This is a genomic window from Dactylosporangium salmoneum, from assembly GCF_039532525.1.
Classification (GTDB): domain Bacteria; phylum Actinomycetota; class Actinomycetes; order Mycobacteriales; family Micromonosporaceae; genus Dactylosporangium; species Dactylosporangium salmoneum.
The window spans coordinates 1-56,977 of the sequence record NZ_BAAARV010000046.1; the positions used below are offsets into that span (position 1 = coordinate 1).

56 protein-coding genes and 1 pseudogene (1 of these 57 cut by a window edge) are annotated in these 56,977 nt (G+C 71.9%); 22 read left to right on the forward strand and 35 right to left on the reverse strand.

The window, feature by feature from the left end:
- The 7 genes from ABD352_RS26065 to ABD352_RS26095 all read left to right on the forward strand — a co-directional run.
- Window positions 1-227: hypothetical protein (locus ABD352_RS26065; RefSeq protein WP_344615109.1), on the forward strand; the 227-nt coding region annotated here is incomplete at its 5' end.
- 30 nt (window positions 228-257) lie between these two features.
- Complete coding sequence (locus ABD352_RS26070; RefSeq protein ID WP_344615110.1) at window positions 258-1,397, forward strand: FAD-dependent monooxygenase; 1,140 nt, start codon at window positions 258-260, stop codon at window positions 1,395-1,397.
- 71 nt (window positions 1,398-1,468) lie between these two features.
- Entirely contained in the window at window positions 1,469-1,639 is a 171-nt protein-coding gene (locus ABD352_RS26075) for a hypothetical protein (protein ID WP_344615111.1), read from the forward strand.
- A 174-nt stretch (window positions 1,640-1,813) separates the two neighbouring features.
- Entirely contained in the window at window positions 1,814-2,281 is a 468-nt protein-coding gene (locus tag ABD352_RS26080) for a pyridoxamine 5'-phosphate oxidase family protein (protein WP_344615112.1), read from the forward strand.
- A 149-nt stretch (window positions 2,282-2,430) separates the two neighbouring features.
- Complete coding sequence (locus ABD352_RS26085) at window positions 2,431-3,195, forward strand: enoyl-CoA hydratase/isomerase family protein (RefSeq protein ID WP_344615113.1); 765 nt, start codon at window positions 2,431-2,433, stop codon at window positions 3,193-3,195.
- 15 nt (window positions 3,196-3,210) lie between these two features.
- The gene (locus ABD352_RS26090) at window positions 3,211-4,422 is read left to right on the forward strand and encodes an MFS transporter (RefSeq protein ID WP_344615114.1); all 1,212 of its coding nucleotides are present in this window, start codon (window positions 3,211-3,213) and stop codon (window positions 4,420-4,422) included.
- A gap of 126 nt (window positions 4,423-4,548) precedes the next feature.
- On the forward strand, window positions 4,549-5,127 hold the full coding sequence (locus ABD352_RS26095) for a TetR/AcrR family transcriptional regulator (protein ID WP_344615115.1): 579 nt from the start codon (window positions 4,549-4,551) through the stop codon (window positions 5,125-5,127).
- A gap of 45 nt (window positions 5,128-5,172) precedes the next feature.
- Here ABD352_RS26095 and ABD352_RS26100 read toward each other — a convergent pair whose 3' ends face one another.
- The 21 genes from ABD352_RS26100 to ABD352_RS26200 form a co-directional block, all read right to left on the reverse strand.
- Complete coding sequence (locus ABD352_RS26100; protein WP_344615116.1) at window positions 5,173-6,783, reverse strand: FadD3 family acyl-CoA ligase; 1,611 nt, start codon at window positions 6,781-6,783, stop codon at window positions 5,173-5,175.
- An 83-nt stretch (window positions 6,784-6,866) separates the two neighbouring features.
- Window positions 6,867-8,048, reverse strand: coding sequence for a lipid-transfer protein (locus ABD352_RS26105; protein WP_344615117.1), 1,182 nt, complete (start codon window positions 8,046-8,048; stop codon window positions 6,867-6,869).
- Window positions 8,045-8,476, reverse strand: coding sequence for a hotdog family protein (locus ABD352_RS26110; protein WP_344615118.1), 432 nt, complete (start codon window positions 8,474-8,476; stop codon window positions 8,045-8,047). The genes ABD352_RS26105 and ABD352_RS26110 overlap by 4 nt, the downstream gene beginning before the upstream one ends.
- Window positions 8,473-9,597 carry an acyl-CoA dehydrogenase family protein gene (locus tag ABD352_RS26115; RefSeq protein ID WP_344615119.1) on the reverse strand — a complete coding sequence of 375 codons (1,125 nt, stop codon included), beginning with the start codon at window positions 9,595-9,597 and terminating at the stop codon, window positions 8,473-8,475. Before ABD352_RS26115 ends, ABD352_RS26110 begins: the two co-directional genes overlap by 4 nt.
- Window positions 9,597-10,604: a bifunctional MaoC family dehydratase N-terminal/OB-fold nucleic acid binding domain-containing protein gene (locus ABD352_RS26120; RefSeq protein ID WP_344615120.1), complete on the reverse strand. Its 1,008-nt coding sequence runs from the start codon at window positions 10,602-10,604 to the stop codon at window positions 9,597-9,599. Before ABD352_RS26120 ends, ABD352_RS26115 begins: the two co-directional genes overlap by 1 nt.
- A 5-nt stretch (window positions 10,605-10,609) precedes the next feature.
- Window positions 10,610-11,782: an acyl-CoA dehydrogenase family protein gene (locus ABD352_RS26125; protein ID WP_344615121.1), complete on the reverse strand. Its 1,173-nt coding sequence runs from the start codon at window positions 11,780-11,782 to the stop codon at window positions 10,610-10,612.
- Window positions 11,783-11,785: 3 nt separating this feature from the next.
- A complete protein-coding gene (locus tag ABD352_RS26130; RefSeq protein ID WP_344615122.1) occupies window positions 11,786-13,459 on the reverse strand; it encodes an AMP-binding protein in 1,674 nt (557 codons plus the stop codon).
- Between the two features lie 97 nt (window positions 13,460-13,556).
- A complete protein-coding gene (locus tag ABD352_RS26135) occupies window positions 13,557-14,042 on the reverse strand; it encodes a nuclear transport factor 2 family protein (protein WP_344615123.1) in 486 nt (161 codons plus the stop codon).
- A complete protein-coding gene (locus tag ABD352_RS26140) occupies window positions 14,039-14,926 on the reverse strand; it encodes an LLM class F420-dependent oxidoreductase (protein WP_344615124.1) in 888 nt (295 codons plus the stop codon). Before ABD352_RS26140 ends, ABD352_RS26135 begins: the two co-directional genes overlap by 4 nt.
- Window positions 14,923-15,471, reverse strand: a complete 549-nt coding sequence (locus ABD352_RS26145; protein ID WP_344615125.1) for a nuclear transport factor 2 family protein — start codon at window positions 15,469-15,471, stop codon at window positions 14,923-14,925. The genes ABD352_RS26140 and ABD352_RS26145 overlap by 4 nt, the downstream gene beginning before the upstream one ends.
- Before the next feature lies 1 nt (window position 15,472).
- A complete protein-coding gene (locus ABD352_RS26150; protein WP_344615126.1) occupies window positions 15,473-16,462 on the reverse strand; it encodes an ABC transporter ATP-binding protein in 990 nt (329 codons plus the stop codon).
- Between the two features lie 8 nt (window positions 16,463-16,470).
- Window positions 16,471-17,499 (reverse strand): ABC transporter ATP-binding protein, encoded by a 1,029-nt coding sequence (locus ABD352_RS26155; RefSeq protein ID WP_344615127.1) that lies wholly within the window; start codon window positions 17,497-17,499, stop codon window positions 16,471-16,473.
- Window positions 17,496-18,377 carry an ABC transporter permease gene (locus ABD352_RS26160; protein ID WP_344615128.1) on the reverse strand — a complete coding sequence of 294 codons (882 nt, stop codon included), beginning with the start codon at window positions 18,375-18,377 and terminating at the stop codon, window positions 17,496-17,498. The genes ABD352_RS26155 and ABD352_RS26160 overlap by 4 nt, the downstream gene beginning before the upstream one ends.
- Window positions 18,368-19,318, reverse strand: a complete 951-nt coding sequence (locus tag ABD352_RS26165; protein ID WP_344615129.1) for an ABC transporter permease — start codon at window positions 19,316-19,318, stop codon at window positions 18,368-18,370. Before ABD352_RS26165 ends, ABD352_RS26160 begins: the two co-directional genes overlap by 10 nt.
- 29 nt (window positions 19,319-19,347) lie before the next feature.
- On the reverse strand, window positions 19,348-21,282 hold the full coding sequence (locus tag ABD352_RS26170) for an FAD-dependent oxidoreductase (protein ID WP_344615130.1): 1,935 nt from the start codon (window positions 21,280-21,282) through the stop codon (window positions 19,348-19,350).
- The gene (locus tag ABD352_RS26175) at window positions 21,279-21,818 is read right to left on the reverse strand and encodes a nitroreductase/quinone reductase family protein (RefSeq protein ID WP_344615131.1); all 540 of its coding nucleotides are present in this window, start codon (window positions 21,816-21,818) and stop codon (window positions 21,279-21,281) included. Before ABD352_RS26175 ends, ABD352_RS26170 begins: the two co-directional genes overlap by 4 nt.
- On the reverse strand, window positions 21,815-23,275 hold the full coding sequence (locus ABD352_RS26180; protein WP_344615132.1) for an MmgE/PrpD family protein: 1,461 nt from the start codon (window positions 23,273-23,275) through the stop codon (window positions 21,815-21,817). Before ABD352_RS26180 ends, ABD352_RS26175 begins: the two co-directional genes overlap by 4 nt.
- A 26-nt stretch (window positions 23,276-23,301) precedes the next feature.
- Window positions 23,302-24,150 (reverse strand): SDR family NAD(P)-dependent oxidoreductase, encoded by an 849-nt coding sequence (locus ABD352_RS26185; protein ID WP_344615133.1) that lies wholly within the window; start codon window positions 24,148-24,150, stop codon window positions 23,302-23,304.
- A gap of 73 nt (window positions 24,151-24,223) precedes the next feature.
- The gene (locus ABD352_RS26190) at window positions 24,224-25,759 is read right to left on the reverse strand and encodes an ABC transporter substrate-binding protein (RefSeq protein ID WP_344615134.1); all 1,536 of its coding nucleotides are present in this window, start codon (window positions 25,757-25,759) and stop codon (window positions 24,224-24,226) included.
- A gap of 293 nt (window positions 25,760-26,052) precedes the next feature.
- Window positions 26,053-27,213, reverse strand: coding sequence for a CaiB/BaiF CoA transferase family protein (locus tag ABD352_RS26195; protein ID WP_344615135.1), 1,161 nt, complete (start codon window positions 27,211-27,213; stop codon window positions 26,053-26,055).
- Window positions 27,210-28,835, reverse strand: coding sequence for an AMP-binding protein (locus tag ABD352_RS26200; protein ID WP_344615136.1), 1,626 nt, complete (start codon window positions 28,833-28,835; stop codon window positions 27,210-27,212). The genes ABD352_RS26195 and ABD352_RS26200 overlap by 4 nt, the downstream gene beginning before the upstream one ends.
- Window positions 28,836-29,033: 198 nt before the next feature.
- Between ABD352_RS26200 and ABD352_RS26205 the strand changes: the two genes are divergently transcribed.
- Both ABD352_RS26205 and ABD352_RS26210 read left to right on the forward strand, forming a co-directional pair.
- Window positions 29,034-30,299: an FAS1-like dehydratase domain-containing protein gene (locus ABD352_RS26205; RefSeq protein WP_344615137.1), complete on the forward strand. Its 1,266-nt coding sequence runs from the start codon at window positions 29,034-29,036 to the stop codon at window positions 30,297-30,299.
- Window positions 30,296-31,288, forward strand: coding sequence for a quinone oxidoreductase family protein (locus ABD352_RS26210; RefSeq protein ID WP_344615138.1), 993 nt, complete (start codon window positions 30,296-30,298; stop codon window positions 31,286-31,288). Before ABD352_RS26205 ends, ABD352_RS26210 begins: the two co-directional genes overlap by 4 nt.
- Here the strand turns inward: ABD352_RS26210 and ABD352_RS26215 are convergent.
- A complete protein-coding gene (locus ABD352_RS26215) occupies window positions 31,257-31,892 on the reverse strand; it encodes a PaaI family thioesterase (RefSeq protein WP_344615139.1) in 636 nt (211 codons plus the stop codon). The two genes, ABD352_RS26210 and ABD352_RS26215, sit on opposite strands and share 32 nt — an antisense overlap.
- Before the next feature lie 413 nt (window positions 31,893-32,305).
- On the opposite strand from ABD352_RS26215, the gene ABD352_RS26220 reads away from it, so the two are divergent.
- Window positions 32,306-34,441, forward strand: a complete 2,136-nt coding sequence (locus ABD352_RS26220) for a ThuA domain-containing protein (protein WP_344615140.1) — start codon at window positions 32,306-32,308, stop codon at window positions 34,439-34,441.
- A gap of 82 nt (window positions 34,442-34,523) precedes the next feature.
- On the opposite strand, the gene ABD352_RS26225 is transcribed toward ABD352_RS26220, so the two are convergent.
- Complete coding sequence (locus ABD352_RS26225) at window positions 34,524-36,431, reverse strand: sensor histidine kinase (RefSeq protein WP_344615141.1); 1,908 nt, start codon at window positions 36,429-36,431, stop codon at window positions 34,524-34,526.
- A gap of 476 nt (window positions 36,432-36,907) precedes the next feature.
- Between ABD352_RS26225 and gdhA the strand changes: the two genes are divergently transcribed.
- Window positions 36,908-38,254, forward strand: a complete 1,347-nt coding sequence (gene gdhA / locus ABD352_RS26230) for an NADP-specific glutamate dehydrogenase (RefSeq protein ID WP_344615142.1) — start codon at window positions 36,908-36,910, stop codon at window positions 38,252-38,254.
- A 13-nt stretch (window positions 38,255-38,267) separates the two neighbouring features.
- Here gdhA and ABD352_RS26235 read toward each other — a convergent pair whose 3' ends face one another.
- On the reverse strand, window positions 38,268-39,509 hold the full coding sequence (locus tag ABD352_RS26235) for a PucR family transcriptional regulator (RefSeq protein WP_344615143.1): 1,242 nt from the start codon (window positions 39,507-39,509) through the stop codon (window positions 38,268-38,270).
- A gap of 248 nt (window positions 39,510-39,757) precedes the next feature.
- Here ABD352_RS26235 and ABD352_RS26240 point away from each other — a divergent pair, with 248 nt between their 5' ends.
- Window positions 39,758-40,024, forward strand: coding sequence for a cation:proton antiporter regulatory subunit (locus ABD352_RS26240; RefSeq protein ID WP_344615144.1), 267 nt, complete (start codon window positions 39,758-39,760; stop codon window positions 40,022-40,024).
- Between the two features lie 77 nt (window positions 40,025-40,101).
- Here the strand turns inward: ABD352_RS26240 and ABD352_RS26245 are convergent, their stop codons facing one another.
- The 4 genes from ABD352_RS26245 to ABD352_RS26260 form a co-directional block, all read right to left on the reverse strand.
- On the reverse strand, window positions 40,102-40,431 hold the full coding sequence (locus ABD352_RS26245) for a TraR/DksA family transcriptional regulator (RefSeq protein WP_344615145.1): 330 nt from the start codon (window positions 40,429-40,431) through the stop codon (window positions 40,102-40,104).
- Window positions 40,432-40,519: 88 nt separating this feature from the next.
- A complete protein-coding gene (locus ABD352_RS26250; RefSeq protein ID WP_344615146.1) occupies window positions 40,520-40,861 on the reverse strand; it encodes a hypothetical protein in 342 nt (113 codons plus the stop codon).
- Window positions 40,862-40,922: 61 nt separating this feature from the next.
- The gene (locus ABD352_RS26255; protein ID WP_344615147.1) at window positions 40,923-41,273 is read right to left on the reverse strand and encodes a TraR/DksA family transcriptional regulator; all 351 of its coding nucleotides are present in this window, start codon (window positions 41,271-41,273) and stop codon (window positions 40,923-40,925) included.
- 45 nt (window positions 41,274-41,318) lie between these two features.
- The gene (locus ABD352_RS26260; protein WP_344615148.1) at window positions 41,319-42,101 is read right to left on the reverse strand and encodes a rod shape-determining protein; all 783 of its coding nucleotides are present in this window, start codon (window positions 42,099-42,101) and stop codon (window positions 41,319-41,321) included.
- 613 nt (window positions 42,102-42,714) lie between these two features.
- Between ABD352_RS26260 and ABD352_RS26265 the strand changes: the two genes are divergently transcribed.
- The 3 genes from ABD352_RS26265 (at window position 42,715) to ABD352_RS26275 (ending at window position 44,722) form a co-directional block, all read left to right on the forward strand.
- The gene (locus ABD352_RS26265; RefSeq protein WP_344615149.1) at window positions 42,715-43,674 is read left to right on the forward strand and encodes a hypothetical protein; all 960 of its coding nucleotides are present in this window, start codon (window positions 42,715-42,717) and stop codon (window positions 43,672-43,674) included.
- Between the two features lie 46 nt (window positions 43,675-43,720).
- The gene (locus tag ABD352_RS26270; protein WP_344615150.1) at window positions 43,721-44,143 is read left to right on the forward strand and encodes a MarR family winged helix-turn-helix transcriptional regulator; all 423 of its coding nucleotides are present in this window, start codon (window positions 43,721-43,723) and stop codon (window positions 44,141-44,143) included.
- Between the two features lie 114 nt (window positions 44,144-44,257).
- Entirely contained in the window at window positions 44,258-44,722 is a 465-nt protein-coding gene (locus ABD352_RS26275; protein ID WP_344615151.1) for an Rv0361 family membrane protein, read from the forward strand.
- 20 nt (window positions 44,723-44,742) lie between these two features.
- Here the strand turns inward: ABD352_RS26275 and ABD352_RS26280 are convergent, their stop codons facing one another.
- The 3 genes and pseudogenes from ABD352_RS26280 to ABD352_RS26290 form a co-directional block, all read right to left on the reverse strand.
- On the reverse strand, window positions 44,743-44,964 hold the full coding sequence (locus tag ABD352_RS26280; protein ID WP_344615426.1) for a hypothetical protein: 222 nt from the start codon (window positions 44,962-44,964) through the stop codon (window positions 44,743-44,745).
- Between the two features lie 423 nt (window positions 44,965-45,387).
- Window positions 45,388-45,708: pseudogene (locus tag ABD352_RS26285) on the reverse strand (thiolase family protein); the annotation flags it as partial.
- 157 nt (window positions 45,709-45,865) lie between these two features.
- Window positions 45,866-46,660: a DUF2249 domain-containing protein gene (locus tag ABD352_RS26290; RefSeq protein WP_344615152.1), complete on the reverse strand. Its 795-nt coding sequence runs from the start codon at window positions 46,658-46,660 to the stop codon at window positions 45,866-45,868.
- Between the two features lie 51 nt (window positions 46,661-46,711).
- Here ABD352_RS26290 and ABD352_RS26295 point away from each other — a divergent pair, with 51 nt between their 5' ends.
- The 5 genes from ABD352_RS26295 to ABD352_RS26315 are packed head-to-tail and all read left to right on the forward strand — an operon-like array spanning window position 46,712 to window position 52,715.
- A complete protein-coding gene (locus ABD352_RS26295; RefSeq protein ID WP_344615153.1) occupies window positions 46,712-47,434 on the forward strand; it encodes a helix-turn-helix transcriptional regulator in 723 nt (240 codons plus the stop codon).
- Entirely contained in the window at window positions 47,431-48,567 is a 1,137-nt protein-coding gene (locus tag ABD352_RS26300; protein ID WP_344615154.1) for a hypothetical protein, read from the forward strand. The genes ABD352_RS26295 and ABD352_RS26300 overlap by 4 nt, the downstream gene beginning before the upstream one ends.
- Complete coding sequence (locus ABD352_RS26305) at window positions 48,564-51,179, forward strand: multicopper oxidase domain-containing protein (protein ID WP_344615155.1); 2,616 nt, start codon at window positions 48,564-48,566, stop codon at window positions 51,177-51,179. The genes ABD352_RS26300 and ABD352_RS26305 overlap by 4 nt, the downstream gene beginning before the upstream one ends.
- On the forward strand, window positions 51,176-51,952 hold the full coding sequence (locus tag ABD352_RS26310; RefSeq protein ID WP_344615156.1) for a YwiC-like family protein: 777 nt from the start codon (window positions 51,176-51,178) through the stop codon (window positions 51,950-51,952). Before ABD352_RS26305 ends, ABD352_RS26310 begins: the two co-directional genes overlap by 4 nt.
- A gap of 55 nt (window positions 51,953-52,007) precedes the next feature.
- Window positions 52,008-52,715, forward strand: coding sequence for an MgtC/SapB family protein (locus ABD352_RS26315; protein ID WP_344615157.1), 708 nt, complete (start codon window positions 52,008-52,010; stop codon window positions 52,713-52,715).
- Between the two features lie 24 nt (window positions 52,716-52,739).
- Here the strand turns inward: ABD352_RS26315 and ABD352_RS26320 are convergent, their stop codons facing one another.
- The 3 genes from ABD352_RS26320 to ABD352_RS26330 all read right to left on the reverse strand — a co-directional run bounded on the left by ABD352_RS26320 (window position 52,740) and on the right by ABD352_RS26330 (window position 54,797).
- The gene (locus ABD352_RS26320) at window positions 52,740-53,186 is read right to left on the reverse strand and encodes an NUDIX domain-containing protein (protein ID WP_344615158.1); all 447 of its coding nucleotides are present in this window, start codon (window positions 53,184-53,186) and stop codon (window positions 52,740-52,742) included.
- 59 nt (window positions 53,187-53,245) lie between these two features.
- Entirely contained in the window at window positions 53,246-53,392 is a 147-nt protein-coding gene (locus ABD352_RS26325) for an HAD family acid phosphatase (protein WP_344615159.1), read from the reverse strand.
- 166 nt (window positions 53,393-53,558) lie between these two features.
- Entirely contained in the window at window positions 53,559-54,797 is a 1,239-nt protein-coding gene (locus ABD352_RS26330; RefSeq protein WP_344615160.1) for a hypothetical protein, read from the reverse strand.
- Window positions 54,798-54,953: 156 nt separating this feature from the next.
- Between ABD352_RS26330 and ABD352_RS26335 the strand changes: the two genes are divergently transcribed.
- Window positions 54,954-55,448 (forward strand): SigE family RNA polymerase sigma factor, encoded by a 495-nt coding sequence (locus tag ABD352_RS26335; protein WP_344615161.1) that lies wholly within the window; start codon window positions 54,954-54,956, stop codon window positions 55,446-55,448.
- On the forward strand, window positions 55,441-55,842 hold the full coding sequence (locus tag ABD352_RS26340) for a hypothetical protein (protein WP_344615162.1): 402 nt from the start codon (window positions 55,441-55,443) through the stop codon (window positions 55,840-55,842). The genes ABD352_RS26335 and ABD352_RS26340 overlap by 8 nt, the downstream gene beginning before the upstream one ends.
- Here ABD352_RS26340 and ABD352_RS26345 read toward each other — a convergent pair.
- Window positions 55,836-56,977 carry the 3' portion of a methyl-accepting chemotaxis protein gene (locus ABD352_RS26345; RefSeq protein WP_344615163.1) on the reverse strand. The gene runs 460 nt beyond the window's last position, so only the last 1,142 of its 1,602 coding nucleotides appear in the window; its start codon lies off the right edge, out of view — the gene reads right to left on this strand; the stop codon is at window positions 55,836-55,838. The two genes, ABD352_RS26340 and ABD352_RS26345, sit on opposite strands and share 7 nt — an antisense overlap.

A 56,977-nucleotide genomic window follows, 5' to 3' on the forward strand; every position in this document is an offset into this window, starting at 1 on the left:
GCCTCGCCGACGCCATCGAGGGGCGGGCCGGGACGGTCGCGCTCGGCGGCGACGGTGCGGAGGCCGCCCGCCTGCTCGGCGTCGCCGCCGGGCTTCGCGGGACCGCCGTGGCCGGGGACCCCGACGTCGCCCGGGCCGCCGCGGCCGCCCGCGAACTGGTGGGCCCGGACGCCTTCGCCGCCGCCTACTCGGCCGGACTGACAGGGCTGTCAGCCGATCGGTCGTGAACCGTCAGCGGTCCCCGCGACCGTATCGGCATGAAGAACACCACGGTCCTCATCTCCGGCGCGAGCATCGCCGGCCCCGCTCTCGCCCACTGGCTGGCCCGGTACGGCTGCACCGTCACCGTCGTCGAGCGCGCGCCCGGGCTGCGCACCGGCGGTCAGGCCGTCGACTTCAAGGGCGAGACCCACCGTACGGTGCTGACCCGCATGGGCATCCTCGACGACATCCGCGCGCTGCAGACCGGCGGGCAGGATCAGACCATCGTCGACGCGGCCGGGCGCCCGCTCGCCGTCATCCCCGGCGAGTTCACCGGCGGCGAGATCGAGATCCGGCGGGGCGAGCTGTCCCGGCTGCTGTACGAGCGGACCGCGGGCGACTGCGAGTACCTCTTCGGCGACACCGTCACGTCGCTGACCGACACTCCCGGCGGCGTGCACGTCACCTTCGCCGGCGCCGCCCCGCGCACCTACGACCTCGTCATCGGCGCCGACGGCATCCACTCCAACGTCCGGCGGCTCGCCTTCGGCCCGGAGCGCGACTTCGTGCGGCACCTCGGGCACTACTACGCCCTGGTCGAGCTCGGAGCCGACGGCGACCCGGTGATGTACAACGAGCCGGGCCGCATGGTCGCGCTCGGCGGTCCGAAGGCGCCCGCGTTCTTCGTCTTCGCGTCGCCGGAGCTGCAGTACGACCGCTACGACCCGCAGTCCCAGAAGGACGTGCTCCGCAAGGCGTACCGCGGGGCGAAGTGGCGCGTGCCGGAGCTGCTGGCCCGCCTGGACGACGCCACCGACGTGTACCTCGACTCGATCAGCCGCGCCGAGGTCCCCGCCTACGCCAAGGGCCGCGTCGCCCTCCTCGGCGACTCGGCATACGGCAACACCCTCGGCGGCTTCGGCACCGGCCTGGCGGTCGTCGGCGCGTACGTCCTCGCGGGCGAGCTGCACGCGGCGGGCGGCGACCACCGCACCGCGTTCGCCCGCTACGATTCGGTGTTCCGCGGCTACGCGAGCATCTCCCGCAAGGGCAAAGCGGGCCCATTCCTGGCCCCGGGCAACCGCGCGCGCATGGCGATGCGCAACTGGATGTTCCGCTCCCCATGGATGCTGCGCCAGCTGCTCAAGGCGACCGACAAGTTCGCCACGAGCATCGACCTGCCGCAGTACTCCTGACCGGCGTCGGCGGCGAAACGCATGAACTCCATGAGCGCTTTTGTGTCGCAATACGGCCGAAATAATTCCTTGTGGCGTTTCCCGCAGCCGCCTGCTACGACGCCGCGAACAAGATCATCGGCGGCGGCTCGGAGTATCCCGACCTCGTGCCGCCGTCCGGGAAGATCGCGGTGGAGGGGCACATCCTCACCTCCGGCAAGCCTGCCGCGTGCAAGGTCTTCCCGGGGTCTCCGATTGTGTAGGTGACCGGCTTTCACGCGGGCTGATCGGCCACGCCGCTCAGCCCGCGGCCGCGCTCACGCGCGCCAGGTGAGCAGGGGCGAAATCCGCGAAAGACCCGGCGCGCCCGCGACCCGGTCGGCCGAGTGGGTAGCGCGGTGCGAACACGCAGGCGCGGCACGAAGGGCTGGGGAGCGATGGGCATCATCACGGCGGACATGCGGAGGATCATCGACAGCGCGAGGCTCGCGTTCGTGGCGACGGTCTGCGAGGACGGCTTCCCGAACCTCTCCCCGAAAGGTTCCCTGCGCGTCCACGACGACGACCATCTGGTGTTCATGAACATGGCCTCGCCCACGACGGTGGCGAACCTGCGCCGCGATCCCCGGCTCGAGGTGAACGTGGTCGACTTCCTGCTCAGGCGTGGCTATCGCTTCCGGGGACACGCCGAGCTGCGCGGCGAGGGCGACCCCGTGTACGCATCGTCCCGCCAGTGGGTCCTGGACACCCACGGCCCAGGCTATCCGTGTCACGAGGCGGTGCTGATCCGGGTCGAACGGGCGCTGCCGGTGGACTCCCCCGCCTACACGTTCGGGCACTGGAGTGAGGAGGACCTGAAACGGGCGTGGGCCGACAAATACGGCCTGACACACGCGCAAGCGTGACGCTGCCGACAAGCAGGGTCGCCGCCACGGGGTTGAGGAGCAAGCAAGCGCTTGGTAGATTGATGCATGCGATTCGGCATCCTCTATCCCGCCGTCTTCTTCGCGCAGGCGGAGCGGTCGGTCACCCTTGAACCGGCCGGTGCCGCCTGATGCCGGTACACCGGGAACACCGCGGCCGGGTCATGCTGCTCACCATCGACCGGCCCGAGCGGCGCAACAGTCTCGACCACGCCACCCTCAACGCCTTGAGCAGCGGCCTGCGCGACGCCGCCGCCGACCGGGAGGTGCGCGCCGTCGTGCTGACCGCGACGGGCGAGCGGGCGTTCAGTGCCGGGCTGGACCTGAAGGCGGTGGCGGAGGCCGGGATGCCGGACCCCGCCGCGAGTCCGCTCCACCTCCTGCGCGACGGGTACCCGCTCCCGGTGCTCGCGGCGATCAACGGGCCGGCGCTCGGCGGCGGGTTCGAGCTGGCGTTGGCCTGCGACCTGCGGGTGGCCGCCGAGCACGCGTACTTCGCACTGCCCGAGGTCAGCCTGGGCATCGCCGCCACCGAGGGCGGGACCGACCTGCCGCAGCGGCTCCCCTTGGCGGTGGCGCTGGAGGTCGGGCTGACCGGCGACAGGCTCACCGCTTCCCGGGCGTACGAGCTGGGCCTGGTCAACCGGGTGGTGCCGGGGCCGGAGGTCCTGACGACGACGGTGGCGCTCGCCGAGCGGATCGCCGAGCACTCACCGGCGGCCGTGCGCACCACCAAGGATCTGATGTACCGGTCGATCGAGACCGACCGGGCCACGCTGCGGGCCCGGGCCCGGGAGGCGACGGACCGCCTGCTCGCCGGGCCGGACGTCGTCGAGGGCATGGCGGCCTTCGCCGGGAAGCGGGCACCGCGCTGGGCCGCGCCCGCCGCGTCCTGACGGGCCGGCCGAGCGATGTTCCGGGCGCTGCGACACCCGCCATTTCGCAAACTGTGGGCACTGGTCATCCTCGGCCAGCTCGGGTACTGGTTCTCGACGATCGCGTTCCAGTGGGAGGTCGCCCATCGCACCAGCAACGACCCCCTCGCCCTGGGCCTGCTCTACTTCTGCAGCCTCGCGCCGTTCCTGCTGTTCTCCCTGCCGGCCGGAATGTTCGCCGACAGCCGGGACAGGCGCAGACTGATCATCCTCGTCCAGGTCGCCGCGACGGCCCTGGCCGTCACGGCCACCCTGCTGGCCGCGCTGGCGGCCACATCCCTGCCGGCGTTGATGGGCCTGAGCTTCCTGGCCGGATGCGTCGCCACCGTCCTGTCCCCCACCAGCTATGCCCTCATCGCCAACGTCGTGCCGATGGAGGACATGGCCAGCGCGGTGCCGCTGCAGTCCGCGGGCGTCAACCTCGCCCGTATCACCGGCCCGGCACTGGTCGGCCCGGTGCTCATCGTCGGTGGGTCGGTCAGCGCCTTCGGTGCCTACGCGGCCCTGTCCGTCGCCGCCGTGACCCTGGCCGCGCGGCTCGCCCCGTCCGTGCGCCCTGCGGTGCCGGCGCCGGTCGAGTCGCTCTGGCAACGGGTCACGGCCGGTGTCAGCCACGCGCGGCAGCGGCGCCCGACGATGCCGGCACTCGCCGTCGTCGCGACGACGTCCCTGTTCGGCTCGTCCTACATGGCACAACTTCCGCTGATCGGGTCGCGGGTCTCCGACAACGGCGAGACCGCCTTCCTGACCCTGGTCACCCTGGGCGGCATCGGCTCGCTCGCCGGGGTGCTGTCCGTCGCCTGGCGTGGCCGGAGGCTCGGCGTGGCCTCGGCGGCGGCCCAGCTGGCGGCGCTCGGTGTCGTCGTGGGACTCATCGGCGTGACGCAATCGTTTCCGCTGCTCACCGTACTCATGATCCTCGGCGGCGGGCTCAGCTTCTCGATCATGACATCGGTCAACTCGATCGTGCAGCACGTCGTCGACGACGCTCAGCGCGGGCGGGTCATGAGCCTGTACTTCATCTGCTGGGGCGGCCTGCTCCCGCTCGGCGGCCTGGGCCTGGGCAGCCTGGTCCGCCTGGTCGACGTCGGCTGGGCCTTCGCCTGCAGCGGGTTCCTGGCCGTGCTTTCGGGGCTCGGCATCGCGCTGCGTGTCCGCCGATCCGCGAGCCACGAGGCCGAGGATTGACGAGCCCGGCGGGCCGGCGACGCGCGGACACGCTGATGTAACAAACGCTTGGTAGTGTTGCCGGACTTACCGTACCGTCGGTCCGCTCACGCCCATCGAACCGGGAGGAACACGTTGACGCGAGCGTTGAAAGACCGACGCGAGGCGATTCTCGACAGTGCCGCGGCGCTGTTCGCCAGCAAGGGCGTGGCGGCGACCACGGTACGCCAGATCGCCGACGAGGTCGGCATCCTCTCCGGCAGCCTGTACCACCACTTCGACTCGAAGGAGGCGATGGTCGACGAGATCGTCTCGTCCTACCTGACGAACCTCCAGGTCAGGTACGAGGCCGTGCTGGCCCGCGAGGCCGGTGCCCGCGAGCGGCTGCACGACCTGATCGTGGCGTCGCTCGAAGTGGTCGAGGAGCACCCGCACGCCACCGAGATCTACCAGAACGACCTCAACTACCTGCTGCAGTTCGCCCGGTTCGGCTACCTGAGGGAGTCCGGCCGCGCGGTCCAGGACGCGTGGCTGCGGGTGATCGAGGCGGGTATCGCCGAGGGCACGTTCCGCGACGACGTCAACCCGAAGATCCTCTACCGGTTCATGCGTGACTCCGTGTGGCTGACCGTGCGCTGGTTCAAGTCGAGCAAGGCACACTCGATCGCCGAACTGGCCGGGAACTGCACCTCGCTGTTCCTCGACGGCCTGACCGTTCGCGGCTGACCGCGGCGGGTGCCGCGCGCCGGTCACACCGGCGCGAGCATCGGGTCAGGTGGCGGGCACGAGCCGGAACTTCTGGATCTTCCCGCCCGGGGTCCGCGGGAACTCCTCGACGATCGACACCCGGCGCGGCACCTTGTAGTTGGCCATCGCCTCCCGGCAGAAGGCGATCAGCTCGTCCCCGGTGGCGTCGGCGCCGTGCCGGAGCAGCACGAACGCGTGCCCCACCTCACCCATCCGGGCATCCGGCGTACCGATGACGGCCACCTCCGCGACCGCCGGGTGCTCGGCGATGAGCCGTTCCACCTCGGCCGGGTAGACGTTGAAGCCGCCCACCACGAACATGTCCTTGATCCGGTCGGTCACCCACAGGTAGCCGTCCTCGTCGAGCCGGCCGACGTCACCGGTGTGCAGCCACCCGTCGGCGTCGACGGCCTTCGCGGTCGCCGCCGGGTCCTCGAAGTAGCCGGCCATCACGTTGTAGCCGCGCACCACGATCTCGCCGGACTCGCCGGGCGGCAGTAGCACGCCGAGCGGGTCCATGATGGCGACTTCGGTTCCCGGGATGGCCTTCCCGCAGCTCGTCGAGATCCGGTGCTCGTCGGCGTCCGGCGGGCAGACCGTCGCCGTGCCGCAGGTCTCGGTGAGCCCGTAGGCGGTGATGACCGACTCGAAGCCCAGCTCGCGCCGCATCCGTTCGAGCAGCGGCACCGGCACGATGGTCGACCCGGTCACGGCCAGCCGCACCGAGCTCAGGTCGAAGCGGCGAAACTGCGGCCGGTCGAGGATCGAGGTGTACACGGTCGGCGCGCCCGGAAAGACGGTGATCCGTTCCCGCTCGATGATCCGCATCGTGCGGTCGGCGTCGAACACCGCCATCGGGACCATCGTCGCCCGCCGGATCAGGCAGGCGAGCAGGCCGGCCCGGTAGCCGAAGCTGTGGAAGAACGGGTTGACGAGGAGGTACCGGTCCAACGGCCGCAGGCCCACGGCCTCGCTCCAGGCCAGGTTCACCCGCATGTTGGCCGCGTGGGTGACCGTCGCGCCCTTGGGATAGCCCGTGGTGCCCGAGGTGAACATGATGTCGGCGATGTCGTCGGGGCGCAGCCGCTCGATGCGCCGGTCGATCTCGTGCGCGGGTACCGCCTCGGCGCCGGCCAGGAACCGCTCGAACGGCAGGGCGAAAGGATCGTCGGTGGTATCGATCGTGACGACGGTCCGCACGTGCGGGAGCGCCGGGACCGGCATCCGGTCGGCCGGCGGCCGCGGGTCGCTGCCGCGCACCGCCGCGAGGTACCCGTTGTCGAGGAACCCGTCCTCGACGACCAGCAGACTCGCCCGGACCCGGCCGATCGCGTATCGGGCTTCCTCCCCCTTGAACCGGGTGTTGATCGGCGCGAGAACCCCACCGGCCGCCAGGATGCCGAGGGCGGCGATGATCCAGCGGCCGGAGTTGGGCGCCCACACGGCCGCCCGGTCACCCGGTCGCAGACCTCGCGCGACGGCCGCCCGTGCGAACGTGGTGACCTCGGCGTCGAGCTGCGCGAAGGTCAGCCTCAGGTCCCCGTCGACGACGGCCTCGACCGACGGGGAGTCGGCCGCCGCCATCCGTAGACACGCAGGGATCGTCGTCAGTTCGGCTTGTTCCACGTTCGCCACGCACGCCTCCGCATCGTCCCCACCCGGCTTGCACTTGCGATCACAACGGACCGATCAGGCGTACGTTCGGCACGCACCCATGGTCAGCGGTCCGCAGACAGGATCAATGCGCTGGTCGGCACGCCGACGCCAGCGGTCACCAGCACGTTGGCCACGTCTGCCGGCTGCGTGGTGGAGGTGCCGCGGATCAGCCGCACCCCCTCGGCGATGCCGTTGGTGCCGTGCAGGTACCCCTCGCCGATCTGCCCGCCGTGCGTGTTCGTCGGCAACGCCCCGTCGACCTCGAGGTTGCCGTCCGCGATGAAGTCCTTCGCCTCACCACGGCCGCAGAACCCGTACTCCTCCAACTGATGGAGCACGTACGGCGAGAAGTGGTCGTAGAGGATCGCGGCGTCGATGTCGCGCGGCCCGAGGTGCGACTGGGCCCACAACTGGCGGGCGCACAGCTCCACCTCCGGGATGCGGGTCAGGTCGTCGCGGTAGTAGCTCACCATCGGGTACTGATCGGGACCGATACCCTGGGCCGCCGCGGTCAGCACCGCCGGTGGATGCCGGAGGGTACGGGCACGCTCGGTGCTCACGATGACCATCGCCTGCCCGCCGTCGGTCTCCTGGCAGCAGTCGAGCAACCGCAGCGGTTCGGCGATCCACCGCGACGCCTGGTGGTCGGCGAGCGTGATCGGCTTGCCGTAGAACCACGCGCGCGGGTTGGCGGCGGCGTGCTTGCGCACGGTCACCGCGACCCGGCCGAAATCCTCGGTGGTGGCGCCGTAGGCGTGCATGTAGCGCCGGGCGAACATGGCGGTGTGCTGCGCCGGGGTGAGCAGTCCGTACGGATTGACCCAGGCACGGTACTCGTTCTCCGCCGTGGCCGCGGTCTTCCCCGGCGGCGGGCCCTGGCCGAACCGCACGCCGGAGCGTTCGTTGAAGGCCCGGTAGGCCACGACCACGTCGGCGATCCCGCTGGCCACCGCCATCGCCGCCTGCTGCACCGGCGCGCACGCCCCGCCGCCGCCGTGCGGGATCCGGCTGAAGAACTTGAGCTCGGGAATGCCGAGCGATCGGGCCACCATGGTCTCCGGGTTGGCGTCCATGGTGAAGGTGGTCATGCCGTCGACGTCCTGCGGGCTCAGGCCGGCGTCGTCGAGGGCGGCGAGCACCGCCTCGACGGCGAGCCGGAGCTCGCTGCGGCCGGAGTTCTTCGAGAACTCCGTCGCGCCGATGCCGGCGATCGCCGCCTTCCCGGACAGAAAGTCGGACGTCATGACATTCCCTCCTGCTGCTGCGGGAGCCGCACCGTCACCGTCGAGGTCGCGTGCGTGCCGGTCCCGGTCGTCCCCGCCACCGCGACGGTGACCAGGTCACCGTCGACCGCGGTGACCTCGCCGGTCAGGGTGAGCGTTCCACCGGGGAAGTTCGGCACGCCCAGCCGGGTGGACAGGGCGGTGAGCCGCGCCCCCGGGCCGGTCCAGTCGGTGACGTAGCGGCTGATGAGACCGTTGGAGTTGTTGATGCTCATGTAGACGTCCGGGGTACCGCGCGCGATGGCCAGGTCCGGGTCGTGATGGACGTCCTCGAAGTCACGGGTGGCCAGCGCACCGGCGACGATGAGCGTGCGGGTGACGGGCAGCCGCAGCTCGGGCAGCTTGTCGCCGACCCTGACCTGGCCGGCCCGGCGGGTGGGGTGGCTCATGCGGTCCCTCCAGCGATCTGCGCGCCGACCTGCTCCAGGTGCCAGCCGGCCGAGCCGAGGGTGTTGGCCAGCTGGCTGCTCCACAACATGTAGCGGTGGATCGGGTAGGTGATGTCGGAGCCGATGCCGCCGTGCAGGTGCTGCACCACGCGGGCCACCCGGTCGCCGGTGTCGGCGGACCACCACTTCGCCACGTGCGCCGCGGACGCCGCCGGACGGCCGGTCTCCAGCCGCCACAGCGCGTTCCAGAAGGTGACCTCCATCGCCGCCGTGTCGATGTGGCAGTTGGCGGCCTGGTGGGCCGCCGCCTGGAAGGTCGCCAGCGGCACCCCGAACTGCTCCCGCTGGGACAGGTACGTCGCGGTCTGGCGAACCGATTCCTGACTCACGCCGAGCTGGATCGCGGCGAGCCCGACCCAGGCGCGCTGCAGGAGCCAGTCCAGCACGTCCTCCCCGCCGTCCTGCGCCGGACCCGCGCCGAGCGGTTGCGCCGGCGCCGAGTCGAGGGTCAGGTCCGTCGACCGGCCCCGGTCGGTGCGCTCGAAGCTCTGCCGCCGTACCCCGGTCCCGTCGCACGGCACGAGGAACAGCGCCGTCGCGCCCGAATCCAGCCGCGCGGGCACCACCACGGCGTCGGCGACGTGCCCGTACGGCACCGACAGCACCTCGCCGCTGACCGACCAGGCGTCGCCCGAACCGGTTGCCGCGACCGGCGGCAGCCAGGGCCGCGCCGCACCCGGCTGCTCCAACGCGACGGTGATGACGGCCGAGCCGTCGGCGATCCGCGGCAGCCAGTCGGCGCGCTGCTTGCCGGTCCCGTATCGGGCCATTGCCAGCGCACCGAGGAAGGCCGTCTCCCACAGCGGCACCAGGCACACCCGGCGGCCCTGCTCGATGAGCGCGAGTGTGGTCTCCGCGAAGCCCAGCCCGGCGCCGCCGAACTCCTCCGGCACGCCGAGCCCGAGTACCCCGGCATCGGCGAGCTCGCGCCACAGCCGACGGTCGAAGCGCTCCTCGCCGGCCTCGATCTCGGCGAGCCGCTGCGGGTCCGCGTGCCGGCCGAACGTTTCCGCCGCGACCTCGCGGACCGCGATCTGACCCTCGGTGAGTTCGAAGTCCATCACATCTCCTCGCGCCGGGCGCGCGCACGCGGCAGCGTCAGCTCGTCGTCGTACGTCAGCCAGTCGATCTCGACCGGCATGCCGATGCGCACCTCGGCCGGGTCCCCGGCGAAGTCCGCGACCAGGCGCGTGCCCTCCTCGAGGTCGATCAGTACGACGGTGAGCGGGTAGTCGAATCCCGGCGCCTTCGGGTGGTGGCTGACCACGAAGCTGTGCACGCTGCCACGGCCGCTCGCCGTCACCTCGTGCCAGTCGAAGGACCGGCAGTGCGGGCAGGCCGGCGACGGTGGGTGGCGCAACCGGCCGCATGCGTCGCAGGCCTGGATGACCAGCCGGCGCTCCCGCGCGGCGGCGAACCAGAACTCGTTGTCGCGGGTGACGAACGGCTTGGGCCGCTGCGCCGGGTCGGCGGCCGAAGCGTCGGCGGGGGAAGGATCGGCGGGGGAAGGTTTGGCCGCCGCGGGGCTGAACCGCAGAATGCGGAACCGCTGCTCCGCGACGACTTCCCCGTGCTGGTCGACGTAGGTGCGGGCGGTGGTGATGAAGTAGCCGGGACCCAGCCCGGTCTGCTTGCGGGGCGAGATCTCGACGATGACCGTCCGCATCGAGAGCTGGTCGCCCTCGCGCAGCTCGCGATGGTAGGTCTGCTCGTCGTTCGTGGCGACGACGCCGGTGAAGCCCGCCTCGTCGAGGAGCGCGAGCAGGCGCGCCATGGCGGTGTCCGCGGCCGGGCCGGAGCGGGCCGCCAGGTGCGCCTTGTAGCCCACCATCAGCCAGGTCGACAGCATCGCCGGCGGGGCCACGATGCCGTCCCGGCCGTTCGCGGCGGCGGCCTCGGCGTCGAGGTACACCGGGTTCTCGTCGCCCATCGCCTCGACGAAGTGGCGGATCATCGCGCGGTTGACCGGCTCCTGGGCGTGGCGCACCGGTGTCGCCTCCTGCCCGACGAACGCCCGCAGCGCCGCGAGCAACGTGTCCTCGCCGGTCACCGTTGTCGTGGTGGTCATCGACGTCACCGGCCCTTCCGGGGCATGCCGAGACCGCGCGTGGCGATCACGTCGCGCAGCACCTCGTTGGTGCCGCCGCCGAAGGTGTTGATGTAGGAGCCGCGGGTGAGCGCCTCCAGCCGCCCGTCCAGCGGCGCGCCCGCGGACCCCGGCCGGCGGGTCGCCAGCGGACCGACCGCGCCGAGCAGGGTCCGGCACACCCGGTCGTGCGTCTCGGTGCCGAAGACCTTCGCCACGGCCGCCGACGCCGGGTCCGGGCTCTGCGCCTCGCCCAGCACCGCGAGCTTCCAGTTGAGCAGCCGCATCGCCTCGATCTCCACGTAGGTGCGGGCGAGGTCGTGGCGGACCCAGGGCTGGTCCACGGGCCGCCCCGCGCCCTGGTCCTGGCGGCACCAGTCGGCCACGTCCTCCCACAGCTGTTCGGTGCGCCCGCCGAACGCGGCGAGGCCGACCCGTTCGTGGCCCAGCTGTGAGTTGATCAGCTTCCACCCGCCGTGCAGCTCGCCCACCAGGTTCTCCCGCGGCGCCCGCACGTCGCTGTAGTAGGTGACGTTGGTGTGGGTGAGCCCGGAGGTCGCGATCGGGGTGCTGCTGAACCCGGGGTCCGATGTGGACACGATGACGATGGAGATGCCGTGGTGCCTGGGCTCGGCCGGATCGGTCCGGCAGGCCAGCCAGATGTAGTCCGCCTGGGAGGCGCCGCTGGTGAACACCTTGTTGCCGTTGATCACCCAGTCGTCACCGTCGAGCACCGCGCGCGTCTTGAGCGAGGCGAGGTCGGTGCCCGAGTCCGGCTCGGTGTAGCCGATCGCGAACAGGACGTCTCCGGTGAGCATCCCGGGCAGGTACGTGCGCTTCTGCTCCTCGGTGCCGAACCGCTGGATCGTCGGCCCGATGTTGTTGATGGTGACGAACGGGAACGGCGCCCCGGCCCGCTGTACCTCGTCGAAGAGGATGTACTGGTCGACGGCGGGACGGCCCTGCCCGCCGTACTCGGTGGGCCAGCCGAGGCCGAGCCATCCGTCGCGGCCCATCTGCCGGACCACCTCGCGGTAGGCGGGGCGGTCCTCGTTCATGCCGCCGATCGCCTCCCGCACCTCGGGGGTCAGCAGCCGCGCGAAGTACGCCCGCAGCTCCCGGCGCAGTTGGTGCTGTTCGTCCGTGTATTCCAGGAACACCGCTCAGTCCTTCCGGGAGTCGCGCGCGGACGGGATCAGCGCCCCGCGCCCATGTTCGACGAACTCGGCGGCCAGCCGCTCGCGCTCGTGGCGGTCGAGCAACCGGTACTCGCGTTCGTTGCCGGTGCGGCAGTACACCGTGTCCTCGGTGACCCAGGCCGCCCGGCGCAGCACGGTCTTGGCCACCTTGTTGTTGCCGGTGGTGGGTACTTCGGTCAGGACGCGCACGAACCTGGGCCGCCACTTGGTGCCCATGTCGGCCTGCTCGTCCAGGAAGCCGGCGAACGCGGCGGGGTCGAAGCCGGCGTCCGGCACCAGTTGCAGGCCACACATCACCTGGTCGCCGGTGCGCGGGTCGGGCACCGCGTAGACGAGCGCGATCGCCACCGGGGCCCAGCGCTCCAGGATCCGCTCGACGGGTGCGGCCGCGAAGTTCTCGCTGTCCACCCGCAGCCAGTCCGACGAGCGCCCGGCGAAGTAGAAGTAGCCGTCCGCGTCGCGGTAGGCCAGATCGCCGGTCCAGAAGTCGCCGCCCCGGACCCGCTGGGCCTGCGCCTGCGGGTTCTTGTAGTAGCCCTCGAACGCCGCCGCCTTGCCGATCGCGACGATCTCACCGATCGCCTCGTCGGCGTTGAGCAGGCGGCCGTGCTCGTCCCACACCGCGGGCGGGCACTGCGATCCCTGCTCGTCGAGCACGCGGACGTCGGTGCCGCCGACCGGCAGCCCGAGCGAGTCGTCCGGCGCGTCCGGCGTCCGGTTGAGCCGGAACACGCCTTCGCTGGAGCCGTAGCCCTCCGAGACCCGGCACGTGAACCGTTCGCTGAACCGCCGCACGTCCGCCAGCGACGCCTCGGTGCCGACCGCGAGGCTCAGGGTGCTGCCGCGGTCGCGTGGGTCCTCGGGCACCGAGAGCACGTAGCTCAGCGCCCGGCCGACGTAGTTGAAGTACGTGAGACCGTACCGGTGCAGGTCCCGCACGAAGCCGGAGGCGGAGAACTTGCGGGTCATGACGACCGTGCTGCCCACGTACATCGACGGGGCGAGGTTGAGCATGATGGCGTTGCCGTGGAACAGCGGCATGCACAGGTAGCTCACCGAGGCGAGCGTCAGCTCGGCCCGCTCGGCGAGCGCGACCGCGAGGGCGCCCAGCCGCCCTTGCGAGCAGATCACCGCCTTCGGCGCGCCGGTGGAGCCCGAGCTGTAGAGCAGCAGCTGGATGTCTCGCGGATCCGGATCGCCGTCCGGCAGCGCGGCGTCGCGGTAGGGCCGGAGCCAGTCCTGATAGCCCGCACTGTCCACATTGAACACCTGGTCCGGCCGCACCCCGTGGTCGATGCCGTCGAGCAGGCCGGCCAGCCGGTCCTCGGTGAGGATCAGGTCGCACTCGGTGTGCCGGATGTCGCCGGCGAGCTCGGCGCCGCGGCGGGTCGGGTTGATGCCGATGAGGACGGAGCCGCTCAGCGCGGCCGCGCCGATCCAGAAGACGAAGTCCGGCACGTTCTCGAGCAACACTCCAATGTGGACCTGCCCGCCGTTGCGGGGCAGGCGGGCGAGCGCGGCGGCCCGCACCGCTGACTCGTGTACCACTTCGGCCCAGGTCCACTCCTGGTCCCCGAAGCGCAGACCCACCCGGTCGTCATTCGCTCTGGACCGCACCACTTCGGCAAACGTGCGCACCGGCAGCTCCGCTCGAACGATGGAGGAATTGACCGCCCCGCGATCGGGTAGCCAAACAAGCGCTTGGTTGGAATCTATAGTCGTGATTCACGCGTGGTCAAGGCACAGCGATGCGTGATGTGCCACTCCTGCCGAGACGCCTGCGCACCGGCCGGACCTCGATCCACTCGATGGAGAGCTCCCGCCGGGCGATCAGCCAGCGCCCGTCGTCATGGCGATAGTGGTCGGCGTAGCGCAGGTACCACACCAGGTCCGTGATCGCGCCGTCCGGGTGCTCGGTGACGTGATGCGCGACGCCGCTCACCCAGCCCCGCGCCGTGCCCGGCTCGGCCGGCTCGAGGACCAGACCGAGGATCCCGTGCATGGTCGCCGCGATGCCGTGCAGCGGCGCCAGCGCCTCGGCGATCTGCTGCCGGCCGGCGTACGCCCGCACCGGATCGAGCCGCGCCGGCGGGTCGGGCAGCACGAGCACCGCGTCCGCGGTGAAGAGTTCCACCGCTGCGGACAGCTCACGCCGGTCGACCAGATACGCGTAGCGGTGCGCCAGATCGCCGAGCTGCTCGCGGCCGGAACCCGCGATCACGACCCGGCCAGCCCGAGCCGATCCGCGCAGGCGGACATCTCGTCCATCACCGCGGCGAGGTCCGGGCTGTCGGTGACGGTGAGCAGCACCCGGTCGGCGCCGAGCGCCGCCAGCCGCTCGGCCCGCTCCGGCGTGATCTTCGCCGCCGAATAGCCGAGCGTGAGCTCCAGCCGGTCCGGATCACGGCCGCACGCGCTCGCCTCGTCCCGCATGATCCCCACGAGCCGGCGAAGGTCGTCGCCGACCACACCGAGCGGCTGCAGCCCGTCGCCGCGCCGACCGGCCCGGCGCGCGGCCGCCACGCTGTGTCCGCCGATGTGGATCGGGACACCGCCGGGCTGCAGGGGCTTGGGGTAGCTCATCGCGCGGTCGAGCCGGAAGAACTCGCCGTGGTGGGTGGCCCCGTCGGGGGCGGTGTCCGCCCACAGCGCCCGCATCACGTCGATGGACTCGTCGGCGCGCCGGCCGCGGCTGGCGAAGTCGGTCCCGCAGGCCTCGATCTCCTCGCGCATCCAGCCCATGCCGACGGCCAGGCGGAGCCGTCCGCCGCAGAGCACGTCGAGCGTCGCCACCCGCTTCGCCAGCACCACCGGGTGGTGGTTGGGGAGCACCAGCACCCCGGTGGCCAGGCCGATCCGGCTCGTACGGCCGGCCAGGAACGCCAGCAGCTCGAGCGGATCGGGGATGGGACAGTCGTCCGGCAGCTCCATCCGGCCGGATGCGTCGTAGGGGTAGGCGTTGTCGTAGCGGCTCACCACCACGGCGTGCTCCACCACGACGATCGACTCGAAGCCGCACGCCTCGGCGTGCGCGGCGAACGCCGCGATCCAGGCGGGGTCCGCCGTCGTGCCGGTGACCGCGGGGGCCAGCATCGCGTACTTCATGAGCAGTTTCCATTCGAGGTCAGCTGGGCGAGCATGGCGTAGAGCGGATCGGCCGTGGAGGGCTGCTGGCCCACCACGGCGGAGTCGTCGGGTGGCGCGTCCGTGAAGTGCCGCAGGTCGCGCTCGCCGGTGACCAGCAGGGCCGCCGCCACCGCCCATCGGCCGTCGCGGCGCTCGAACCGGTCCACGTACCGGTAGGCGGCGCGGATTCGGGTGGCCACCGCACCTTCCGGCACGAGCGGGGACGGCGGCACGAAGGTCTGGGTCGCGAACCCGTACGTCTCCGCCACCGCGGTGTCCGGGCCGCCGAACTCGACCAGGATGTTGCCGACGTAGTGCGCGGTGTGCCGCATGCCGACCCGCCGCGCCTTGACGAACTCGACGAACCCCTCCGGCCCGCCTTCGTACGGCCCGTGCCGGATCGCCGCGTCGGCGTGGTAGAAGCGCGCGAGCAGCGGCCAGTCGCACCGGTCCACCGCGCGGCAGTACCGTTTGACGGCATCCTCGATCTCGGCCCGGTCCAGCAGTTGCGCCTGCGTGAGCATGTCAGCCTCCAGCCGTGGCGGGCTGCGCCGCGGCGGTGACCGGCACCAGGTGGCACGCCGCGGTGCCCCCGCCCGGCACCGGGCGCGGCGACGGCATCTCCACCGAGCAGATGTCGATCGCCTTGGCGCAGCGGCCGTGGAACGGGCAGCCGGTCGGCGGCCTGCTCGGGTCCGGCGGCTCGCCGGCCAGCCGGAAGCGCCCGGTGCCCTGTTGCGTCAACGATGTCGAGGGCACCGACTTCAGCAGCGCCTCGGTGTAGGGGTGGGCGGGGGCGCCGAACACCCGCGCCGTGCTGCCCTCCTCCACGATGGACCCCAGGTACATGACCGCGACCCGGTGGGCGAGGTGCCCGACGACGCCGAGGTCGTGCGAGATGAACAGGTAGGACACCCCGGACTCGGCCTGCAGGTCCTTCATCAGGTTGAGGATCTGGTTGCGGGTGCTCACGTCCAGCGCGCTCACCGCCTCGTCGGCGATGATCACTTCCGGATCCGTGGCGAGCGCGCGGGCGATCGCGACGCGCTGGCGCTGGCCGCCGCTGAACTCCTGGGGATAGCGGCCCAGGTACTGAGCGGACAGGCCGGCCATCTCCAGCACCTGCACGACCCGGTCCCGCCGTCCGGCCCGGTCCAGCTTGGTGTGGACGTACAGTGGCTCGGCCACGATCTCGTCGATGGTCATGGACGGGTCCAGCGACGAGTACGGGTCCTGGAACACCATCTGCACGTGGCGCCGATGCTCACGCAGCTGGCTGCCGGTCAGCGTGGTGACGTCCCGGCCGAGCCAGCGGATGGTCCCGGAGGTGGCACGCAACAGACGCAGTGCGGCGCGGGCGGTGGTGGACTTGCCGGAGCCCGACTCGCCGACGAGCGCCAGCGTCTCGCCCCGGTCGAGCTGGAAGCTCACCCCATTGACCGCGTGAATGATGGGCTTGCGCCGACGCAGCCTCGATCCGCCGAAGCGGACGCTGAGCTGTTCGACCTCGAGCACCGACTGCCTCATACCCAGCCTCGCAGTGAGAGTTCGTCAGCCCGCACGCACCGTTGCGCGTGGGTGCCTTGGGCGTACGTCAGGGGGATGTCCGCGGCGGTGCATTGCTCGGCCGCGTAGGAGCAGCGCGGCGCGAACCGGCATCCGGTGGCCTCGTCGCCGGCCACCCGGGCGGTGCCCGGGATGACGTTCAGGCGCCCCTGATCGGTCGTGAGATGCGGCATCGCCGACAGCAGCCCCTCGGTGTAGGGGTGGCGCGGCTCGCCCAGCACCTGCGAGCGGGTGCCCGTCTCGACCACCTCGGCCGAGTACATGACGTTGATCCGGTGCGCCAGCTCCCCCACCATCGCCAGGTCGTGACTGACCACGATCATCGCCATGCCCAGTTCGTCCTGCAGGCTGCGGAACAGATCGATGATCTGCGCCTGAATCGTGACGTCCAGCGCGGTGGTCGGCTCGTCGGCGAGCAGCAGCGCGGGCGAGCAGGCGATGGCCATGGCGATCATGGCACGCTGGGCCATGCCGCCGGAGAACTCGTGCGGATAGGCGTCCACCCGCAGGTCCGCCCGGGGGATGCCGACCTGGCGCAGCAGCTCGATCGCGCGTTGCCGGGCCTGGCGCCGGCCGATCCGCTCGTGCCGGCGGATCACGGCCATGATCTGGTCGCCGACGGTGAACGCGGGGTTCAGGCTCGCCGACGGTTCCTGGAAGACCACGCCGATGTCCCGGCCGCGCACCTCCTGCATCTGGGACTCCGGCAGCGCCAGCAGATCGCGCCCGGCCAGCCGGATCGACCCGGCCGCGATGCGCGCCTGACGCGGCAGCAGCCGCGGGATCGACATGCAGGTGACGGTCTTGCCGGAGCCGGACTCACCCACCAGGCCGAGGGTCTCGCCGGGTGCGACGGAGAAGCTGACCCCGTCCACGACGCGCCGCCACCCGGCGTCGGTGCGGAACTCCACGCACAGGTTCTCGACCTCGAGCGTCGACTGCGTCGTGGTCTTCGTGGTCGTCGTGGTCATCACCGGCTCGCTCATCCTCGCCGCTCCGCTCGTCCGAACGAGTCGCGCAACCCGTCGCCCAGCACGTTGAACGCCAGCACGGTCAGCGCGATGGCGAGGCCCGGCCAGACCATCAGCCACGGCTGGCGGCTGAGCTCCCGCGCGGCCGAGCCGAGCATCGATCCCCAGCTGGCATCGGGGGGCTGCGCGCCGAGGCCGAGGAAGCTCAGGCTGGCCTCGGCGAGCATCGCGAAGCCCATCATCAGCGACACCTGGACGATCACGGGCGGCAGGATGTTGGGCAGCATGTGCGTGCGCAGGATCCGCCCGGTCGGGGTGCCGATGCTGCGCGACGCCTCGAAATAGGTGTCGTTGCGGATGGCGAGGGCGGCACCGCGGGCCACCCGGATGGTCCGCGGGATGTAGATGATCCCGACCGCGATCATCGCGTTCACGATGCCCGGTCCGAGCGCGCCCACCACGCCGACGGCGAGGATGATCGGCGGGAAGCCCATCAGCCCGTCGGTGACGAGCATGACCACCCGGTCGGTGATGCCACCCAGGTAGCCGGCGGCGAGCCCGATCGGCAGGCCGATCACGACCGCGAACGCCACCGCGATCCCGGCCGCCAGCAGCGACAGCCGGGCGGCGTACATCAGCCGGGACAGCACGTCGCGGCCGAGCTGGTCGGTGCCGAGCGGATACGAGCCGGACGGGCCTTCCATCACGCGGTTCAGGTTCTGCGCGTTCGGGTCGTGCGGGGCGAGCACCCCGGCGAAGACCGCGACGACGACCATCGCGGCGATGAACGCCAGGGCCAGCATCGCCAGGCGCTGCCGGCGGAAGCGGCGCAGCACCCCTCGCGACGCGGGCGCCGTGGTCGCCGGGGCGTTGGGGGACGTCGTCACGCCCATTGTGACCTCACCTTGGGGTTGAGCCATGCGTAGGACAGGTCGACGAGCGTGTTGACCACGACCGCCACCATGACCGTCATCAGGATCACGCCCTGGATCAGCGGCATGTCCTGCGCGAGGACCGCGTTGACCATGAGCGAGCCGAGACCCGGCAGGCTGAAGATCTGCTCGATCAGCACCGCCCCGCCGAGAATGCGGGTGAACTGCAGGCCGAGCACGGTGACGACCGGGATCGCGGCGTTCTTCGCCACGTACTTGCCGAGCACCATGCCCCGCCGCAGGCCCTGCGACCGCGCGGTGGTCACGTAGGGCAGTTCCTTCACCTCCACGATGGCGCTGCGGACCTGGCGGGCGGTCTCCGCGCCGAACGCCGCGCCGAGCGCGATGCCGGGCAGGATCAGGTGCTGCGCCCAGCCGGCCGGGTCCTCGGTGAACGGCACGTACTCGCCCACCGGCAGCCAGCGCAGCGTCAGCGCGAACAGCAGCACCAGCAACAGCGCGAGCCAGTAGTTCGGGGTCGCGATGCCGGCGGAGGACAGCACCATGCTCGCCTTGTCGACGAACTTGTTCTTCCTCGTCGCCGCGATCGTGCCGAGGATGACGCCGCCGACCGTGCCGAACAGCAGCGCGACCAGGGCGAGCGTGACGGTGACCGGTAGCCGCTCCGCGATCAGGTCGGTCACCGGGCGCATGAACATCAGCGAGTCGCCGAGGTCACCGGTGACCGCGCCACCGAGCCAGTGCAGGTACTGCACGACGACCGGATCGTTCACGCCGAGTTGCTCGCGGATCAGCGCGATCTGCGCGTCGGTCGCGTTCGGCCCGGCGATGCGCGCCGCCGGATCGCCCGGCACGGCGAGGATCAGCCCGAAGGTGGCCATGGAGACCACGATCATGACCGGGACGAGCGTGACGATCCGCTTCAGCGCAAACCACCACATTCCAAGCTCCAATCTCGACAGACGCCCGCCTACTCGGCGCGTACCGCCGCTCGGCCCTCACGGATGGCGGTGCTGATCCGGCGCGGCGCCAGCGCATCGCCCACGACCACGACCGGCAGCCCCGCCCCGCGCAGCTGCTGCGCCAGGTGGTCCAGCGGGCGACGGCCGGATTCGACGACGAGCGTCGCCGAGTCGCGTTCGGTGGTGGCGCCCGAGTAGAGGTTGCGGATGGTGAGGCCGTCGCCGGAGCGCTCCACCGTGCTGGTGAGCAGGATCTCCGCCCGCAGCCGCCGCAGCAGCGGGGGCAGGCTCGCCGCCTCCACCGCGGTGCCGATCGCGGCCGCGCCGGACACGACGGTCAGCCGATGGCCGGCGGCGATGAGCACCTCGGCGGTGGCGAACAGCGGCCACCCGTTGCCGCCGGACTCGTCGAACAGCACCACGTCGGGCCGCAGCGCCGGCCGCGCGGCGGGGTCGGCCAGGATGTCCCAGCTGCACACCGCCCCCGTGCCGAACCGGCTAGCGGGCTGCGTCGCACCGGTGGCGAGCACCACCAGGTCCGGGCGCAGACTCGCCACGCCGTCCGCGTCGGCCGGCCTGCCGAGGCGCAGGTCGATGCCGCTCGCGGCCACCCGCAGCGTCATGTGCTCGGTGAGACGGGCCAGCTCGGCGCGGATCGGCGCCGCCGCGGCGAGGTTGAGCTGCCCGCCGAGCCGGTCCGTGCGCTCCAGCAGGACGACCTGATCGCCCCGGTCCGCGGCCGCCACCGCGGCCTCCATGCCGGCGATGCCGCCCCCGACCACCACCACCCGTCGGGGGCTCCCGACCGTCACGGGTCGCGCCGGCCGGCTCTCGGTGCCCGCGTCCGGGTTGACCATGCAGGACAGGGCGCGCCGGGCGCCGATCGCGTCGCGGCAGTCGTTGCCGTACACGCACGGCCTGATCTGCGCCGTCGTGCCGGCCTGCGCCTTCGCGACCCAGCGGGGGTCGGCGATCGCGGATCGGACGATGCCGACCAGGTCGGCCTGGCCGGCGGCGAGGATCTCCTCCGCCTCCCGTGGCTCGGCGATCCGGCCGGTGACCAGGACCGGCACCGGCCGCACCCGCTCGCGCAGGGGCGCCGCGAGCGGGGCGTTGAGCGCCCGCGGGAAGGACATGTCGGGCACGATCCGGTCGTGTGAGCTCAGTGCCCCGGAGACCACCGAGAAGTAGTCGACGCCGCCGGCCCCCGCCAGGGCCTCCGCGACCTGCCCGGCCCCGTCGGTGTCCAGGCCCCCGGGCTGGAACTCGTCGCCGACGACGCGGATGCCGACGACGAAGTCGCTGCCCACCTCGGCCCGGATCGCCGCGACCACGTCACGCACGATGCGGGTGCGGTTGGTGACGTCGCCGCCGTACTCGTCGTCGCGCCGGTTCGTCGCCGGGGACAGGAACGCCTGCAGCAGGTAGCCGTGCGCGGCGTGGATCTCCACGCCGTCGAAGCCGCCTTCCCGGCAGATCCGCGCCGACCGGGCGAACCCCGCCACCACCTCGGCGATCTCGCCGTGCGTCATCTCGTGGGTCAGCTCGGAGGTGCCGGGGCGGCTCGCCACCGACGGATACCACGCCGGCAGGCCGGACTCGAAGCCGTCCACCTGCCGTCCGTTGTGGATCAGCTGGCAGAGGATCCCGGCGCCGTGTTCATGGACCAGATCGGTGGTACGGCGGTACTCGCCGCCGTTGTCCGGGTCGTACCCCCAGATCTTCCCCACCCGCGACAGGCTGCTCGGGTGGACGATGACCGGCTCGTGGATGATGAGGCCGACCCCGCCCTTCGCGCGCTCCGCCAGGTAGGCCGACAGCCGCTCCGACTCCACCCGGTTGGCGTAGTGGGTGCTGTGGGGCGCCAGCACGACCCGGTTGCGCAGGGTCAGCGAACCGAGCTGGAACGGGGAGAACAGTGTGGGGAACTGTGTTTCGGTCACCGCTGTCCCTTTCTCGGGGCCGGCTTGGTGGGGCTGAGCACCACCAGGGGGATCTCGCGGCCGAAGGTCGAGGCGCGCTCCTGGTAGCGGGCCACGTTCGGCTTTCGCTCGACGACGTACGGATAGAGCGCCGCGCGCTCCTCGCCGGTGGCCACCCGGGCGCGGGCCGCGATGCCGCGCCGGCGCACCCGCAGCCAGCACCGGTCGGTGGCCTTGAGGTTGGCGACCCAGGCCGGATTCACCGGGCCGCCGCCCTTCGACGCCACCACGACGTAGTCGTCGCCGCGGCGGATGTACGGCAGCGCGACCGAGCGCAGCTCCCCCGTCTTCGCGCCGATGGTGGTGAGCAGGAGGGTCGGCTGGTAACGCTGGCCGCCGGCGAGCGCGTACTGCAGCGACACCACCGAGAACCCCGTGCGGCGCACCAGCCAGCGGTCGAACGCCATCCCGAACCGCCCGCGGAACACGATCAGCCACGGCCGGCCGTAGGAGGTGAAGGCGAGGCTCTCCTTCGCCGCTCGATCTTGCGTGCTCACCCGGCCGCCCTCCACAGCGGCGCGAGCTCGGTGGCGACGTCGGCCACCGACTCCAGGTCCCGGACGGTGCGCAACAGCGTGCGCCGCTGGCCGGAGTCGAGGATGTCGCCGCAGAAGCTGTCGAGCTTGTTCGCCACGAAGTCCCAGTCGGCGCGCGTCTGGTCGCTCCACGGATCGCCCATGGCGTAGTCGGACTCGACCACGTGCTCCTTGCCCCGGGCGAGCACGGTCAGGCTGCCCCGGGTGCGCCGCACCTTCTCCCCGGTGCCGCTGGTGATGGTCTGCTGCCACTCCTCGGCGAGCTGCGGATCGGGCGCGGTGCTCACCTTCGCGGCGAGCGCGCGCACCGCCGGGTCCTGTGACAGGGACGGCTCGAACCACTTCGGCCCGGGCGGGATGCCCAGCAGCGCGACGGCGGCCAGCTGCGGCGCGTTGAACTGGCCGTGGAACGGCGCCACGTGGTCGGCCGGGATGTCGCGCAGCGGGTCGCGGAACTGGGAGATGCTGTACGCCGCCGGGGAGAGCCGGATCTCGATCCGTTCGATGTCGTCGGCGCCGATGTTCTCCCGCCGCTGCAGGTCCAGCAGCGCGTCCAGCGCGGCGTTGGTGTAGCGGCACGCCGGATACGGTTTGAGCGACGTCTCGGTGATCCACCACTTCGTGCCCAGCTCGGCCAGGATCGCCGCCCGGGAACCGCTGAAGTAGCCCTGCGCCTCGAAGAACCCGGGCTCGGTGTCCAATGTGGTCAGATCGCCCTCGTACCCCTCCTCGGCCATCATCGCCGCGGTCACACCCGCGGCCGCGATCTGGCCGTTCGGGGCGTACTTCAGCGAGTTGAACCGGCGGCGCTGCGACATGAACCCGTTCTTCGCGGTCGGCGCCAGCCACGTCGCCAGGCCGAACGCGTTGCCGTACCGGTGCGCGTCGAAGCCGCTCACCACGCCGTAGCCGGCGACCGCGCCGAGGGCGGCGTAGCCGTGCGAGGAGAGCTTGGAGAACCGGAAGGTGTTTCCGTCGTACTCCATCAGGGAGGTGCCGAGGTTGAGCCGGGCGCTCACCTCGAAGCTGAGCGCGGTGGCGCGTACCAGCTCCGCGCCCGACGCGTGCCGGCTCTCGGCCTGTGCGAGCGCCGCCGCGATACCCATCGCCGCGAAGTGCGCGCCGTTGAAGAAGGTCTCGTCGGCGTCGAGCACGTTCATCAGGTCGGCGTTGGCGTAGGCCGCCGACGTCACGGTGGTGCGCTCCGGTGAGCCGAACACGCTGGCCGAGTCGCCGCCGGCCATGCGGGCGGCGAGCCGGGCGGCCATCCGGCCGCGCTCGGTCGCCACCGCTCCCAGCCCGGCCACGACCGTGTCCAGGAGAACCAGTTTCGCGTAGTCGTTGACGTCGTCCGGCAGCGCACGGCGCGCGTGGTCGGCGACGAATCCGGCCAGCGCTTCGACGGTGGTGGGGGTCAAACCAGGCTCCTTCAGGTGGGTGCGGGTCAGCGGGCGGGCAGCATGCCCCGCACCGCACGGTCGACCGCGTCGTCCCCGTGGATGTGCCGGGCGAGCCGCTCCAGGTCCGCGGCCCGCCGAAGGTGACTGCCGCCCTCGACGGGCAGCACGACGCCGGTCACCCAGGACGACTCGGGCCCGGCGAGGTACCGCGCGGCGGCGGCCACGTCCTCGACGGTCCCGACCCGCGCCAAGGGCTTCTCGCGCAGTACCAGTTGCCGCTGTTCCTCGTCCTCGGCGAGGATCCCCGGCTTCTCGGCGCCGGTGGGCACGAGGCCCGGGCGGATGGCGTTGACCCGGATGCCGAGGTGGGCCAGTTCGTCGGCCGACACCCGGACCAGCGCCTCCAGCGCCGACTTCGCCACCGAGTACGACGCCATGAACGGGAAGGGGAAGCCGCCGGCGGTGGACGAGGTGCAGATGACGGATCCGCCGCCGTGCGGGGCCATCGCGGCGGCGCCGAACCGGATCAGGTGCAGGGCGGTGATCACGTTGCGCTCGAAGTCGGCCCGGACGGTCGCCGCGTCGAGCATCATGACCGACCCCATGGTGCCGCCGCCGACCGTGGCGACGCAGATGCGCAGCGGGGTCGAGTCCGCGACGGCGACGGCGCGCTCGACGTCGGCTTCGGCCGCGGCGTCGCCGACCACGAAGCGCACCTGTGCCCCGGGGATGCCGGCGGTGATGTCGTCGACGGCCGAGCGCAGCTTCCCCTCCGTGCGCCCCAGCAACGTCACCGCCGCGCCGTCGCGGGCCAGTGCCCGGGCGATCGCCGTCCCGAAGCCGCCCGCGCCCCCGGTGATGAGTGCGCCCTGGCCCGCCAGTGGCCCTGTCATTCGCCTACCTCACTGTGCTGGAGGCCGTACCCGCGAACACGCGGATCCGCGGGTACGGCCTGGCGCTGTCTGGTCAGCTCGCGCTGATGTTGCGGAACTCGGTGTAGTGGCCGCCCACGTAGAACTGCAGTCCCTTGACGTTCTTGCTCGAGACCACGGCCCACTTCTCGTAGAACAGGCTGATGTACAGCCCCTCGTCGATGACCTGCTTCATCACCGCGTCGAAGGAGGCGCTGAGGGCCTTGTCGTCCTGGGGCTGGTCCAGCGCCGCGACGAGCTTGTCCATGCCCGGCTCGGCGACCTTGCCCGCGTTCATGTACCCGCCGGTGCCGAAGAGCTGCTTCGCCGCGACGATGGGCGAGAGCACGCCGTACGGCATCACCGCGCAGTTGACGGACTTGTCGACCAGCAGCGCGGTCGTCACCGACTCCACGAGCTTGATCTCGAGGTTGACGCCGATCTTCGCGAGCTGGTCCTTGACCACCTCGAGGTACTGCGCGTAGGCACCGCCGCTGCCACCGACCACGGCACACGTGAAGTTCAGGCCGTTGGCGTAGCCGGCCTCGGCGAGCAGCTGCTTCGCCTTGTCCACGTTGTAGTCGTACGGCGTCTTGCCGATCGTCTTGTCGAAGCCTTCGCTCGTCTCCGCGAACGGCTGCTGGTTGTCGTCCGCCTGGCCGGCGAGCACCGCCTTGATCAGCGACTGCCGGTCGATGGCGTGGGCGATCGCGAGGCGAACCCGGCTGTCGTCGAACGGCTTGACGGTGCGGTTGAGGTTCATCACCCAGGAGTTGATGCCGGCCTGCGGCTTGACGTCGAGGTTCGCGCGGATCGCACCGTCGACGAACGTGGTGTGGCCGAACGTGGCGTCCACCGCGCCGGCCTTCAGCATGTCCAGACGCCGTAGCTGGTCCAGCTGGAACGGCATCTCGATCTTCTTGAAGCCGATCGCCTTCGGGTCCCAGTACTTGTCGTAGGCGACGAAGGTCGCACTGCCGCCGGTGGCCCACTTCTCGAGCTTGTACATCCCGGCGCCGGCGTCCTTCGAGTTGAGGTCGACCGTGGTGAAGGCGGCAGGACTCACCATCGCGCCCGCGGCGTCGGAGAGCAGGGCCGGCAGGGACGCCGACGCGGTCTTCAGCTTGAACCGCACGTTGCTCGGGTCCACGACCTCGACCGTGTCGACGACGCCCAGCGGGCCGGCCCAGGGTCCGGCCCCGTTGTCGATGGTCTTGGCGCGCTGGATGTTCGCCTTGACCGCCTCGGCGTTGAACTCCGTGCCGTCGTGGAAGGTGACGCCGGAGCGCAGCTTCATCTCGAACGTGGTCGGGTCGGTGAACTTCCACTCCAGCGCGAGACCCGGGATGAGCTTGCCGTCCGGGCTCTGGTGGATGAGCCGGTCGTAGACGGCGAACAGCAGGAGGTTGGATGCGGGCCGGCCGTCGCGATGCGGGTCCCAAGACCGGATGGGCGCGCCGAATCCGGCGAAGCGCAGCGTCTTGTCACCCTGATTTGTATTGCCGGTGTCGGACTTACCACCACATGCGGCGACCGCGATCATTAGCGTTGTCAAGGCAGCGGCGAAGACAAGTTTAGGCAATCGCCTCATGCGATTACTCCTGTCACGGATTTGGGGTGTCGACCAAGCGGTTGATAGGGAAGCTAGCATCGGACAATGAGCCGGTCAACGGTCGTGACAAAGCGACAACCTTGGAGTTCGACCCCGAGAACCGGGCACAATTGAGATCCGCACAGCACAATCCGGCACCGTCGGATCAAGTCCACCGCGGCGCGCCGGAACACGATTCCGTACGCTTCGGCAGACGTGCGACGGCACCGTCATCCAGATGCAATATTCGTTTTTTCTGGCGCCCGAATTGCGCGGGGCGGTCCACGCGGCGGCTACGAACCGCCGGGGTTGCCGGGCGTGAGCCGATCGATCGCCGCCTCGTCGAAGCCGTGCTCACGCAAGACCTCGGCGGTGTGCTCACCGGGCTCGGGCGCGGCCGAGGCGATCGCCGCCGGTGTCAGCGAGAATCTCGGCGCGGGCGCCGACTGCCAGGCGCCGTCGTGGCGGACGTACGCGCGTTCGGCATGGTAACGGCTATCTCCCATCGCCTCGGCCATGGTCAGCACCGGCGTCACGCAGGCCGCGACACCGTCGAACCGCCGCACCCAGTCATCGAGGTCGCGGCCGGCGACGATGCCCGCAATACGGGCCTTGAGCTCCGGCCAGCGCGACTGGTCGTCCTGGTCCCGGACGTCGACGTCGTCGAGCTCCAGCACCCGCAGGAGCGCGGCGTAGAACTGCGGCTCGTAGGCCCCCACCGCCAGGTAGCGGCCGTCGCGCGTGGCGTAGACGCCGTAGTACGGCGCTCCGGTGTCGAACGCGTTGGTCCCCCGCCGCGGACTCCATCTCCCCTGCGCCATCATGCTCTGCACCACGATGCCCAACTGCGCGGCACCGTCCAGGATGGACGCATCGATGACCTGCCCGCGCCCCGATCGGGCGCGTTCCACGAGCGCGGCGGCGATGGCGAAGGCGAGTGTGAGACCGCCGCCGGCGAAGTCGCCCAGGTACATCGCCGGTGGGACCGGACCCGACTCGGTCGTGCCGATGGTGTCCAGCAGGCCGGACACGGCGAGGAAGTTGATGTCGTGTCCGGGTTCGCCGCGGTTGGGTGCTGTCTGGCCCCAGCCCGACATTCGCGCGTAGACGAGGCCCGGGTTGTCCGCGATGCAGTCGGCGGGATCCAGTCCGAGCCGCTCGGCCACCCCGGGGCGGAAGCCCTCCATGAGCACGTCGGCCCCGCCGACCAGGCGGCGCAGCGCCGCTCGGCCGGCGGCGGACTTGAGGTCGAGCGACACCGATCGCCGGCCGCGGTTGAGCAGGTTGCGGCGGGCATGCTGACGTTGCGCCTCGGACAGGTCGGACCGATCGACCCGGATCACGTCCGCGCCGTGGTCGGAGAGCAGCATGCCGGCGAACGGCACCGGCCCGAGCGCGGCGATCTCGATGACCCGCACCCCGGCCAGCGCACCCGACCGTCCTGGCGCGCTCACGTGGGCCGGTTCCCGGCGGGCTCGGCGACCGGCCCCCGGGAACTCTGGGCGGACCAGGTCGTCGCCGTCAGTCCCTCGGCGCGCAACTTGTGCTTGAGCACCCGGCCCACCGGGTTGCGCGGCAGCTGATCGCGGAACTCGATGTAGCGGGGCATCGCGTACCGCGGCACGCGCCCGTGGCACCACTCGAACAGTTCGTGCTCGCCCAGCGCACTGCCGGCGCGGCGGACCGCGGTCACCTTCACCTCGTCCTCGTTGAGGGCCGAGGGAACGGCGTGCACCGCGACCTCCACGATGTCCGGGTGGGCGCCGAGCACGGACTCCATGTCGTAGCTGGAGATGTTCTCGCCGCCGCGCCGGAGGTAGTCCTTGCCCCGGTCGACGAAGTAGAGGTATCCGTCCTCGTCCATCCGGCCCAGGTCGCCGGTGTTGAACCACAGGTCACGGAAGACGGCGAGCGTCTGCTCGGGCTGACGCCAGTAGCCGTCGAACATTGCGCCCGGGCGCTTGGGCCGGCAGACGATCGACCCCGGCGTGCCGGGTGGGACCCGCTGTCCATCGCCGTCGACGATGCGCACCTCGAACGAGTCGTTCTCCTTGCCGGCGCTGCCCGCCCGGTACTGGTCCGGCGGCGTAGAGGTGATCAGCGAGGCCTCGGTCATCCCGTACGCGCCGGCGCCCACCCGCTGCACGCCGAACCGCTCCCGCCACAGCGCGGCGAGATCGGCCGACACCGGCGAGCCGCTCACCACGCGCAGCTGCCCCTTGACCCGGCGCGCCGCCTCGGTCTCATCCGCCTGGGCGACCATCGGCAGCATCGACCCCATGAGCGCGGCGATGCCGGCTCCGGATCGTTCGATGTCGTCCCAGAACCGGCGCACCGAGAACCGGCTGGCCAGGCTCATCGACGCGCCGATCAGCACGCTCCCGGTCAGGTGCGCCACCGCGGCGAGGTGGAACATCGGCAGCGCGGTCCAGAGCAGTTCCGAGGGCCGGCGCTCGACGTTCTCGACCATGTCCAGCGCCATGTTGCACACGTAGCTGTGACTGACCACGCACGCCTTCGAGGGCCCGGTCGTCCCGGACGTGTAGATGAGATGGCTCGGATCCCGTGGGTCGATCGGGGGGCCCTGGTAGTCGCCGTCGCCGGCGGCGAGGGCGGCGTCGATGTCGACGACGGGACCGGCGAAGCCGGGCACCGCGACGTCCGCGCCCTCGACGATGAGCTCCACCACGTCCAGGCCGGCGGCACCGGCCATCAGCTCCGGCACGAACTCCGCCTGCGCCACGAGCAGCCGTGGCGCGCTGTCGGTCACCTGGTGACGCAGGAACTCCCCGACGTTGGAGGTGTTGTACGGCACCACGATCGCGCCACACTTCGCCGAACCCCACCAGGCCAGCAGTGCGGTCAGCCCGTTGCGGGCCATCACACCGACCCGGTCGCCGGGCTTCACCCGCGCGGCGAGGTAGCTCGCCATCCGGTTCGACAAGCGGTCCAGCTCGGCGAGCGGGTACGGCTGGTGGTCGAACCAGACCGTGGTGGGGCTGCCTTGTGCCAGACCGGATTCGACCGCACGCAGGACCGATGTGACCTCGCGGGGCCGGGCCGATGTGGGCGCCATCGCACCGCCTCCTCATTGAGAGCCCTTGCTACTCCGGGAGGTCCCCGGATAACCTAACAAGCGCTTGGTAGAAGCTAGCAACGACCGGTAGTCGAGTCAATACAGTCGCAGGTCGATCGCGGCATCCCGCTCGTCCACCGCCGCCCCCGCTGGCTCCCGATGCCGTCCGCACCCCCTGGTCCGAGAAGGAGAACAGCTTTGCCGACCGACACGGACAGGACGTCGTTCCTCAACAGGCTGCGCGCGGTGGTCGACCAGCCCGGTGTCGCGCGCCGGGCCAAGGACCCGATCACCGCGTCCTCGATCCGGATCTGGTGTGAGGCGGTCGGGGACGACAACCCGCTCTATCAGGACCCGGCCTGGGCCGGCCGGTCGCGCTTCGGTGGCATCATCGCCCCGCCCGCGTCGCTCAACATGTGGACCTTGCCGGGCAATCGCCGGGCGCACCATCGCGAGCCGCTGGACGTCATCACCGAATTGCTCGCCGAGGGCGGGTTCACGTCGGTCGCCGCGGTCGAGAACAACCACGAGTACCTGCGGCCACTGCGCCCAGGCGATCACCTCGTCCAGACCATGCGCATCGGCGCGGTCTCCGAGGAGAAGCGCACGGCGCTCGGCCAGGGCCATTTCGTCGACCTCGTCAACGAGTACGCCACCGAGCAGGGCGAGGTCGTCGGCCGGGCGATGATGCGGATCCTCCGCTGGGACCCCGGCTCCGGGCCGGCGAAGACGGCCGTCGATGCGGTGGTGGACCGGCGCGGACCGCTGTGCCGTCCGGGCGGCGGCGACCATCAGCCTCCGGCGGCGGGAACGACGGCGCGGGTGCGCTCGGTCCTGCAGCCCGGCTATGCCGTCAACCCCGCGCATGAGCGGCCGTATGTGATCGCCGATGCGGAGCTCGACGACGGCAGCCGGTTGGTCGCCGACGTCCTCAACGTCGAGCCGGGCGCGGTGCTGACGGGGATGCGGGTGGAGGTCATCCACGTGCGCGACCAGGCCGGGGGGACGCTCGCGGCATGGCAGCCGATCCGGCCGCCGAGGCGGGAGCACACGATCAGACTCGGCGACGTGGAGCGCGGCGACCTCCTGGCACCGTGGCCGATTCCGATCACCCAGGCCTCCATCGCGGCGCTCGCGACCGCCACCTACGACTTCAACGACGTCCACCTCGACCGGGATGCCGCCGTGCTGCGCGGCGCCCGTGACGTCTACATGAACATCCTGGGTTCGACCGGCCTGGTGAACTGCTTCCTTACCGACTGGGCCGGGCCCGAGGCGCTGCTGACCGCGGTCAAGGTCCGCCTGCACCGGCAGAACCACCCCGGCGACACGCTCACGCTCACCGGGACCGTGACGGAGAAGCGGCAGCTGGACGACCGGGACCTGCTCGAGGTCTCGGTTCGCGGTTACAACTCGTTCGGCGACCACCTCGTGGCGCGGTGCACCCTGGAGCTGCCGCGATGAGCGACGACGTCATGTACGCCTCGGTCGTGCCGTGCTCGCGGCGCGATGCGCCGTTGCGTCACGAGCCGGTGCCCCGGCCGGTCCCCGGGCCGGACGAGGTGCTGGTCAGGGTGGCCGCGGCCAGCCTCGACCGGGTCGACACCTACATCCGCCACGGCACGCACGGCATGGCGGCCACCGAACCACAGATCCTCGGGCGGGACATGGCCGGCGTGGTGTCGGCGGTCGGCGCCGGCGTGCGCGAGTTCCGCGTCGGCGACGAGGTGATCGCGCTCGGCCGGCAGACGCACGCGCAGTACGCGCTCGCACCGGGTCTGCACACCATGCCGAAGCCACCGCAGTGGTCGTTCGCCGAGGCCGCGGCGCTGCCCACCGCTGGGCGCACCGCATACGACGCGGTCGTGAACATCGCGCGAGTGCGCCCGGGTGAGCGCGTGCTGGTGGTGGCGGCCGGTGGCGCGGTGGGTAGCTTCGCGCTGCAGTTCGGGGCCCACCTGCGCGCGGAGGTCTACGCCACCGCAGGCACCGAGGACAAGTGCGCCACGGCCCGCGCCCACGGCGCCCACGCGGCCGTCAACCACTATTCGCCGGACATGGTCGAACAGGTGCTCGCGGCCTCCGGCGGCGCCAAGATGGACGTCATCGTCGACCCCGTCGGCGGCGCCCTGTACGAGAGCCTGCTACGCCTGCTCGCGCGCAACGGCCGCATCGTGACCTGCGGCGTGACGGCGGGAGCCCGCGCCAGTCTCCATCTGGGCCGCCTGATGACGCAGGGCTGGCACATCCACGGCATCGGGCGGCCGGACCGGCACGAGGTCGCGGCGCACCTGCGCGGCTGCCTGGACCTGATGCTGGCGGCCGGCGCGAAGCCCATTGTGGACCGGGTGTTCCCGCTGAGCGAGGCGCCGGACGCCCACCGCTACCTGGAGGAGTCCTCGTTCTTCGGCCGGGTGGTCCTCACCCCTGAGCCGGCCCGGCCGCCGCGATGAACAAGCCGGTCGCCGTGACGGTCGGCCGGCCGTCGACCGTGATCCGTGCCGCCGCGGTGACCTTCCGTCCGTCCGTGGACTCGACCCAGGCGGACAGGTGCAGCGGCCGGGCCAGCGGCGTCAGGGCGAGGTAACGGACCGAGAGCGTTCCGGTCAGCGCCGAGATGCCGAGCGCCCGCAGCAGGGTGCCCATGACCGCGTCCACGAGGAACGCGGTGTAGCCGCCGTGCACCGCGCCGCCGGGTCCTTCGAACAGCGGCGACGGCGTCAACACGCCGGCCGCCGTGCCGTCCGGCTCGATGGTCACCACCAGCGGGCCGGCGACGGGGTTGAACATGCCGAACACCGGGTCGCCCGAGCCCAGTACCCGTCCGGAGAACGGCCCGGTGGGTAGCGGATAGCGCACGCATCGGTCGCCGGCGACGATCCCTGCCGTGATCTGGCGCAGCCGGCCGGCGACCTCCCCCAGCTCGTCGTCCGTCGCCGCGGTCGTGGTCGCCACGGCCCGCATCAGCTCACGGACCGCCTCGGCGACGGCGACGCGGCCGGGGTGTCCGGCAGGGTCGAACAACGCTCGCTCGAGCTGCGTCCAGTCCTGGCCCAAGCCGGTATCCCCCGCCGCTGGCGACCCAGTCATTCCATCCGCCCCAATTCTACCAAGCGTTTGCTTGGAAGATATCGACGGCGCACCGACCGGTCAAGGCCGGTCCCTCGATCCGGCCGCACTCGAACGCAAAGCCATCTAGCTTTTTGCTATCTAGCTAAAACTTTTGTTTGATCGTATGAAAGTTAGTTAGAAATACTATTTACTTTTGTTCTGGGCTACGATTCTGCCGACCGATTGTTCAAGGTCATCGTTCTCCAGCCCCCACACCCCCGGGACGCTTCGAAGCAGCGACGCGACCGGTGAGCCGGCAACACCCTGACCCCGTCCGACGTTGGGTCCGCCGCTCGCCACGCGCGCCTCGCTCGTCGAGGCCGGCCTCCGCGTCCCACCTCGGAACTGGAAGGAAGTGCATGTCCAGCCAACCTCCGACCGCACAAGGTCTACGGTCAGGCCCATCCGCCCGCACGGCCGGGGACCCCGGCCGGCGTCTGGTCCGCTGCCTGCTCGCCGTCGCCCTGCCGGCCGCATCCATGTCCGTCGGGTCGCTTGTCCTCGCCGCCTCGGCGTGGGCCGCGCCGACCAGCGCAGCGGCCACGCTCACCCCGGCTGTCGCGACCGGCACCAACAGCTGGTACCGAGGGCCCGTCACGCTGAACCTGTCGGCGACCGACGGAGTCGGCGGCGTACAGCGCCTGGAATACCGCCTCGGCAACGCGGCACCCTTCCAGACCGCGGTGTCCGCCGGCGCCCCCTACCCCGGCGCGCTGGCCGGGTCGGTGAAGATCACGCAGGAAGGCTCCACGACGGTCGGGTACCGCGCCGTCAGCGGCGACAACTCGGTCGAGACCACCCGCACCATCACCGTCCGGATCGACACCGTCGCCCCGGTCGTCAGCTGGCCCGGCATCGTCGCTGGCAAGGTAGGCCACACCGCCACGCTGATCCCGACCCGGACCGATCCCGCTCCCGGCTCCGGCGGCGTCTTCATCCACAAGATGTGGATCGACCAGACCGAGACGACCCCGCTGCCGGTGCGCACCTCGACCCTGTCGACGGGTGCGCACACGATCAGCGTGGTGGCCAGTGACGCGGCCGGCAACGCGGCGCGGTTCGACCAGACGTTCGTGGTGACCACGTCGTTCGGCGAGCTCGGCACCCTCATCGACGGCTTCGCGAGCGACGGCGCGATCGGTGCCGGCCTCGCGGCCGACCTGCGCGCCAAGCTGGCGGAGGCGGCGAGCCTCGCCGAGGCGGGCAACGCCAACCAGGCGAAGCGGGCCCTCAACCAGTTCGTCGCCGCCGCCCAGGGCGGGTCGAAGTCCGGCCAGGTCCGGGACACGCTCGTCGGCGATGCCCGCTACCTGCAGCAGCAGATCGCCGGTGAGCTGCCGGGCGATCCGGAGACCGGCATGATCGTCACGCCCGTCGCCGGGCCTGACCCGATCGCGCCCGTCGTGCCGCTCGCGGCGTCGACCAACTTCCCGGGGGCCAAGTTCCGGGTCCTGTACTTCTCGGCCACCAAGGGCTTCCGGCACGACCACATCCCGGACTCCGCGCTGCTCGTGCAGCAGTGGGGTCAGCAGCACGGGTTCGACGTCGACGTCTGGGACCCGCGGCTCGCCCCGGCCTCGCTGACGAGCACGCCGTTCACCTCGGGCGCCGACCTCGCGAAGTACAAGACCATCATCTTCTCCTCGCCGGTCGACGGGACCAACGCGAACAGCCCGGCGAGCGCGGACGCGCTCAACGCCGCCGAGCTGGCCGCGTTCCAGGAGTACATCCGGGCCGGCGGCGGCTACGTCGCGCTGCACGGCGCGTCGGACGCGATCCACAACGTTGCGTGGTACCGCGACCTGGTCGGCGCGTGGTTCACCAACCACCCGGGCGGCCAGAACGGCGAAGGCACCTGCGGCAGCTGCATCAACGTGCGGGTCAACACCGAGGACAGCACGAACCCGGCCACCGCGCACCTGCCGAAGACCTGGCTGACCATCGACGAGCTGTACAACTTCGACCACAACCCGCGGGCCGAGGTGCACACGCTGCTGAGCCTCGACGAGGAGTCCTACCGGCGCAGCCTCAACAGCGGCAACGCGGCGACCAACCCGCTGCCGCTCATGGGCGGCGACCACCCGATCGCGTGGTGCCAGGAGTACGACGGCGGCCGTGAGTTCTCGCTCATCCTCGGCCACGACCGGGCGCAGTACAGCCGCGACCCGTTCACCCAGATCCTGCTGGCCGGCATCAACTGGACGGCCGGGCAGAGCGACGCCAACTGCTCGACCTTCCGGCAGACCCGCACGCTCATCACCTCCGGCGCCGCGGCCGGCACCCTGACGCCGGAGTCCGCCGCGGCTGCCGCCGCGCTGCTCGACGACGCCCAGGCGGCCTACCTGCGGCAGGACTACAACGCCGCGGGCACATCGCTCAACAAGATCACGGCGATCGCCGGCTCGCCCGCCGCGGGCACCGGCGAGGCTCGTGGCGAGCTCGACCGCCAGGTCCGCCAGCTGCGGAGCTGGATGTCGTCCCTGAAGAACTCCTGACCCGTACCGCCGCCGGCCCACCCCCGTGGGCCGGCGGCGGACGCGCACGACGAGCCGGGTGCCCCTGCGAGCGATGCGGGCGTCAGGCCCGGTGGTCGTCGACGCCGCTGACACTTCCCGGCGCCCGCCGCTGCGCGAAATTGTCCACGTCACCGTACTCGAGGTCGCCGTTTTCGAGCGGGATCTCGGCCGTCAGGGCCATTCCCTGCCCGGGCGGGCTGACGACGGCCAGGCGGCCGCCCAGCGCCTCGACCCGGTCCTGCAGGCCGACGAGCCCGGTGCCCCGGCCGGCGTCGGCGCCCCCGATCCCGTCGTCGCGGATCGACAACCGGATCCTCGTGGTGTCCGCCGTCGCGGCGACGAGGACGACCGACGCGTGCGAGTGCTTGGCAGCGTTGGCCAGCGCCTCCGACACGACGAAGTACGAGGCCACCTCCACCCGCTCCGGCAGGCGCTGCGGGATGTCGAGATTGAGCTCCACCGGCAGGGTGCTGCGGCGGGCGAGCGCCTTGAGCGCCGGTGCCAGGCCGCCCTGCGACGACAACGCCGGGTGGATGCCCCGGCCCAGCTCGCGCAGGCTCTTGTGCATGTCGTTCAGGCCCTGCACGCCCTGGTGCAGCAGGCTCCTGACCCCCGGCAGCTCGGTCGGCACGGAGTCCGCGGCCATCCGCAGCTCCAGCGCCAGCGACACCAGCCGCTGCTGAGCGCCGTCGTGCAGGTCCCGCTCGAACTTGCGGCGCGCCTCGTCGGCGGTGGTGACCAGGCGGGCTCGGGACGCGATGAGCTGAGCCCGGTTGTCGGCGTTGGCGATGGCGGTGGCGAGGAGATCGGTGAAGTCGACCAGGCGCTCCTCGGCGTCGGCCGGTATCGGCCCCGGCCGGGACGACATGATCACGGTGATGCCCCACAGCTGGCCCTCGACGACAACGGGCACCCCGACGGTGGCGCGGATGCCCAGGGCGCGCATGTTCACCGCGATCGGGCCGGTCGCCGTCTCGTAATCGTCCACCCGGGCGTTGCGCCTCGTGCGCGCGATGGTGCTGGCGAGGTTGTTGCCCTCGATCCCGATGCTCGCCGCCGGCGGCAGCGGGCGTCCCGACTCGTCACAGCCGGACACCCGGCTGACGGTGCCGTCGGGCTCGTATCGGATCAGCGCCGCGCCGAAGTCGTCGAAGAGCCGGCACAGCTCCAGCGTCACCGCGGCGAACACCTCCGCCGGGGCGGCACCGGCGGCGACGAGCGTCGCCACGCGGCGCAGGGCGGCCTGCTGCACCAGCAGCGCCGTGGACTCCCGCTCACTCGCCCGCAGCGAGGTCATGATCCCCTCGCGGTCCCTCGCGGCCCGCAGGACGGCCTCCAGCGACGGCACGATCCGGGCCCGGGCCCGCTCCAGCGTCGCCGGCGGGGTGCCGGCCGGCAGCCGCAGCACGCCCAGCGCGGTGCCCTGATCGCGCAGGAGCAGCACGGCGTCGTACCCATCGTGCGGCGCGTCGCCGAACTCGATCGACGCGTACGGCAGCTCGAGCAGTTTCGCCAGGCGGCGCGACGCCACCGTCAGCGCGCCCGGCACGTCGTCGCTGCTCAGCGTGCGGCGTGCCAGCTCGGCGGCGAAGTCGGCCTCGTCCCGGCGCTGGGCTGCCTCGATCGCGCGCGATCGGGCCAGGTTGGCGATGCCGCTGGCGATGAACGCGGCGACCATGAAGATGACCACCTGCTCGAAGTCACGACGCAGCGTGAGATGGAGCCCGGACGGCGCGATCAGGAAATAGTTGAAGGCGACGGTGCTGGCCGCCGCCGTCGCGACGCCCGCCGCCACGCCCCAGACACTCGCCATGACGAGGACGCCGAGCAGATAGATCTCGCCGAGCTGGCCGGCGTAAGAGACACCACGCAGCCCGTACAGCACCAACGTCTCGGCCGCGATGAGCAGCGCCGCGGCACCGACCGCCAGCGGAGCCGGTGGCGGGACGGCCGGCAACAGCCGCGCCAACAATGCCCGTGTCCCTCGGGCGAGCGTCACCGGCGCCGAAGAATACGTATCGCGGCGGCCCGAATCATCCCACCGCTGGCCTGATACTCGAAACACCGCATCGATCCCTTGCCAAGCCCCGTCCAGCTTACGCCGCGCAGATCAGGGCCCAGGCCAGGCGAGATCCGGCGCCGGCGCACCTTGTCCATACAGCGTTCCGGGCGCACCGGGCGCCATGGCGGCATATGCAGGCTGCTATAGCGCCGCCCTGCCCGTGCCTCCTCTCCGACAGCGACGCGGATGCCCGCCCGGGTTGCCGTGCGTCCGTCACAGCCGCTGTACTAAATAGTCAGCACGGTGCGATCATGAACGGACAACGGACGCCTCACGAACAGCCGACGCCGCCGCACACAAACGCAGTGATGGTCCACAACGGTGTGGATGTCTCGCTACTCGGCTTGGCCGATGCTCAGACGAACCACGCCGGAAGGATGACCATGTCGACCCGGGAGAAACTCGACTCGATCTTCACCACGGTGATGCACCGCAACCCTGGTGAGCACGAGTTCCATCAGGCGGTACGCGAGGTGCTCGACAGCGTCGCGCCCGCCCTGGACAAACACCCCGAGTACGCGCAGGCCAAGATCATCGAGCGGATCTGCGAACCGGAGCGGCAGATCATCTTCCGGGTGCCCTGGGAGGACGACAGCGGCGAGGTGCACATCAACCGCGGGTTCCGGGTGGAGTTCAACTCCGCGCTGGGCCCGTACAAGGGCGGCCTGCGGTTCCACCCGTCGGTCTATCTCGGGATCGTGAAGTTCCTCGGGTTCGAACAGCTGTTCAAGAACGCCCTGACCGGCATGCCGATCGGCGGCGGCAAGGGCGGGTCGGACTTCGATCCGAAGGGCCGCTCCGACCGCGAGGTGATGCGGTTCTGCCAGTCGTTCATGACGGAGCTGTACCGCCACATCGGCGAGTACACCGACGTGCCGGCCGGCGACATCGGCGTGGGCGGCCGCGAGATCGGCTACCTGTTCGGGCAGTACAAGCGCATCACGAACCGGTACGAGTCCGGGGTGCTCACCGGCAAGGGGCTCGTCTACGGCGGCGCTCAGGTGCGCCGGGAGGCGACCGGCTACGGTGCGGTGTTCTTCGCCGACGAGATGCTGCGCGCCGCGGGTGACAGCATCGACGGCAAGCGGGTCGTGGTGTCCGGCTCCGGCAACGTGGCGATCTACGCGATCGAGAAGATCCACGAGCTCGGCGGCGTCGTGGTCGCGTGCTCCGACTCGTCCGGATACGTGCTCGACGACAAGGGCATCGACGTGTCGGTCCTCAAGGAGGTCAAGGAGGTACAGCGGGAACGGATCGGGCAGTACGTCCGCCACCGCCCGCACGCGACGTTCACGCCTGGAAACGGGTTGTGGCGCGAGGTGCCGTGCGCGATCGCCATCCCGAGCGCCACCCAGAACGAGATCGACGCCGAGGATGCGGCCGCTCTGGTGGCCGGGGGATGCATCGCCGTGGTGGAGGGCGCCAACATGCCGACGACGCCGGAGGCGGTACGCCTCTTCGCCGAGGCCGGCGTGCGCTTCGCTCCCGGAAAGGCCGCCAACGCGGGCGGGGTCGCCGCCAGCGCGCTGGAGATGCAGCAGAACGCCAGCCGCGACTCGTGGACGTTCGAGTACTCGGAGCAGCGGCTCCATGGCATCATGCGCGACATCCACGCCCGCTGCTACGCCACCGCGGAGGAGTACGGCATGCCGGGCAACTACGTCGCCGGCGCCAACATCGACGGATTCCGGATGGTCGCCGAAGCGATGCTCGCCCAGGGCCTGATCTGAGCGCAGCTGCTGGTTACGTGGTGCTCGGTAGCCTCTCGGCCGGCCAGTTGAGGACCTTGGCGCCGAGCACCGCGGCCTGCAGGGTGAACCGGTGGGCCGGGTCGGCCGCGTCGTAGCCGGTCAAGGTCTTGATCCGGTCGAGGCGGTAGGTCACCGTGCGCACGGACACGTGTAGCCGCTTGGCTGATTCGGTGGCCACCGCGCCGGTGGCGAAGTAGGCGTCCAGCGTGTCCAGCAGCGGTGCGGCGCCGCCCCGGGCCTGCGTCAGCGGGGTGAGCACCGCGGAGACGAGATCGACCATGGCGGGCTGGTCGCGCAGCAGCACCCGGTAGACCAGCAGGTCGTGGGCGGAGATGACGGCCTTGTCGGTGTGCAGTCGACCCGCCATGGTCAGCGCCTCGCGGGCCTCCTCGTAGGAGCGGGCGATGCCGTACAGGCCGGGGTGGGGGCGGCCGACCGCCACCCGCCAGGGTCGTCCGTGCCGGAGCCGGTTGAGTTCGCCGTGCATCAGCCGGCCGAGGTCGTTGTCCTGCCCGGCCGGTGCGGTGCCGCCGGCCGCGGCGGCCTCGGCCGGGGCGAGCACGACGAGCAGGCCCTCTTTCGTGGCGACGAGGACGTCACGGTCGCCGAGCCGGTCGAAGATGACCGCCTCGAGGGCGCTGATCGCCGTGTCGGTGTCCGGCAGCCGCCGGCTCGGCGCGGCCAGCGCCACCTGGTGCACCCGGGCGAGGTCGAGCCCGAACGGCTCCGCCCGCTCGACGAGGCTGCCGAGGTCGGAGTCCCCGCGCAGCAGGTCGTCGATGAGCTCCCGGCGCAGCGCCTCTTCCCGGCGGACCAGGTCGCGGCGGGCGACGGCGTAGCCCTCGGCGAGGGTGGCGACCGCGTCGTCGATGACGTGCAGCACCGCCTCCGCCGCGGCGCGCACGACCTCGCTGTCGCGGGAACGCACCACCATGGGCAGGTCCTGCCACAGCCGCCGCGCCGACGACAGGTACAGCTGCACCACGCGCCCGGCCGAGATGCCCTGTTCGGCGGCCTGCCGGCCGAGCCGGCCCACCGCTTCGAGCTCGGCGCGCCTGGGGCGGCGTCCGCTGACCGCCGCGTCGGCCAGCATCGGCAGGTAGTCACCGAGCAGACCGACCGGGACACCGCCGGCATCGGCAGCGGCGGCGGTGGCGACGTCGGCGAGCCACGCCTGCTGCGCCTGCGGCGGCTCGGGAGCGGCGCCACGCCGGCGCCGGCTGTTGTCGGCCACGCCCGGTCACCTCATTCCTGCATCTCAGCCACGCGCCCGTCGGCGCTCCTTGTCGACCGTGGCCGGCCGATCGAGCCCTTATTTGCCGGTCACCGGCAGTTTAATCCGGCGCCGTCTGCTCGCCGTGACACTGTGTGCGGCCGAGGTATCCGGCAACCATGGCGATGCGAGCGGGACCCGCGCCGCCCCGACACGGTCGACATCCGCCCGGCAACCACCAACGCGGTAGAAGAGGTCTTCGGAGTTTCATGGACATCGAACGCACATCGCTGCCGGGCATCGGAACCTGCCGGACCTTCACCAGCGCCGCCGGGACCCGGGTGGGCGTCATCGCGCACGACGCCGACGGCCGGCGGGTGCTCATCCACAGCACTGACGGCGATCCCGACGCCGGCTGCTGCCTCGCCCTGACCCCGGCCGAGGCGGTCGCGCTGGCGGGTCTGCTGGGCATCTTCGACGTCACCGACGCCGGCCATCGCGACGATCGGCTGCCGGCCCCTGACGCGCGCCGCTGAGCGGCCGTAGAGCCCGCCGGGCCGGCGGTCCGCACCACACTCCCTGCCGGTGCGGGCCGCCGGCCCGGCGTTCACCATCAACCGTTGTGGTGCCGCTGGCACGGCATGCAGAACCGGGCGTGCGGCAGGATCTCGAGCCGCTCGGCCGGGATCGGCGCGTCGCACTTCTCGCATCGGCCGTAGCTGCCCTCGGCGATCCGGCGCAACGCGCCGGTGGTCCGCTCGAGGTTCTGCCGGGTGGCGGCCACCAGCGCCGCCCGGTTGTGCGCCTCACCGGGATCGCCGGTGTCCGCCGACATCTCCGTGAGTTCTCTGAGCCGGGCTGTCTGGGCCGTGAGGTCGTCGTTCAGCGACGCCCGCACGCCGGCAAGCCAATTCTGGTCCGACACATCGATGTCAACGCTCATGGTCCCGTCCTGTGCTCGTAGTGGATCGGAAAACAACAAGGGGCCGAAGCCCGAATGACTTCGCCCCTGGGCTTTGGCGCCGCTTGCGCTACCCGCCGTGCCGGTGTTCGGCCGGTGCCGGCGGTCGGGCGTTGCTGCATACGGGGCACTGGTTGGCTGCCGGATGCCGTGCCAGGTGATCGATCGGAATGTCGCGCACGCATCTCGCGCAGACGCCGTAGCCGCCGTGTTCCAGGGCATGCAGCGCACGTTCGATGTCGTCGAGCCGGCGCGACGTGGCCGCCTCCAATGTCGACCGGTCGAGGGTGCGGGGGCTCTGCTGCGATTGCGGCTGGTCGAGCAGGCGAAGCTGCGTGCGGTACCGGCCGCGATGCTCTTGCAGGAGGACGCGCAGGACATCGAGCTCTCGCTGCCTGCTCAGGGTGTACACGGTCGAATCTCCTCGTTCCTGGTTGCCGCATCCGCAGGATGCGGCGGCACAACCAAATCGGTCAGCGCCCGCTGCGCGATGGCGCCGCCGTGGTCGCGGTGCACAGCCGTGGCAGGCTGGCGGGAGCGAGCCGGCAGCGCAGGCAGGCGCGGGCGGTCGGGCGGTGGCGCAGCTGCGCGTCCGGGACGGGCAGCTTGCAGCGTTCGCACCGGCCGTAGCTGCCGTCGGCCATGCGTTGCAGGGCTCGGGCCGTCTCGGCGATCGCGTGCCGCGCCGCCGCGATCGCGGCCTCGTCCTCGGCGCCCTTGCGGGGGCGGCACGTCAGCGTGGTCAACCGCGCGATGTGCTGCGCGTACTGCGATTCCAGCTGCTCGTGCAGCGCTGTGGCGATGCTGGTGCTGGGGTACGTCACGGCGGCGGTCGCTCCTTTCCGTGGTGCGCTGCCGGTGGGAGCCGGTCAGCGCATGGCACCGCGGCGCAGCGCGGCGAGTGCGGCCAGGCCCGCGCCACGCACGGCGGCCAGATGTGGTGCGGCGGGATGGCGTACCGGAACGCCGGCCGCACCGGCGATGCGGGCAGCCAGCCGCGGGCGTGTCGCGCCGCCACCGACGAGGAGCAGGCCGCCGCGCACCGCCGCCGCGATGGCCTGGCCGTGGCGGGGGTGCCGGCGCACGCGGCCGATGAGGTCGGTGACGGCGGCGATGACCGCCGCGTCCGCGTCCGGCCCACCGGCGTGATCGTGCAGTCCGACGTCGCGCCGCTCGGCCGCGACGACCAGGCCGCCCGAGAGCACGGCGACCTCGGTCACGTGTGCGCCCACGTCGGCGATCAGCAACGGGCCGGGCGCCGCGCCGGAGCCGATCGCGGCGGCGCGCACGCTGTCGATGAACAAGAGCCGGGCCGGCTCGAACACGGTCGTCATCACATCACGCAAGGCCAGCTCCGCCCGTGCGTCGCTGCCCACCGGGCGGCATGCCACGACCACGACGCCGGCGGGCAGCGGGCGCCGGTGGCCGTACAGGAGACCGGACAGCACCATGCGCGTCGCCTCCGGGTCGGCGATCCGGCCCCGGACAACCGCGCCGGCCCATTGCGTCGCGCCGGGCGCCGGGTTGGCGGCGTGCACGGTACCTCGGCCGGACGCCCAGACCCGGGTGTGAGCGCTGCCGAGGTCGACCCCCACGGCCGCGGGCTCGTGTGGCATGGCCTCGTCGGCGATCTCGCTCGATTCGGTGAGCACTGGCTTCTCCTCTCGGGTACCCGAAAGCGGTCCGTGACGGTGACAGGAAATATTGGGCTGCCGGTCCGAGCAGAAGGACGAGCAGCGGGTCGGGCCTGCGCGGGCCCGGTTGCCGATTGCGGCGATGGCCGCCGGTCAGCGAACCGTGGTCGACTGGCCGTTCCGGCCGGGCGGCGACGGCTGCCGGCGTACGCGCGCGTGCCCGACCCGGTCCCCGGCGGCACTCAGCCACGCCGGCCCGGGATCGGGCGAACCGCTCGGCACGGGGCGGACTGCGACCGGGGCGGCAGCTCGCTTGCCAGGCAACACGCCAGTCGTCATCGTCACCACCCCAGGACGTCGCGCCGTAAAGGAATTTCCAGCTTCGACGACCGGCCACCGGCATACACCGGCACCGGTCGGCAACATCACGGCTGCCCCATTGCCGACGATCGGCAATGTCCGGTCGCCGAGCCTGCACCGCCGATCGCGCGGGGACGACCTTCGGGGAGGCGGCGCGAGCCGCCGCGGGTCCACGGAGACCCCATTCCATGGAATGTTTGACTCGGGCCCCAGCGATGGCTAACGTATTCCACAGAATGCTTTTTTTCACGGAGCGGAGCGGTACCCCCTCATGTCACTGTTCAAGTCCAAGACGTTGTGGATCGTCCTCGGCGCGGTGGTGGTGGCCAACCTCGCGGTGTTCACCCTGGCCGACAAGGCCGGGGTGACCGATGCGGCGACGATGGCTGCCTCCGCCGACGCCAACCTGGTCGTGGTCGCGCTGCTCATCGGGGTCATCTGGCTGCTGACCCGCAAGCGGGCCGGGGTCGACCTGGGGGCACGGGCGCCGCAGCGCCGCATCGCCGGGCGGGAGGTGGCCGGGGTGCTCGGCTACGCCGCCGCCGGGCAGCTGGTGGGGGCGGGGCTGGGCCGGCTGCTGGGCGAGCACCCGATCAGCTTCCACCTGGCGGGCACCCTCTACGGCCACCAGCACGTGACGCCATACGAGGCGTACGTCTGGGCGGGGTACAACTTCGTGGTCTACGCCCTGCTGCCCTGGCTGTACTTCCGCCAGCGCTACACCGCTGAGCAGCTGAGCCTGCGCTCGTCCAACCGCCGCAACGACCTGCTGGTCATCCTGGTCGTCATGGTCCTGGAGTCGCTCAACGAGCTGGGCGGCCTGAGCGACGCCGTGCTGCACCTGAGCCCGTCCCAGCTGGTCAAGGGCGTGCCCACGGCGTTCGGCCTGTACTTCCTGGGCTCCGCGCTGCCCACGATGGTCCTGGTGTACTCGATCCTGCTGCCCCGCTACCGCGCGCTGACCCGCTCGGTCCCCGCGACCGTCGTGCTGGGCGGCCTGACCTACGCGCTGCTGCACTTCTTCGAGGCGTGGACGGTGTTGTCCTCCCCCGCCGGCGCGGCCGTGTCGATCGGGCTGCTGCTGTTGCAGTACACCGGGCCTGGCATGGTGAAGAGCGTGCTGACGCTGCGCACCGGCAACGCGTGGGTTCACGTGTGGGCCTACCACGCCGTCGCGCCGCACACGCTCGTCGACACCCCGCACGTCGTGCAGATCTTCAACATCAAGTAGGAGGCGGTGCATGGTCCGGCCACAACGACCACAACAGCAGGGCGCGATGTTGCGCGAGCTCGCGATCGTCCACCAGCTGATGACGACCCGGCTCAACCGGGCGCTGCGCCCTCTCGGCCTGACCATGACCCACACCAGCCTGCTGCTGCACCTCACCGGCCACCCGGACGGCTGCACCATCGGCGAGATCGCCGACGCCATGGAGGTCAACCAGCCCGCGGTGTCCAAGACGGTGAAGACCCTGGCCGACCGGGGAGCGGTGAGCGTCCACCTCGACCCGGCCGACGCCCGCCGCCGCACCGTCCGGCTCACCCCCGACGGCGGCGCGCTCATCGGCCAGGCCATGCAGGCCATGCACCCCGAGGCCACCCTCGGCCTCGCCGACCTCGACGACGAGCGACTGGCCACCCTCATCGACCTGCTGCGGACCGTCCGCATCCGCCTCGACGGTGCCCGCACGCAAGCCTGAGGTCCACCGACGCGCCTCCTGATGGGTGCCTCTTCTGCCGGATTCTCCCGGTCGCCCCGCGGCCACCGTTCGACCGGCGCCGACTGTTGACGGCGTCGCCTACGATGATCAGCCGTGGCCAACTACTCGCCGTACGCCGTGCCGCAAGCGCCGCCGCCGAAGAAGACCTGGCGCGTCGTCCTGATCGTCGTGGGCGCCGTGCTCGTGCTGTGCTGCGGCGGCCTCGGCGTCGGCGGGTACTTCCTCTTCAAGGGCGTCAAGGAGGCGACCGGCCCGGCGCTGGACGCGGCGAACCAGTTCGTCGTCAACCTCGAGCACGGGGACACCGACGCCGCGTACGAGCAGCTGTGCGCCGGCACCCGCACCGCCTACACGAAGGACGCGTTCGCCGACGGCGTGGCCAAGCAGCCGAAGATCACGGCGCACAAGACGACCGGCGTGAACGTCGCCAGCATCAACGGGCGCACCACGGCCACGGCGACGATGACGCTGACCCTGGACAGCGGGTTCTCAGAGCAGCACGCGTTCCCGATGCTCAAGGAGTCCGGGGACTGGAAGATCTGCGGCCGCCCGTACTGAGCGGCCGCAGACCGGCAGGCTCACGGCAGACAGGTCGAACAGCGGCACGCCTGGGCCACGAGTTGGTCGAGAAGAATCCTGTTGGGATTCTCCGGCTTGAGCGGCTCGTCGCCCTCCGCCAGCACGCCCAGTCGTTGCAGCATCCGTCCCGCCCGGTAGGCGGTGACGCACAGGCGCCAGGCGGCGAGCACCTCGAAGTAGTGCACGTCCTGGAGGCGAGAGCCGGAGAGCTCGAGCACCACCCCTTCAGCGTGTAGGCCGGGCGGTCCGGCGGAACCCGCCCGGAGATCTGTTCCATCACCACGAAGGGCGCGCCGAGAACACCGACGTCGGGCTCGAACCAGCGGACCTGGGGAACGGCCAGCGTCGTGCCACGGCCGAGCGCGTCGAGTACCCGGAACTCGTGGCCGAGGTCGTACTCCCCGAAGACGCCTGGGCCGTCGGGCGCCACCCGTGCCGCGAAGCCGCCCGATCGGGCAGCACCCTGATGCCGCCACTCGGCAGTGAAGAGAATCGTCTCGGTGGAGAAGCCACTCCCGCGCGGTACGGCGACGTTCGTGATGCCGACGGGGCCGGCGCACTCGAGGCGCGCCGCGAGCCACGGCTCGAGCTTCGACCTGATCGTCGCGAGGTCGAGTCGGCCTACGATGGCCATCAGGCTCGTACTGACCGGCGATGACTCCGGCGGCGCCGAAGTGGACGGCCTGCTGTCCCGATCCGCATCGGCGGTCGACGGCCGCGCTCGGCACCTCCTCCGGCCAGCCGGCGGCGAGCAGTGCCACCCGGCCGATGTTGCCCGACTGGTCTCCCACCTGGCTGACGCACCCCCAGATGACGTCGTCGACGTCGGCCGGGGCGATGCCGCCACGCTCGACGAGAGCGGACAGGACGACCGCGGACAGATCGGCCGGATGAGTTCCGGCCAGTGACCCTCCCCGCTTGCCGAGCGGCGACCTCACCGCCCCAACGATCACTGCGTCGCGCATTGTGAGCCTCGTTTCCTCTCGTTCAGGGCGTCACCATCCTCAGCGGGACTCCGCACGGGGCACAAAGTCCGTTGAGCGCTAGGGCCCATAGGTGACACGCGTCAGAACCGGCGGCGCGCCGGTTCTGACGCCGCGTCGCGAGAGGTACCGGTGGTGATCAGACGGTGACCGCCTGGCGGTGCAGGCGGATCTGCCACACGTCGGGGCCTTCCTGCAGCCACTCGGTGTCGATCTGCCCCGGGTAGCGGGCATCGATCTCGGCCAGCAGCGGCCGTGGCGCGTGCGGGGCGACGAGCACCAGGGCCGCATCGGCCGGCAGGACGTCGACCGCGGCCAGGACCCGGGCGTGGCGCTGGTCGTGTGGCAGCGCGCGTACGTCGATGCGCGCGTCGATGCTGAGCACCGGCGCGGCCGCGTCGGCCCCTCCCCTGTCGCCGCCGCAGCCGCAGCCGCCACCACCGCAGCCGGCGGGGGCGTCCGCGGCGCCCAGCAGGGCGTGCATGCCGCCGAGCAGGCCGGCCAGGTCGACCTGCGGGGCGTCGAGCAGCAGCGGCAGGATGAGGTTGTTCTCCTTGGCCAGGTGCACCTCGAACACCGCGGCCAGCGCGCGGGCGGCCGACGCGGCGTCGACCGCCGTCCCGGCGGTGTCCAGCTCCGCCACGAGCGCGGAGATCGCCTCGTGCTCGGTGAGCATCCCCTCGACCAGCAGCCGCCCGCCGGGCCGATCGGCGGCGGCCGGGTACAGGGCCGCCTCCTCCGCGGTGGCGTGGGGCAGCAGCTCGGCGCGCAGCCACTGCAGCAGTGTCTGCCGTTCGCGCCGCCATACCAGGCTGGTCCCCAGGCCGGCGGCGGCGCGCAGGGCCGTGACGTGACGGGTGAGGTCGGCGGCGAGTTGCGTGTGGTGAGCCACGACCGCGGTGGCGGCGGCGCGGTCGGCGTCCGATTGTGACATGGCACCCTCTTCCGGGTTTTCTTGCCGTTTGACGTTATAACGTTAGACCTTGTGAAAACCTCGCGACCAGGCCCCTCCGGGGAGACGATCGACACGCCCCAGCACCGCGCCCTCGGCTCGGCGAGCCGGGTGGAGATCCTGCGGCTGGTCCGCGCCGCCGACACCGGCCTGACCAGCGCCGACGTGGTGGAGCGGACAGGTCTGCATCCCTCGACGGTCCGTGTCCACCTCGAGCGGCTGGTCGAGACGGGGCTGCTGGTCAAGGCGCGGGCCAGCGACGGCGCGCCCGGGCGGCCGGCCTGGCGCTACAAGGGCGCCGCGCCGGAGCCGGCCCCGGCCCCGTACCGGGCGCTCGCCTCCGCGTTGCTGGACCACCTCGCGGACACCGGGGGCGGTACCGCGGCGGCCGTGACGGCGGGCCAGGCGTGGGGCCGTCGCCTGGCCGCGGCGGCGTCACCCGGTGAGCCGGCGGCAACGGCCGTCGACGTGCTGACGCAACTGGGGTTCGATCCGCACCGGGTGCCTCACCCGGGCGACGCGGCGCCGCCCGGCGATGCCGCCGTCGAGGTCCACCTGCGGACCTGCCCGTTCCTGGACCTGGTCGGCCAGCATCCGGACGTCATGTGCGGCCTGCACGCCGGGATGATCCGCGGGGTGTTGCACGCGGCCGGCGCCCCGGACGGGCAGGCCGTGCTGGAGCCGTTCGCCGCGCCGGACGCCTGCGTCGTGCGGCTGCTGGTCCCGGACCGACGGGTGCCGGACGGACGGCCGTGACGCGCCCCGGCCCGGTCCGCGCCGGCTGGCGGCTGCCGCCGCTGGCCGCCGGCGGTCTCGCGCTGCTCGCCGGGCTGTATGCCGCGCTGCTGCTGCTCGGCTTCGGCCTGCCGGTCCCCCGTCCGGCGCTGGCCGACGTGCACGGCCCGGTGATGGTCCTCGGCTTCGTCGGCACCCTCATCGCCCTGGAGCGGGCCGTCGCGCTCGGCGCCCACTGGGCCCTGGCCGCGCCCGGCTGCGCGGGTGCGGGCGGCCTCACCCTGATCCTGGCGGGCCCGGGCCTGCCCGGCAAGCTGCTGCTGGCCGCCGGCGGGGTGGTGCTGCTGGCCGTCTACCGGGCGTTGTGGCGCCGCCAGCCCGGCCCGGCGCTGCTGGCCCAGGCCGCCGGCGCGTTCGCCTGGTACGCCGCCGCCCTGCTCTGGCTGGCCGGCCTGCCGATCCCCGACCTGGTGCCGTGGCTCGCCGTCTTTCTCATCGCGACCATCGCCGGGGAACGCCTCGAACTGGCCCACGTCGCCCTCGCCGGCCCCCGCCCGCAGCGCTGGTTCCTCGCCGCGCTCGCCGCCCTGATCGCCGGCGCCACGGCGGTGACCCTGTGGCCCGCCGTCGGGGCGTACCTGTTCGGCCTGGGGGTGCTCGCCGTCGTGGCCTGGCTGGCCGTGTTCGACGTGGCCCGGCGCACCATCCACGCTCGCGGCCTGCCCCGCTACGTCGCCGCCGGGCTGCTCACCGGCTACGCCTGGCTGGCCCTCGCGGGACTGCTGTGGGCCGGCGCCGGTCCGACGGTGGCCGGTGCCCGCTACGACGCCACCGCGCACGCGGTGTTTCTCGGCTTCACCATGTCGATGGTCTTCGTGCACGCGCCGGTGATCCTGCCCGCGGTGCTGCGCCGGCCGTTGCCGTACCGGCCGGTGCTGTACGTCCCCCTCGTGCTGTTGCACGGGTCCTTGCTGGTTCGCGTCGCCATCGGTGACGGCGCCGGCCTGGAGGCGGTGTGGCGGTGGGCCGGCGCCGGCAACGTCGCCGCGGTGCTCGGCTTCGTCGCCTTCGCCGCCGCCCTCACCGCGCGCTCGGGCCGGCATGCGGTGCGGAACCACCGGCTGGCCGTGGCCGACGCGAGCGTGTCACGGTGAGCGCCGTACCGGCCCAGAACCCGCCGACCGGGCGGGCGCGCTGGCACCGCCGCAGCAGCCTGCTGCCGCTGGGGTACCTCGCCGGCATCCTTGCGGTCGGGCTTGTCCACCCGCTGCTGGCGCAATGGCGGTGGCTGGCGATCCACCTGCTGCTGCTCGGCGCGGTCAGCAACGCCATCGTCATCTGGAGCGCTCACTTCACGGCCGCCGTGCTGCGGGTCCCGGCACCGGCCGGCCGGCGCGGTGACGCCATCCGCCTGGCCGTGCTCAACGCCGGAATCCTGGCGGTGCTGACCGGCGCCACCGTCAGCCCGGCATGGGTCGGCGTCGGTGGTGCCGCCGCGGTGTTCGCCGCGATCTGCGCCCACCTGCACTGGCTCTTCGCCCGGGTCCGGGCGGCGTTGCCGGCCCGGTTCGCGGTCACCGCGCACTACTACGTCGCCGCCGCCGTCGCCCTCCTGGCCGGCATCCCGGTCGGCGCCTGGATGCTGGTCACCGACGACGCCGCCCGGCCCCGGCTGGTCCTCTTCCACGCCCACGTCAACCTGCTCGGCTGGGTCACCCTCACCGTGCTGGGCACGGTGCTGACCCTGTGGCCGACCGTCCTGCGCACCCGGATGGCCGACGGCGCGGTCGCCGCCGCCCGCACCGCCCTGCCCGTCGCCGTCGCCGGGCTGGTCGTGCTCGCGGCCGGGGTCCTGGCCTGGTGGCCGGTCCTCGCCGTCGGGGGCCTCGCGCTCACCGCCGTCGCCGCGGCGCTCGTGATCCGCCCGGCGGTGCAGGTGGCCCGGCACAAGCCCCCTGCGACGTTCGCCGCGTGGTCACTCGCCGCCGCCGGGGGCTGGCTGCTCGGCGCGCTCGCCGTCGACGCCTTCGCGCTGGGCGGCGCCGCCGGCCCGGCCGATGCGGCCGACCGGTTCGGCGGCGTGCTCGTGCCGCTGCTGGCCGGCTTCGCGGGCCAGACCCTGCTCGGCGCCCTGACCCACCTGCTGCCCGTGGCACTCGGCGGCGGCCCCATCCGCGTGCGCGCCGCCATCGCCGCGCTCGAACGGCGCGGCCCGCAGCGGGTGAGCATGGCCAACCTCGCCCTGCTCGTGTTCCTGCTGCCGGTTCCGGCCTACGTACGCATCACCACCTCACTGCTCGTCCTCGCCGCCCTGGTGCAGTTCCTGCTCCCCGCCGGCCGGCTCGTCCTCGCCAGGAGACCACCCGTGGCCACCGCAGCAGACCCCGCGTCAGACAACCCACCGAACGCCTCGGTCGCCGCCGCACCACCGACACGGCCGCTCGGCGGCGTCGCGACCGGCACCGCCCTGGTCCTGCTCGCCGTCCTCATCGGCGTCGCCGCCCAGCACACGACCGACCCCACGGCGTCGCCGCGAGCCACCGCGGCCGACGTGCCGGCCACCGGGCACACCACCACCGTCCAGATCACCGCCGACGACATGCGTTTCCACCCCGACCGCATCACCGTCCCGGCCGGGGACCGCCTCGTCGTCGAACTGACCAACCACGACAGCCACCGCCACAACCTCGTCCTGGCCACCGGGCCGAAGACCGGCACCATCGGCCGCGACACGACCGTCCGCCTGGACGCCGGGGTCATCGGCGGCACCGTCGAAGGCTGGTGCTCCCTTCCCGGCCACCGGCAGGCCGGCATGACCCTCACCATCACCACCACCGGCGGCCAGGCCGCCGGCCACGACCACAACGCCCCCAGCCCGACCGCGACGCGCATCGACCCGATGGCCGACCCCGGTCCCGCGTTCACCGCCCGCGACGCCGGCGCCCCCACCACCGGCACCGAACCGGTCCACCGGCTCGAACTGCACGTGCAGGAGGTGATCCGGGAAGTCGCGCCCGGCATACGGCAGCAACTGTGGACGTTCAACGGCACCGCCCCCGGCCCCACCCTGCGCGGCAGGATCGGCGACACCTTCGAGATCACCTTGGTCAACGACGGCAGCATCGACCACGGCATCGACTTCCACGCCGGCGCGCTCGCCCCCGACACCCCGATGCGCCCCGTCGAGCCCGGCCAGCGGCTCGCCTACCGGTTCACCGCCACGAAGGCCGGCATCTGGATGTACCACTGCTCGACCATGCCGATGCTGCTGCACATCGGCAACGGCATGTACGGCGCCGTCATCATCGACCCTCCCGGTCTGGCCCCCGTCGACCGCGAATACGTCCTCGTGCAGTCGGAGCTCTACCTCGGCCCCGACGGCCAACCCGGCGACATGACCAAGATGCAGGCCGAGCGGCCCGACGCCGTCGTGTTCAACGGTTACGCCGGGCAGTACGCCCATCGGCCGCTGATCGCCACCGCGGGGAAGCGGGTCCGGATCTGGGTGCTCGACGCCGGTCCCAACCGTCCCGCCGCCTTCCACGTCGTCGGCGCCCAGTTCGACACCGTCTACCGCGAGGGCCATTACGAGCTTCGGCCCGGCGACCCCGGCGGCGCCCAGGTCCTCGACCTGCCGCCGGCCGGTGGCGGATTCGTGGAAACCGTCCTGCCGGAGGCCGGCCACTACCCGTTCGTGTCCCACGTCATGGTCGACGCCGAGCGCGGCGCCCGTGGCGTCCTCGACGTCCAGGGAGGCACAGCATGACCCCGGAAACGCTCGCCGGAACACGGCCCGCACCGGCCAGGCGGGCGGTGTCGCCGCGCCGGCGCGCGGTGCGCCGGTTCATCCCGCCCCAGCACGGGGCCTGGGCCATGCTCCTGCTCCCCTGGCTCGCCGGAGTCCTCGTCACCGGGCTCCGCTGGCCGCACCTGCCCCTGCTGGTCGCGTGGATCAGCGGTTACCTGCTCAGCTACTACCTGCTGCTGGCGGTCAAGACCCGCCGGCCCGGCCGGGTCCGCGCCCAGCTGACGGTCTACGCGATACCGGCCGTCCTGCTCGGCGGGCTCGTCGTCGCGGCGGTGCCGAGCCTCCTGTGGTACGCACCCTTGTACGCGCTGCTGTTGGCGGTCAACGTCGGCTACGCGGCCCGCCGCGACGAACGGGCGCTGCTCAACGACCTCGCCTCCGTCGTGCAGAGCTGCCTGATGGTGTTCGTCTGCGCCACCATCGCCCACGTCCCGCCCGCCGGCGTCACGGCCACCTTCGTCGCGCTGCTGGCCTACTTCACCGGCACCGTGCTGTACGTCAAAACCATGATCCGGGAGCGCGACAGCGTCGGCTACCGGCGCGCATCCGTCGTGTACCACCTGCTCGCCGCCGCGGGGCTGCTGTTGTACAGGCCCATCGTCGGCGCCGTGTTCCTGTTGCTGCTGGCCCGGGCCTGGGCACTACCGCAACGTCGGCTCAAGCCGGTGCACGTCGGCGTCATCGAGATCGGCGCCTCCCTGCTCGTACTCCTCGCCACAGCGGTCAGCTGACGCGTCGTTGCGGCGCTGAACCTTCGACCGGCGCGGTCAGCGTTAGGGTGGCGCGATGGCATTCAGCGACGGACAGGGATGGATGCAGCTGGGCGAACTGGGCCTGGCGCTGCTGCTGTCCGCGGTCATCGGGGTGGAGCGGGAGATCCGGCAGAAGAGCGCCGGGCTGCGCACCCATACGCTCGTGGGGTTCGCCGCCGCGCTGATCATGCAGGTGTCCAAGTACGGGTTCGCCGACGTCCTGGTCGACCACGTCGTGCTCGACCCGTCCCGCATCGCCGCGCAGATCGTCTCCGGCATCGGGTTCATCGGCGGCGGCCTCATCTTCGTGCGCCGCGACGCCGTGCGCGGGCTCACTACCGCCGCGGTGATCTGGCTCACCGCCGCGGTCGGCATGGCCGCCGGAGCCGGGCTCTGGGTGCTCGCCGTCGCCGCGACCGCCGGACACCTGCTGGTCGTACTGGCCTTCACGCCCCTCGCGGCTCGGCTGCCGCGGTCGAAGTACGCGCCGTGGCGGCTACGGCTGACCTACCTCGACGGCCGCGGCGTGCTGCGGGACGCCCTCGGCGCCTGCACCGCCCGCGGCTTCAACGTCGCCGAACTCCTCGTCGAACAACCCCGCCGGGTCGAGGAACCGCCCGTCGTGACCGTCCTGCTCGTCCTCACCGGCAGCCGCGACATCGCCCCGCTCAACGCCGCCCTGGCCGAGGTCGACGGCGTGCTTGCGGTCGCCGCCGACGACCCGTCCGTCGGCCACGCCTGAGCCCTGACGCTCGGCCGGATTCGGTCACCACCCGTGCAGCACCAGGGACTCGCCGCGGTCGATCGCGGCCAGCGCCACGCCCACGTAGTCGACGAGGTCCGCAGGACGGATCCGTGCGTCGGCCCACCGCATCTCGCTGCACTTGTCCGGCTCACCGATGCGTGGCTCGCCGGTCCAGCCGTCCACGAAGAAGAACAGGTGCAGGTACTCGAAGTCGGCGGCGTGCTCCGGCGCGGCGTGCAGCACCAGCGCGAGCCGGCAGCGGTGCGGGTCCGCCTCGATTCCGGCTTCCTCCCGGAGCTCCCGCACCAGCCCGGCGACGGCGTCCTCGCCGCCGTCGAGGTGGCCGGCGGGCAGGCCGAGCTGCCCGTCGCGGTAACCGGTGCCGGCGCGGCGCATCAGCAGTACGCGCTCCCGATCGCGAAGGATGCCGTGGACGGCGACGGCGGCTCGGAACGGGTCGAACGGCACCGTGTGACCCTATCGGGGCGGTCCCGGTCCCGCCGGACGGCCGGACCGGGACCAGGGTGTCAAGGCAGGAAGTAGTTCGGGTTGGGCAGCTTGAACGTCCGGTCGGCGTGGCCGCCCTCGAGGTCGCTGTACTGGTCGCCGAGGTTCGCGACGATCTCATAGCCCAGCGACTCGATGTGCGCCCGAGTGGCCGACTTGTAGTGCACGGTCGTGCAGGATCCGTTCGGGTCGCCGGCACAGGCGGCCTTGAGATAGTCGGGGTAGTCGGCGACCGCGGGCTTGGTGAACAGCCCGTCCTCGCCGTCGCTGAGCGTGGTCGGCTTCTGGCTGCCGGCCCGGGCGCGACCCTGTGAGCCGCGCCCGGGCCTCGACTCACGGCAGCAGTGACTGGGCGGGCTGGGCCTGGAGGCTGGCCAGGCCCGTCGGGGACAGGTTCGTGACCCGGTATGCGGTGGCGGTGCCGGTCGCGGACACGGTCCAGATGACCGGGTTGGCGTTGACCTCCTGGGTCAGCTGCAGCGACGCCGCCGCCGGCTGCCAGTTCGTCGCCAGGTGGTACGGGGTGTAGTGCAGGGTTGTGCCGTCGTAGGTGATGGACTCCCACAGGTACAGGGCGCCCGTCGAAGGGTTCCACAGCAGCAGGGCGGTGCCGGAGGGCAGAAGCTTCGACGCGATGCGCCACGAGTTCCAGTCCGCGCCGCCGTCCGGAGTGGCCAGCGGCGTGGGGTTGGCCATGAAGTACCCGCCGGGAAAGCCGGGGTTGGGGTAGTAGTCCAAGGTGTAGCCGTAGGCGGGGTCGCCGACGATGGCGAACAGGTCGGGGTATCCGCTGTTGGTGCCCGCGCTGTCGTAGGCGTTGGCCACCGCGATCGGGTCGTCGCCGTTGTTGTCGGTCATGGTTCCGGAAGGCATGACGGTGACGCCGGTGCTGTCGAGGGGGCCGCCGTCGTCGAGGCTGGTGGCGATGATGGCCATCCCCGCGCTGTAGCCGGTCGGGTAGTACACGAGCACGTCGTTGAAGCTCGTGCCGCCGAACCGCCCGGAGATGACCTGCGCGCCGTCGAAGTTCGGGGTCCAACCCGGCAGCGGTGCGATGTTCGTCGCCGGCGTACGCAGGCCGCCGCGGGTGGCCCGGCCGGCCGCGAGCCACAGGCCCGGCGCCAGGCCGGTGGCGGGCCCGACGGTCAGCAGATCCGGCCGGCCGTCGCCGGTCAGGTCCTGGTCGGCGAACGGCGGCGGATATGCCGCGTTGAAGAAGACGTTCGTGGTGTCGGTGAACGTCCCGTCCGGCTCGATCGCCCATACCGCCAGCGTGTTGGTAACACGCGTCGGCACGATCGACACCCGCACCGTCCGCTTGCCCGCGGCGACCCGCGTGGGCGCGCCGGAGTTGAGCTGGTACACGAACGCCGTCGGTATCGGGCTGCCGGCCGGCTCGGCGAACGTGAACGCACCGCGGACGCCGACGATGTAGGCGGCGCTGTCCTCGGTGACCGCTGGTGCGGCCGGCGGTACCGTCGCCGCCCCCGCAGCGGTGGGCGCGATCAGGATCTGCGCCGGCGCCAGCGCCGCGGCGACCGCGGCTGCCCGGAGCAGATGGCGTGTTCTCATGAGTACCTCCCCGTCGGGCGCGCCGGTGTCGGCGCACATGACAGACACGCCGCCCGCCGCGGAGGGTTGCATCGTCAGGGGCAGATTTTCGGTACCCCCAGATCCGGCTCGATGATCTAGGCTGCTGCGGATCACACGACCGGGGTGGTACACCTGATGGCCGCCGCGCCGGACTTCGCCGAGTTCTACTCCGCGGCGTACCCGCGCCTGCTCACGCAGTTGCATGCGTTCGTCGGCGACCGTGCCGAGGCGCAGGACCTCGTGCAGGAGGCATTCACGCGCGCCTACGCACGGTGGGCGACGGTGTCTTCGTTCAACGACCCGTTCGGCTGGGTACGCCGCGTCGCCTGGAATCTCGCGATCACCCGGTGGCGCCGGGCCAAGCGCCTGCTCCACCGGCGCCGAGAGCTGATCGGCGACGATGTGCAGGGCCCGGACGGACTGTCGCTGGACGTCGTGCGCGCGCTCGGGCGGCTCTCGCCGGTCCTCCGGCAGGCCGCCGTGCTGCACTACCTCGCCGACTTCTCGGTACGCGAGATCGCGGAGTTCGTCGACGCGCCCGAGGGCACCGTCAAGGCGAGGCTGCACCGGGCCCGCGCCATCCTGGGCCAGCTGCTCGGCCTCGATGAGGAGCGGGTGAGCCATGACTGAGCGCGACCCGCTGCAGGCCCGCTTCGACGCCTTCCGGGACCGGTCGGCGAGCACCGCCGACCCGCCCCCGGTCGAGGAGATCCCGCGCCGGCTGCACCAGCGCCGCCGGCGCCGCACCGCCGCCGCCGCGCTCACCGCCGCCGCGCTGATCGCGCTGATCGCGCTGCCGTCGTGGCGCCACGCCGCACCGAACCCTGCGCCCGCCTCGTCACCCACGCCCATCCCGACCGCATCCGCGTCGGGGTCGCCGGCGCCGGCTCCGCCACCCCCTACCGGTGTCCCGCTGTCCGGCAGTTCCTCCGCGCCGTCGCAGAGCGGTGACGGCCCGCAGCTGTTGCGCGCCCGCCCCCTCGTCACCGCCGGCGTAGGGCGTCCGCGAGGGGGCGCTCAATAGCGGAACTCCGACACGAGCTGCTGCAGGTGGGCCGCCGTGCGGGCCAGCTCCTGGCTGGCCGCCTGGCTCTCGGTGATGCTGGCCGCGGCCGTCTGGGAGGCCTCGGCGACGCCGTTGATGTTGTCGGCGATCTCGTTGGTGCCGGTCGCGGCCTCGGTGACGTTCCGGCTCATCTCGCCCGTGGTGGCGGTCTGCTCCTCCACGGCGGTCGCGATCGTCGACTGGTACTGGTTGACCCGCTCGATGACCTCCGCGATCCCGCTGATGGACACCCTGGCGGCCTGCGCGTCCGTCTGGATCGCGGCGACCCGGGCCGAGATGTCCTCGGTCGCCTTCGCCGTCTCCTGGGCCAGGTCCTTGACCTCGCTGGCCACCACCGCGAAGCCCTTGCCCGCGTCGCCGGCCCGGGCCGCCTCGATGGTGGCGTTCAGGGCCAGCAGGTTGGTCTGCTCCGCGATCGAGGTGATCAGGTTCAGCACGTTGCCGATCTCCGTCGAGGAGGAGCCCAGCTTCCCCACGGTCTCGTTGGCGTTGCGGGCGTCGCGCACGGCCTGCCCGGCGACCGCGGCGGCCTCGGCGGCGCTGTGCGCGATCTCCTTGATGGAGGCGGCCATCTGCTCGGCGCCGGTCACCACGCTCTGTACGCTGCTGGACACGTGCGTCGCCGACGCCGCCACCACGCCTGCCTGGACGCTGGTCTCCTCCGCCGTCGCGGCGATCTGCTCGCTGGTGGCCGACAGCTCCTCCGACGACGTGGCGACGCTGCCCGCCGTCTCGGCGACCGCCGCGATCGTCTGCCGCGTGCGGGTGGTCGCGGCGTCGAGGGCCTTCGCCATCTGCCCCACCTCATCGCGCGAGTCGATCCCGGCCAGGTGGGTCAGGTCGCCGACGGCCACCGCCGACAGCACCTCATGCACCCGCCGCAGCGGCCTGGTGATCATGCGGGTGACCCACCAGGCCAGCAGCAGCGCGAGCACGATGCCGCCGTACAGCACGACGTACAGCACCGTCCGGCTCTGCTGGTAGGTGGAGCGGGCGGCGGCGACGGTGGCAGTGGCCTGGATCCCCTCCGCCTTGGTCGCGGTGTCGAGCTCGGCCTGGGCCTTCGCGGACAGCGGCCCCGTCACCTGCGCGC

Bases quoted from the DNA above. Each gene is read 5' to 3' on its own strand.
- ABD352_RS26210 (WP_344615138.1), top strand. From the start codon at position 30,296: ATGAGCGACGACGTCATGTACGCCTCGGTCGTGCCGTGCTCGCGGCGC.
- ABD352_RS26220 (WP_344615140.1), top strand. From the start codon at position 32,306: ATGTCCAGCCAACCTCCGACCGCACAAGGTCTACGGTCAGGCCCATCC.
- ABD352_RS26315 (WP_344615157.1), top strand. From the start codon at position 52,008: ATGGCATTCAGCGACGGACAGGGATGGATGCAGCTGGGCGAACTGGGC.
- ABD352_RS26110 (WP_344615118.1), bottom strand. From the start codon at position 8,476: ATGAGCCACCCCACCCGCCGGGCCGGCCAGGTCAGGGTCGGCGACAAG.
- ABD352_RS26335 (WP_344615161.1), top strand. From the start codon at position 54,954: ATGGCCGCCGCGCCGGACTTCGCCGAGTTCTACTCCGCGGCGTACCCG.
- ABD352_RS26190 (WP_344615134.1), bottom strand. From the start codon at position 25,759: ATGAGGCGATTGCCTAAACTTGTCTTCGCCGCTGCCTTGACAACGCTA.
- ABD352_RS26270 (WP_344615150.1), top strand. From the start codon at position 43,721: ATGTTGCGCGAGCTCGCGATCGTCCACCAGCTGATGACGACCCGGCTC.
- ABD352_RS26340 (WP_344615162.1), top strand. From the start codon at position 55,441: ATGACTGAGCGCGACCCGCTGCAGGCCCGCTTCGACGCCTTCCGGGAC.
- ABD352_RS26090 (WP_344615114.1), top strand. From the start codon at position 3,211: ATGTTCCGGGCGCTGCGACACCCGCCATTTCGCAAACTGTGGGCACTG.
- ABD352_RS26330 (WP_344615160.1), bottom strand. From the start codon at position 54,797: ATGAGAACACGCCATCTGCTCCGGGCAGCCGCGGTCGCCGCGGCGCTG.
- ABD352_RS26310 (WP_344615156.1), top strand. From the start codon at position 51,176: ATGACCCCGGAAACGCTCGCCGGAACACGGCCCGCACCGGCCAGGCGG.
- ABD352_RS26240 (WP_344615144.1), top strand. From the start codon at position 39,758: ATGGACATCGAACGCACATCGCTGCCGGGCATCGGAACCTGCCGGACC.
- ABD352_RS26105 (WP_344615117.1), bottom strand. From the start codon at position 8,048: ATGACGTCCGACTTTCTGTCCGGGAAGGCGGCGATCGCCGGCATCGGC.
- ABD352_RS26155 (WP_344615127.1), bottom strand. From the start codon at position 17,499: ATGAGCGAGCCGGTGATGACCACGACGACCACGAAGACCACGACGCAG.
- ABD352_RS26290 (WP_344615152.1), bottom strand. From the start codon at position 46,660: ATGTCACAATCGGACGCCGACCGCGCCGCCGCCACCGCGGTCGTGGCT.
- ABD352_RS26185 (WP_344615133.1), bottom strand. From the start codon at position 24,150: ATGACAGGGCCACTGGCGGGCCAGGGCGCACTCATCACCGGGGGCGCG.
- ABD352_RS26165 (WP_344615129.1), bottom strand. From the start codon at position 19,318: ATGTGGTGGTTTGCGCTGAAGCGGATCGTCACGCTCGTCCCGGTCATG.
- ABD352_RS26200 (WP_344615136.1), bottom strand. From the start codon at position 28,835: ATGGCGCCCACATCGGCCCGGCCCCGCGAGGTCACATCGGTCCTGCGT.
- ABD352_RS26265 (WP_344615149.1), top strand. From the start codon at position 42,715: ATGTCACTGTTCAAGTCCAAGACGTTGTGGATCGTCCTCGGCGCGGTG.
- ABD352_RS26085 (WP_344615113.1), top strand. From the start codon at position 2,431: ATGCCGGTACACCGGGAACACCGCGGCCGGGTCATGCTGCTCACCATC.
- ABD352_RS26140 (WP_344615124.1), bottom strand. From the start codon at position 14,926: ATGAAGTACGCGATGCTGGCCCCCGCGGTCACCGGCACGACGGCGGAC.
- gdhA (WP_344615142.1), top strand. From the start codon at position 36,908: ATGTCGACCCGGGAGAAACTCGACTCGATCTTCACCACGGTGATGCAC.
- ABD352_RS26120 (WP_344615120.1), bottom strand. From the start codon at position 10,604: ATGACCACCACGACAACGGTGACCGGCGAGGACACGTTGCTCGCGGCG.
- ABD352_RS26160 (WP_344615128.1), bottom strand. From the start codon at position 18,377: ATGGGCGTGACGACGTCCCCCAACGCCCCGGCGACCACGGCGCCCGCG.
- ABD352_RS26115 (WP_344615119.1), bottom strand. From the start codon at position 9,597: ATGGACTTCGAACTCACCGAGGGTCAGATCGCGGTCCGCGAGGTCGCG.
- ABD352_RS26145 (WP_344615125.1), bottom strand. From the start codon at position 15,471: ATGCTCACGCAGGCGCAACTGCTGGACCGGGCCGAGATCGAGGATGCC.
- ABD352_RS26245 (WP_344615145.1), bottom strand. From the start codon at position 40,431: ATGAGCGTTGACATCGATGTGTCGGACCAGAATTGGCTTGCCGGCGTG.
- ABD352_RS26080 (WP_344615112.1), top strand. From the start codon at position 1,814: ATGGGCATCATCACGGCGGACATGCGGAGGATCATCGACAGCGCGAGG.
- ABD352_RS26070 (WP_344615110.1), top strand. From the start codon at position 258: ATGAAGAACACCACGGTCCTCATCTCCGGCGCGAGCATCGCCGGCCCC.